This window comes from Pseudonocardia wallangbongensis (assembly GCF_054486945.1).
In genome coordinates this window covers 1-54,831 of sequence record NZ_JBRERS010000022.1, presented here as the reverse complement: position 1 = coordinate 54,831, position 54,831 = coordinate 1, and the positions used below count along the sequence as shown (strand labels likewise).

Sequence of the window (54,831 nt, the reverse complement as noted above, 5' to 3'; positions counted from 1 at the left end):
CGAGCCGACCACCGAGGCACCACCGCCATCCACCTCCGAGGCGCCTTCCGAGGAGGACGCCGAGAACAAGGACGGCGAGAAGACGGACGGCGAGAACGGCGACGGGCTCGGTGCCGCCGTGGCCCGCGCCGCCCGGTTCCCCGCCCAGATCATCGATGCCAGCAAGTGGTACCTCACCCTGCCCAGCGGGTCGGAAGGCCACCCGGACACCATCGACACCAAGGACCTCGCCACCTACACCAGCAAGTGGTTCCAGCTCAACGACGCGAAGAACGGTGTCGTCTTCACCGCCAACGCGGGCGGCGCCACCACGGAGAACAGCCATTACCCGCGCTCCGAGCTGCGGGAGATGATCGGCGGCGAGAACGCCAGCTGGGACGGTGGGTCCGGCACGCACACGATGGAGCTCGAAGAGGCCATCACGAAGACGCCGTCCACCAAGCCGGACGTCATCTCCGCCCAGATCCACGGCGGCGACGACGACGTCATGCAGATCCACCTGTCCGGCACCAGGCTCACGGTGAAGTACGCCGACGGCGACAAGGACGTCGTGCTCGACCCCTCCTACAAGCTCGGCGACCGGTTCCGCGTGAAGATCCAGTCGGCCGAGGGGACCGTGAAGGTCTGGTTCAACGGCGCGATGAAGGCCACCCTGCCCATCAGCGGGTCCGGGAACTACTTCAAGGCCGGCGCGTACGTGAACTCCAACCCCAGCAAGGGCGCCGACCCGTCGGACGTCGGCCAGGTCGTGATCTACGGGCTGAAGATCACCCACAGCTGATGCGGCTACGGCCGCTCGTGCCGTTCCCGCATCTCCCGCGTCAGGTCCTCGGCTCGCCGCGCGTGGACGTCGGGGACCTGCGCGACGAGGCGGTCGACCCGCCCGGCCACCAGCTCCAACTGGGCCCGCAGCTCCCGGGCCGCCGGCTCCTCGGGGGTCGTGGGGGCGCGCCCGAGGTAGGTGTCCAGGCACTGGGGCAGCTCGACGCGCACGATCTCGGCGGCGTCGGCGAGGTGTTCGGGCGCCGCGATCCGGTCGGTCTCCCGGTCCGCCACCTGGTCGAGCCGGTCGAGCGCGAGCCGGACGGCGCCGACGATCCGGCCGATCTCCGCGGCCGTGCCCTCCGGGAGGGCACCGGACCGCCCCTGCACCCGGCGGAGGAGGGCGGCGGCCTCGGAGCGCAGCGCGTCGGTCAGGCGGGGCTCGGGCGGATCGGCAGGTGGGTCGGCCGGCCCGACGAGCGCGCCCACCCCGTACAGCCCGACGGCGACCACCGGCCACACGTCACCGACCACGCCCGCGAGGTGCAGCCCGGCGCCGGCCAGCGCTCCGGCCATCCCCGCGATGTTCTTCCGCGAGGTCAGGTAGCGGCGTACCCGGTCAGACATACCCGCGGATCTCCTTGAAGACCTCCGCGAGCGGCGCGGTGCGGGCGTCGAAGGTGCGGCCCCCGGTGAGCCGGGCGACCTCGTCCATCTCCTCGACGTTGCTCTCCCCGAAGAGCACGCAGAACACCGGCACGGCGGGCCGGGGCCCGACGGAGGCCCGGAACGACCCGAGGTCGGCCCCGGTGGTGTTCCCACCGTCGGTCATCAGCACGATCGAGGTGAAGCGGTCGGGATCGGCCGCTATCTGCTCCTGCGCGATCCGGTACGCCTCCCGCAGGCTGTCGTAGATCGCGGTGTCGCCGCCCGGCCGGAGGGCGGCACCGGCGTCGGCGATCCGCTGCCGGTCCGGGCCCGGGTCGTCCTCGGCCACCGTGAACGTCTCCGGCGGCGCCGGATGGGAGGAGAACGGCAGGAGCGTGACCTGCTCCCGGCCCCGGAACCGGCGGAACTGCCCGGTGAGCGACGCGTCGGCCCCCGCGAGCCCGGCGAGCGAGCGCCGCAGCGCCCCGATGCGCTCGTCCCCCTCCATGGAACCCGACGTGTCCAGCACGTAGATCGTGCGTGACGGACGGCGGAGCTTGTCGAAGTAGCTGGTGAGCAGGGCGTCGACGACGTCGGCCTGCGCCGGGAACGGCAGCTCGACGGCCGTGCCGGCCGGTGCGGGGAGGACGCCGGGCACCGCGGGCTGCCGGTGGGTGTGCTCCGCGATCGCGCGCTGGACGTCCGGTGTGCGCAGGTGCTCGACGAGCCTGCGGTACGCGTCCCGCGCCTCCGGCGAGGCGGAGGCGAGCACCGTGAACGGGTACTCGGCCGTGACGACGCCGTCGGCGGGCCGGATCAGCTCGAGCGGCTCGGGAAGCGTGCCGGTGGCGTTCATCTCCTGCAGCACGGACTCGTAGTTGATCAGACCGTCGACCGGCTCGCCGGGATCGGCGCCGGTGGCCCGGCGGACGAACGCCTCCTGCAGGAAACCCGATGACCCGGCGGAGAGGGTCTGGGCGGCGAAGAAGTCGCGCAGCGCGGGCACCGCCGACTCCGCCTGCTCCAGGGTGAGCGCCGACCCCGCACCGGCCAACGCCGTGGCCACGGCCACCACGGCCGAGAAGCCCGAGTTGGACGCGGACGGGTCGGTCATCCCGTAGGTGAACTGCCGCGTTCCGGCAGCGGCCGCGATCTCCGCCCAGGTGACCGGGCGGCCGGCCCAGCCGAGCCGCTCGGCCACCGACCGCCGCAGGCCGAGCACCACCGGCGAGGACATGATGTCGGTGGCCGTGCCGAGCCGGGCCTGGGCGCCGGGTTGGAGCGCGAGGTAGCGGTTCGAGGAGAACCAGATCGCGTCGTGGTCGGCCGCCGCGACGCCGGACGCCACGGCCTCGGCGCCGTCGAGCGTGCCGACCGGGTCGAGCTGGATCCGAACCCCGGTGGCGGCGCCCGCCTCGGCGAGGACCGGTTCGAGGTCGAGGAGCTCGCTGCCGGCGAGCACGCGCAGCGTCACCGGGGCGCCGGACGGCCCCACGTCCAGCGGGGCCGCGGTGCTCTCACCGCCACCGCATCCGGCCACGAGCGCGAGTACCGCGACGGCCGCGGCGGCGATCCGCCTCACGGGGCGCACCCGAGCAGCGTCAACATCCCCTCCAGGGTGTCGAAGGACGGCGGCTCCACCACGTCGACGAGCGCGGGTGGTTCCGGCAGCCCGCGGTCCCGGAACGCCGCCCCGAAGGCGCGGGGGTCGGTGGGCCGGAAGCCGTGCTCGGCGACGAGCGCGACGAGCTGCGGGTCGGTGGTCAGGAGCTCCCCGACACGGTCACCTGCCGGGGTGAGCGGCACGAGCGTGTGCCGGGAGAAGATCGTCGGGCTCGGGTAGAGCAGCCGGCCGTCGGCGGGCAGCACCGGGTCCGGCGAGAGCTCCTCGGCCAGGTACTGGGCCTCGTAGACCAGTGCCATGGGCACCCGGCCCATCCCGGCCGACAGGTAGTCCTCGAACAGCACCTCGGTGGTGGGCGGCAGGTAGCCCTGGTCGCGGAAGAGCGGCTGGACGGACGGCGTCACCTGCGCGGCGACCGTCCGGTCCGGGACCACCCCGTCGGCGTTCGCCACGTAGGAGGCGATGCCCAGGTACATGGCCGCGGAGTTGGACTGGCACGGCGCGGTGGTCGAGAGCAGCACGTCCTTGCGCGCCGGGAAGGCGGTGTTGCCCGGCAGCTGGTCCCACCGTGTGCCGGCGGCGGCGAGCTCCAGGTACCGCTGCACGTCCAAGGTGGTGCTGCCGGGCGCGACGACGCCGGCCTGCGTGAGCAGGTCGACGATCGGCGCGAACGTCGCCACCGCCATCGGGGAGGAGAACGGGGCGTACGTCCGCGCGGCCGGGTGCTGCGCGAGCAGCTTGTCGGCGGCGGGCGAGCTGGAGGGGAAGGCGAAGTCGTAGCCGTCGAGCCGCACGGTGGTGGCGATCTGGCGCGACCCGGCCGGGTCGACCCGCACCTCGAGGCCGTGGGCCAGGAAGGCCGCCCGCACCCGCTCGTCGGCGAAGAACTCGGCCTTCTCCGAACCGATCACCCCCGTGACGACGGTGGTGGCCGCCGGCTCCGGTTCCCGCCCGCCGACGTCGCGGAGCACCACGAACCCGATCACGCCCAGCAGCGCGAGCGCGAGCAACCAGCTGAGGACCCGCCTGCCGGAACGCCGGCCCGCCGGAGCGGTCATGCCGTGATCGTCACCCGTCGGGGTGAACGACCCGTGAACTCCAGGCCCCGACTTCGTGCCGCCGACAGTGCCGGTCAGGGACGGGTGGCCAGCGCGGCCGCGTAGAGCTCGCGCTTCCGGACGCCGGTGGCCTCGGCGACGGCGGCGACGGCGTCCTTCAGGCGCTCGCCGTCGGCCACCCGCTCCTGCACCGCGTCCACCAGGGACTCGACGGCGGGCACCTCGGCGGGCGCCGCCCCGGCCAGCACCACCGTGATCTCGCCGCGCACCGGTCCCTCGGCCGCCCACTGCGCGAGCCCTTCCAGCGGCCCGCGCAGCACCTCCTCGTGCACCTTGGTCAGCTCCCGGCACACCGCCGCCGCGCGGTCACGACCCAGCACGTCGACGGCGGCGGCGAGGGTGTCGGCGAGCCGGTGCGGGGACTCGAAGAACACCACCGCCCGGCGCTCGGCAACGAGGCCGGCCAGCCAGCGCCGCCGCTCGCCGTCGCGGCGCGGGGCGAAGCCCTCGAAGCAGAACCGCTCGGCCGGCAGTCCGGACAGCACGAGCGCCGTGGTCACGGCCGACGGCCCGGGCAGGCACGTGACCGGCAGGCCCGCCTCGGCGGCCGCGGCGACCAGCCGGTAGCCCGGGTCGGACACGGCCGGCATCCCGGCGTCGGTCACGACGAGCACGGTCCGGCCGGACCGGACGTCGTCGAGCAGGCGGGGCAGCCGGGCCGCCTCGACCGCGTCGTAGTGGCTGATCACGCGCCCGGCGACCGGCACGCCGAGCGCGGCCGCGAGGGACCGCAGCCGCCGCGTGTCCTCCGCGGCGACGACGTCCGCCTCGGCCATCGCCTCGCGCAACCGTTGGGAGGCGTCGCGGGCATCGCCGAGCGGGGTGGCGGCGAGCACGAGGCGACCGGGACCAGAGCCAGTGGACACGGGCCACAGCCTACGATCGGGCCCGTGGTCAGCCGGGCGGTCGAGGGGGTGGGCACCCGGCAGGCCTCGGGTGAGCGGCCCGTCGGCGGCGTCCGGCCGCTGGGCACGAGCCCGGAGGTGCCCCCGCGCCCGCTCGACCCCACCGCGGTGCTCGGGCCCCCGCCGCCCACGGACCGGCTGCGCGGCTGGATCGTCACGGTCTCCCTCACGCTGGTCGCGGGCGTGGTGCGCTTCACCGGCCTCGGCTACCCCACCGACGGCGGCACCCCGGTGTTCGACGAGAAGCACTACGTGCCGCAGGCCTGGCAGATGCTGCGCAACGGCGGGGTGGAGGACAACCCGGGCTACGAGCTGGTGGTGCACCCGCCGCTGGGCAAGCAGCTCATCGCGCTGGGCGAGTACCTGTTCGGCTACGACGGGTTCGGGTGGCGGGCTGCGTCCGCGCTGGCCGGTGTGCTCACCGTGCTGCTGGTCATCCGGGTCGCGCGCCGGCTCACCGGTTCGACGCTGCTGGGCGGGATCGCCGGGATCCTGCTGATCTGCGACGGGCTCTCGCACGTGCAGTCGCGCATGGGGATGCTGGACAGCTTCTCGGCGTTCTTCGTGCTCGCCGCGTTCGCCGCCCTGCTCTGCGACCGCGCCGACGTGCGGGCCCGCATGGCGCTGGTACTCACCGATGGCCGCATCCACGACACCCCGTTCGGGCCGAGGCTGGGCGTGCGGTGGTGGCGGCTGCTGGCCGGTGCGTTGCTGGGCTGGGGGTGCGCGGTCAAGTGGTCCGGGTCGTACTGGGTGGCCGGCTTCGCCTTGCTGGTGATGCTCTTCGACGTCGATGCCCGCCGTGCCGCGGGGGTGCTCAGGCCGTGGGTCGGCACGCTGCGCCGTGACCTCGGGCCCGCGTTGTGGGCGCTGGCCGTCATCCCGGTGCTGGCCTACCTGTCGGCGTGGTGGGGGTGGTTCCGCAGCGAGACCGGCACCGACCGCTACGCCGTGGGCGTCGACGTGGGCACCGGCGGCCCGTGGTCGTTCCTGCCCGACGCGGTGCGCTCGCTGTGGTACTACAGCGGCAAGGTGCTGGAGTTCCACGAGGGGCTCACCACCCAGGCCAGCGGGGTGCACCCGTGGGAGTCCAAGCCGTGGACGTGGCCGATGGGCCTGCGCCCGATGCTCTACTACTACGCGTCGGGCGACCGGGTGAGCGGCTGCGGGCGCAGCGACTGCATCAGTGCGGTGATGCTCATCGGCACGCCGGCGCTGTGGTGGCCCGCGGTGATCGTGCTGGGCTTCGCCCTGTGGCGGATGCTCACCCGCTACGACTGGCGCTACGCCGCGGTGCTGCTGGCGTACGCGGCCGGCATCCTGCCGTGGTTCGCGAACATGGCCCGCCAGATGTACTACTTCTACATGGCGCCGCTGGCGCCGTTCCTGGTGCTGGCCACGGTGCTGGCGATGGGTGTGGTGCTCGGACCGGCAGGCGCCGGGCCGGAACGCCGCCGGACCGGCCTGCTCGTCGTCGGGCTCTGGACCGGTCTGGTCGTCGCCAACTTCGTCTGGCTGTGGCCCATCCTGATGGGCCTGCCCATCACGCCGCAGATGTGGGACTCGCAGCTGTGGCTGCCGTCCTGGCGCCAGTAGCGCGCGGGACACTAGGCAGCGGCCAGCAGGGCGCTCGCCGTCAGTGCGAGCGCAGCGCTCAGCAACTGGGTGCGGGTGAGGCGCTCGCCGAGCACCACTCGGGCCAGCAGCACGACCACCACGGGGTAGAGCGACACCACCACCGCGCTGATCCCCAGATCGCCCAGGCGCGTGGCCGCGAGGAACAGCACGTTCGCGAGCGTGTCGAACACACCGCTCGCCACCATCAGCGCCAGGGTGCGCGCGCCGGGACGGGCTTCTCGCCCCGTCCTCACGGGACCCTCGCCCGTGACGGGCGCGAGGCGCGCGGCGCGGCTGCGGGTGGGCAGCGGCAGGTGGTGCCGGAGGACGAGACCGGTGAGCAGCGCCACCGAGGCGACTCGCCCGGCGAGCAGCGGCCACAGCCCCGAGTCGGCGGGAGCGGCGTCCACCGCGACGAAGAACATGCCGAAACCCACGCCGGCGGCGAGGCCCAGCAGCACGCCGGTGCTGGCGGCCCGGTCGTTCCGGGTGCCGGTGGTCGCCAGCAGGATGGCCAGGAGTGCGACCCCCACGGCGAACACCGCGATCGGCCCGAGCCGCTCACCACCCATCAGCCCGACGGCGAGCGGGAGGCCGGCGCTGATCACCGCCGACACCGGCGCGACCACGCCCATCGGCCCGACGGCGAGGGCGTGCAGGTACAGCAGCAGGCCGCCGGCCCCGGCGATCCCGGCGAGCACCCCGAAGCCGAACGCGGCCGCGGACGGTCGGCCCGCGACGAGGCCGATCACGAGCAGCAGGCTCAGCAGCCCTGCGGCCTGCGCGACAACCGTGACGACGAGCACCGGCGCCCGTCGCGCCGCCATCCCGCCGGAGAAGTCGGCGATGCCGTACGTGACGGCGGCGGGCAGGGCGAACGGAACGGACATCGAACCTCGGTTCAACAAAACAGACTCGACAGGGCAACAGAGTTGACGCTAGCCGAGGGGAGCGCCGGAGTACAACGAACTATTCCCCGAGGTACGGCAAACTGTCCGCATGCAGTCCCCCGAGGACGTCGCCACGGCCGTCGGCCGCAACGTGCGCGCCCTGCGCCAGCAGCGGCGGATGACCATCGACGCGCTCGCCGCCGCGGCCGGCGTCAGCCGCGGCACCGTGATCCAGATCGAGACCGCGCGCGGCAACCCGAGCATCTCCACCCTCGTCTCGCTGGCCGTCGCGTTGCGCGTCGGAGTCGCGTCGCTCGTGGACGGCGACGCCGAGCCGCGGGTCGTGATCCGCCGGGCCGCCGAGGCGGCCACCCTGTGGAGCAGCGCGGCCGGGAGCAACGCCGTGTTCCGGATCGGCACCGACCCGCCGGACGTCGTCGAACTGTGGGACTGGACGCTGCAACCCGGGGACGGCTTCGACGGCGAGGCGCACCCGATGGGCACCCAGGAGGTGCTGTCGGTCCTGTCCGGCCGCCTGGGCCTGCGCGTCGGCGCCACCGAGCAACACCTCGACACGGGCGACACGGTGCTGTTCCAGGCCCACGCCCCGCACCGCTACTCCGGCATCGGCGACGGACCCGTCCGGTTCGTCATGGTGGTGCTGCAGCCCGGCGACGCCGGCCTCGTGCCCCCGACGAGCATCGCCGAGGCCGAGCTCCCCCTCCCCTGACCCCGACTCGCCCGCACTCACACCCCGACTCGCGGGAGGTGGAAGCCCCACGCCCCGCGAGTCGCGCTCTCGGTGCACGCGAGTCGGGGTCAGCAGGTGTCGGGGCGCAGGGTGCGGTAGACCGGGTCGACGTCGAGGGTGCCGGCCTCGACCTCGGAGCGGTAGACGCACGGGCCCGTGTGCACCTCGACGGTGTCGGCGTCGACGAACCGGACGTCGGATGGCGGGGGTCCGGCCTCGACGCCCTGGTAGATGACGGTCTCCTGTTCGAACGCTCCGCTCCCGGAACGCACCACGACGGCGTAGACGGGCCGGGTGGCCGGGACCGTCGCCTCCACGACGACGAGCCGCCGCCCGCCGTCCTCCACCTCGGACACCGTGCGGTTCTCGACCGTCACCAGGGAGGCGAGCACCACGAGCCCCACCCAGCCGAGCGCCGCGACCCCGCCCAGCGTCAGCACGATCACCCGCAGTACGCCGCGCGTGAGTACGGCGAACATCCCGGCGACGAGCAGGACGGCGAGCAGCACCGCGGACGCGGTGAACCAGCGGATGTGGCGCAGGTGGAACGGGTCGGCGATCGCCACCCCGGCCAGCACGACGACGATCACGGCGCAGGCCGCCAGGACGAGGGCACCACGCAGTCTCCGCACGCCGGGCATCCTGCCTTGACTCGTAACTGAACGAGTGCTTAACATACTGAACATGAGTTCAGCCCAGGACGCGGACCTCACCGCGAAGGCGCGCATCAGGGGCGCCGCGATCGCCGCGTTCGTCCGCGACGACTTCCGGAATGCGAACGTGCGCGCCATCGCGGCCGCGGCCGGCGTGAGCGTCGGGCTGGTCTTCCACCACTTCGGCAACAAGGACGGCCTGCGCACCGCCTGCGACGAGCACGTGCTGCGGGTGCTGACGGCCCGGGCGGCTTCCGCGGGCACCCCGGACCTGCTCGGCGAGTACCTGTCGGACCCCGGCGAGTACCGGCTGCTCGTGCAGTACATGGCCCGCGCGGTCCAGGACGACGCACCGGCCGCCGGCACGTTCGTGGAACGGCTCGTCGCGGAGTCCGAGGCGATCTTCCGCGCCGGCGCGGCGGACGGCACGATGCGCCCGTCCTCCGACCCGCGCGCGCTGGGCGTGCTGAGCGTTCTGATCAGCCTGTCCGTGCTGACCATGCCCCGGCCGCTCGCGCGGGCGCTCGGCCACGAGGACTTCGGTCCGGAGGTGCTGCGCCGAATGACCGTGCCGACCCTGGAGCTCTTCACGCGCGGGCTCTACACCGACGACACCGTCCTGAAGGCGGCCGAAGCCGCCTGGGCGGACGCAGACAGGACCGAACCGTGAGCATGACGCTGCCGACGTTCACGCCGGCGCAGGAGAGCCTGTTCCTCACGCTGAGCGGCCGCGCTCTCGACAGCCGGCTGCCGCGCCCCTTCCTCGGCGACCCGATGGCCGCCGAGATCCTCCGGAAGACGGGCTACGACCCCGCGAAGTTCCCCACGATGCGCAGCAAGCTCCTCGAGCCGAGGATGAAGGTCTTCGACATCGCGGTGCGCGCGAAGCGGCTCGACGAGGCGGTCCGGCAGTTCGTCATCCGCCACCCCGAGGCCGTCGTGCTGGACCTGGGCGCCGGATTGGACAACCGGATCTTCCGCATCGACCCGCCGTCGACGGTGGCCTGGTACGACATCGACTTCCCCGAGGTGATCGCCCTCCGGGAGCAGGTCGTGCCCCGGCACCCGAACGCGCGCAGCATCGGCGCCGATGTCACCGACCTCCGGTGGCTGGACGACGTGCCCGCCGATCGACCGGGCGTGGTCGTGCACGACGGCCTGATCGCCTTCCTCCCCCAGAACGGCTTCGTCTCGCTCCTCGACCGGCTCGTCGGTCATCTCCCCGGCGGGGAACTGGCGTTCAACGCCTACACGAAGGTCGCGATCTGGGCCCTCCTGCACCTGCGCAGCCTCGCGACCATCGGCAGCGACGTGGTCAACCCCGGCTTCAACGACCCCCGCGAGCCCGAACGCTGGGTACCCGGCCTGACGCTCGCCGAGGAGATCTTCCTGTCCAGGGCGCCGGAGGTCGCCGCGATGCCGCTGAGCGGGAGGCTGGCCAGCCGGATGATCGCGGGCAGCGACTGGTCGTCGCGGATGGGCGGCACCACGGTGCTCCGCTACCGCTTCTGACCATGTGGCCATCAGCACGATCTGGCGACGCTCCCCCTACGCGACGTCGCGGTTGTACTGGACCTGCCCGTGGTCGAGGTGCCAGCTGCGGATGCGCCGCGGGTGGATGCGGATCACCTCGTTGCTGAACCAGCTGCCGCCGTACGAGGGCGGGGCGTGGTCGGTGAGCAGTTCGGCGTCACCGCGGATCTCGATGCCGCGCCCCCAGCCGGGCTTGACCGCATCGGGCTCGTCCGGCGTCATGTCGTCCACGACGAACGACACGGCGGGGTTCGTCGCGATGTTGCGCCACTTCTGGCTCCTGCTCAGCGCCGGGCCGCCGATGTCGAGGGTGCCGTCGTCGTTCAGCGAGAAGCCGAGGGCCGTCAGCTGAGGGCCGTTCGGTCCGATGGTGGCGAGCCGGCCGAGCCCCTGGCTCCGCAGGTATGCCAGCTCGTAGTCCGTGAAGGTCATGACCGTGATCGTCATACCTGAACCGAGGTCGAGGTCAAGGCCGCTGGACGATCGCCCGCTGCAGCAGGTCACGAAGCACGCCCTGCTCCTCCGCCGTCAGGGCGGCGAGGGGTGACTCCTGGCCGAGCAGCTCCAGGAGCCGGTCCCGGAGAGCCGCGCCGTCGGCGGTGAGGACCAGCCGCTTGGCCCGGCGGTCGGTCGGGTGCGGACAGCGTTCGAGCACCCCCTGGCTCTCGAGCCGGTCGACCACGACGGTGGCGTTCGACGGCTCGCAGTCCATGCGGTCGGCCAGCTCGCTCATGGTCATCGGGCCGGTCAGCTCGCGCAGCGCCGTGGCCTGCGCGGCGGTGAGCCCCACCTTGACCGCGCGCTCGCGCACGTGCGCGCCGATCTGGCTCGCGAGCCCGTTCACGAGCCCGCAGATCTCCCGCTCGGCGGCCGCCGGCCGGTCCGCCATCGACATGGGTACAGCCTAGCAACGGTCCATCAAGTCATGATATTTATGACTTGAACCTTCCAAGTCATATGCAGATGGGGTGGGACATGGACGAGCGGCTCCGGCGAGCCTCGGGCATCCGGTCGCTGACGGTCGGCGACACGACGCTGAGCTACGTGCCCGACGGCGCGGTCCAGCTCTCGCCGCGGGGCTGGCTGCCGGACACCACCGACGAGGTCTGGGCGACGCACCGCGAGTACCTCGACGACTCGGGCAACCTCGTGGCCGGGATCGGCGGGTTGCTGGTGGAACGCGGCGACCGGGCACTGCTGATCGACGCGGGCTTCGGCCCGCGTGCGGCCCCGGCACAGCCGGGCGACGTGCACGGCGACATCCACGGTGGCGCGCTGCCGGAGAACCTGGCCGAGCTCGGCCGCACCCCCGCCGACATCGAGGCCGTCGCGATCACCCACCTGCACGGCGACCACATCGGCTGGGCCCGGGAGTTCACCCGAGGCTGCGTGATCTCAGAACCCGAGTGGGCCCAGCGCCACCTCGCCGAGGAGCAGGGCACCTCCGGCGAGACCCTCGATGCGCTGCGCCCCGCGGTGCGCACCGCGTCCGACGGCGAGGAGATCTTCCCCGGGGTCCGGGTCATGTTCACCCCCGGCCACACGGCGGGGCACGCGGCCTATGTGATCACCGCAGGCGAGCACCGGGTGATCGCGTTCGGCGACGCGTTCCACTCCCCGCTCCAGATGGAGCACCCGGAGTGGTGGGCCGCGGTCGACCACGACCGCCGCCGGTCCACGCACTTCCGCCGTGCCCTCGTCGACGAGCTGAGCAGGCCCCGCACGATCGGGTTCGGCATCCACTTCGCCGACGTCGTGTTCGGCCGCATCCACCCGGGCGTCGACGGGCCTGCCTGGAGGCCCGTCGACGACTGAACGGCCCGGCTCAGCCCGCCATCCGCAGCGTCGGCCCCCGGCGCCGCGACTGCCCGCCGGACCGCCGCTGCCGGAAGCTGTGGACCTCCTCCAGCACGACCGCCAGCAGGATCAACGGCAGACCGATCACGCTGATCACGTTCAGCGGCGGCAGGCTCAGATCGTTGATGCCCGCCAGGTCGACCTCACCGCGCACCGACTCGAGCGCGTGCACCTCGGAGTCGGTGAGGAGGAACGGGCTTCCGGCAGCCGTGTTGACCCCGATGTCGTGCGTGTCGATCGTGACGCCGGTGGCCCGGACCAGCTCAGGCGAGCTCGAACGGATTCCCGCCTCGGCGGAGCCGATCGTCGTGTCGATGATCGTGGTTGCGGCCTCGGCGTCGATGCCGGTGGTGCCGCCCGTGATCGTGCCGCCGACGATCCGGGTGCCCTCGCCGGCGCTGCGGACGGCGGTGGCCTCGACGTCGTCGGCCACCAGCCCGGTGATGACGATGCCGGCGGTACCCGGCTTGGCGACGACACCGTCGCGCCCGCCCGCGACGGTCAGGTCGGTGAGCGCCGCGTCGTGCGCACCGCGTTCGATCCGCACGCCGGTGCTCGCGTCGCGGATCTGGACGCCGTCGAGGCTGGTCTGCTTACCTCCGATGGAGACACCGGCCACCTGCGCACCCTCGAAGGTCGAGTCGGTGACGTGGAAACCGGTGGTGCTCTTCTCGACCGACACCCCCCAGCGGCCGGCGGAGGTGCGGACGCGGTCGAGCGTGATCCCGCTGCTGCTCACGTGGGAGAACACGCCGACCCGCTGGTCGGTCGCCGTGAAGTCGGTGACGACGACGTCGCGGCTGCCGCTGATCTCCAGCCCGCCGTCCTGGTCGCCGACGGTGCTGACGGCGGTGACGCGGGCCCCGGCCTGCTTCTTCACCGCGAGACCGAACCCGCCGTTGCCCGACGTGGCGATCCCGGTGATCGGGCGATCCGAGTTCTGGCCGGTGACCAGGACGCCGTCGCCGCCGTTGCGTTCGGCGCGGATCCCGCTCAGCGTCGTGGCCCGGTCGCCGGACAGGACGAGGCCGTCCCCGCCCGACTCGGTGACGGCGACGTCGGTGAGCCGCACGCCCGCCGAGCGTTGCAGCTCCAGCCCGGTGCTGCCGCCGCGCAGCACGGAGGCGCGGGTCAGGAACCCGGTGCTGCCGGAGTTGAACACCACGGCGGGACGGCCGTCGTCCTCGCCGACGGGCGGGGCACCGAGGTCGGTGACGGTGATGTCGGTCCCCTCCAGCCTGCCGCCGGAGGAAGCAACGATGTACGGGCGGCCCACGGCGTCGGCCGGCAGGGGCTGCCCGGTGGCCGGGTCGACGGAGGTGACGGTGACGCCGGTGAGCGTGAGCGCGCCGCCTCCGGTGTGGATGGACGCGGCGTCGGCGGGGCCGGCACCGCCGGCCAGCCGCAGGGTGTGCACGTCGCTGCCGGCGACGTCGAGGGTCGTACCCCGGGTCAGTACGACGGTGGCGGTCAGGGTCGCCACGCCGTCGTCGATGGTCACCCAGCTCTCCGGCAGGTAGCGGTCGAGCTCGGCCAGGCTGACCGCGGTGCCACCGAACACGAGGTGGTTGCTCACCCGACCGTCGACGACCACGTCGAGGGACGTGGTGCGCACCGTCACCATGCGGCTCGGGCGGCCGCGCGACACCCATGACGCCGGGCCGTCCGCCCGGGACGTCACCGACGCGGGCGGCGGCTGGGGTGCCTCCTCGTCGGGGAAGGGCTCCTCGCGGGGATCCGGCCGGTCCGGGAGCATCGCCTGTGCAGCGGGCTCTGCCGAGCCGGCGATCGGCTCGGTGAACTGCGATGCCGTGGCGACACCGGCCGCCAGGCTGATCCCGACGGCCAGCGTGAGCGTGGCGACGTACCTGGAGCGCCTGCCCGCTCGGGCGATGCTCATGCCGGAACCCTCATTCGATCGGCGTTCTGCTCGGGGATGTCGGGGATCAGGACGGCGACGTCCGGCAGGGCGCCGGACCCGGTCCGGACGACCTGGCCGTTCTCGACGGCGACCTGGCGGGTGCCCCAGCGCTGCCTGCGCAGGGTGACCAGGGCGTAGATCTTGATGAAGGCCATCACCCAGGAGACGGCGACATAGCCGAGCACGAGGAAGAACGACGAGGGGCGCCTGCGGATGTGCGGCTGGAGCTTGGCGGCACGGCTGAGCTGCCACCAGGCGAGCAGCACCACGCAGAAGATCCAGTTCCCGTGGAGGAGGGACAGGACGAAGAAGGTGGGGCCCAGCAGCAGCGTGAAGCCGGACAACCCCTTGTCGATCATCGTGTAGGCGAGGAAGGGGTGCCGCCAGACCCACCGCTTCGAGAGGGCGCGCAGGTCGGAGCGCCAGGTGTTGCGGGCCCACCGCAACCGCTGGCGGAAGAACACCCTCCAGCGGGTCGGGAAGGTCGACCAGACCTCGGCCGTGCGCTGCATGTACGTGCGGTAGCCGCGCTCCAGGGTGAGGGTCGTGAGCCGCTTGTCGTCGCCGGACAGGCACGGCACGCCCCAGAAGGTCTCCGCCATGAACTCGTCCTCGATCGCGAGGAGGACGTCGCGGCGGTACACCGCCGTCCGCCCGGACAGGCACGACACGGCCCGGCCGAGCCGGGACTGGGCGGCGTTCTCGTCGAAGTAGCGGTGGTCGAGGAACATGTCGGTGATCCGGGTGAGGAACCCGGTGCTCCCGTAGACGGACTGGCGGGTGCCCACGCCGCCGATGCGCGGGTCGGCGAACGGCTTCGCCACCTCGGCGGCGACGTCCTCGGCCCAGATCGTGTCCGAGTCGACGAGGGCGACGAGCTCGGTGCGCGCAGCCCGCCAACCGCGCCGGAGCGCGTCGCGCTTGCCCGGGACATCCGTGACGATCACCTCGACGGGGTACCGCGCAGCGACGTCCTGGCACCTGGTGTCGGAGACGTCCACGACGAGGATGACCTGGTCGGTGCGGTTGGCGAGCCACGACTCGATCGCAGTCGCCAGGATCTCGGGGTCCTCCTGGTACACCGGCACGACGATCGCCAGCGATGCGCGGTGGTCGCCCGCGATCGGCTCGTACATCACGGCGGGGATCCGGCGGATCAGCCAGGCCCCCCACCGGATCAGCCCGAGCACTCCCAGCGGGGTGCCGAGCACGTAGTAGAACAGCGGCAGGCTCATGCAGGTTCGCTCACGGCTTCCTGTTGGGCTCCGCGCGCGGCCGCACGCAGCTCCCCGTGGGTGGCGGCGAGGTCGGTGATGTCGGCCTCGTGGTCGACGATCTCGGCGAGCCGGTCGTTGACCTCGACCACGGCCGACAGCAGCGGCATCTCCACCCCGACGGTGTCGGCGAAGCCCAGGAAGCCCTGGGTGTCCTTCGGTAGGCAGACCCCGCCGTAGGGGGCGCCGCCGCGGATGCCGTACTCGGGGTTGATGGAGCCTTCGGCCGAGCGGGCGACGGTGGCGGCGATCGGGTCGAGGTCCAGGCCGAGCTTCTGGGCCACCAGCCACATCTCGTTCCAGAAGCTGATCTTGGTGGCGTTGAAGATGTTGTGCGCGGCCTTGACGAACTCGGCCTCGGCCGGGTTGCTGAAGGTGCGCAGCTCACCCCCGAACGGCGAGAGCAGGTCGCGCAGCCGCTCCACGTTCTGCGGGTCGCGGCTGGCGATGATCGTCATCCACGGGTTGGCGAAGTCCTCGGCGGCGGACACCGCGCGCAGGAACTCCGGGTTGGACGCGAGCCCGAAGCCCTGGTTGGCGACCATCCCGGAGTTCTCCTCGAGGGCGGTCCTGACCAGGCCCTCGGTGGTGCCGGGCGGCACTGTGGAGCGCACCACGACGGTGTGCCGGGCGGCGGAGGCGGCCAGCGCCTTGCCCACCGAAGCGGTGCCGGCGGAGAAGGCCGACAGGTCGTAGCGGTGCCCCTCGTGCGGCGTGGGCAGGGTCAGGAAGATGAACGAGTCGGGCTCACCGGACAGGTCGATCTCGGTCCGCACGTCGAGCCCGCGGGCGGCCAACTCGGCCACCCGCGGCTCCGAGACGTCGATGAACGTCACCTTGTGGCCGGCAGCGAGGAAGCCCTCCCCCGTCGCAGCGCCGACCACACCCGAACCGACGATGAAGATCCGCGAAGACTCCACAGGACACCTCTCACATGCTTGTAGGCCGGCCCGTGGGGGAGCCGGTCAAGAAACTGAAGCTCCAGTCAGCTGGAGCTAAGGGCCGCAACACTGCAGGCCGCAGGCATGGCTGAATCAGGGCAGCGCGGAGCTACCCGATGACGTGCATGAGATGAGTCCCCCGCGCGTTCACTTCAACCATGTAGCTTCAACGCTGAAGTAAAGCTAGCGGTTACGCGATCTTGGGATCAAGCCGGGTGTGCGGTCAGTCACTTCAACCATGAAGTAAAATCCCACCCCCATCGGGCTACACTCCGCCGCGTGGAGACCACGCAGCAGTCGGCCTGGCTGTCCGAGGACGAGCTGCCGACCTGGCTCGCGCTGGTCGGCGTTCTGATCAAGCTCCCGGCGGCGCTCGACGAGCAGTTGCAACGGGACGCCGGGATGAACCACTTCGAGTACTGGGCGCTCATCGGCCTGTCCATGCACGAGGGCCGCTCCATGCGGATGAGCGAGCTGGCGGTGCTCACCAACGGATCACTGTCACGGCTGTCCCAGGTGATCTCCCGGCTCGAGAAGCGCGGCTACGTCCGCCGCGAGTCCGACCCCACCGACGGTCGCTGCACCCTGGCGATCCTCACCGAAGAGGGACTGCACAAGCTGCACGACACCTCTCCCGGGCACGCGGAGGCGGTGCGGCGGCTCGTGTTCGATCCGCTGACCAAGGCGCAGGCGCGCCAGCTCCGCGAGATCCTCCACCGCATCATCCGGACGATCGTCCCGGATCTCCCGGAGGGGGAACCGGACGTCGGCGCCCTCCGCGCGAAGGTCGGCTGCTAGACGGCTGATTCCTTTTGGATCTTCGTCGCCCGGGGGAGTGGTGCGAGAGGACGATTGCGCGCAAGACCGTTGGGCCGTCCTCCTCAGGGCCTCCTGGCGGCGCCACGCAGTGTGCGGGGCCGCCCCTCACAGCTCAAGGGCGCCTTCGGCGTCGCTACGCGATCGCTGCGCGACCCTTGACCTGCGAGCCTCTACGGCCCCTACGGCAGGCCCCATCGGGCAGGCCAGGGCCTGCCCGATGGGGCGCGCGGCGCCGCCAGGAGGTGGTCCCACCGGGGTGGGGTCGGGGCCGGGCCGGCTGTTGCAGCGATCAAGGGCAAAGGGCTGCTCAGCAGGGGTGATCAAGGGGAAACGGTCGCTCCCGGAGATCATTTGGCTACCATTTCGCCTTGATCGGCGAGCCGGTGCGCGTGCTCCTCCCTGCAACGCCCCCGTCAAGCGCTCCTTGATCGCCTACGACCACTGAGAAACCAGGAATCAACCGTCTAGACCGACTCGACCTCCACCCGCGTGTCGGAGAACGTGGGTGCGTTCCCGAGGTCGGCGAAGACGAACGGGTTGACCGCGTTCACGGTGGACCCGTCCTTCGCGTTCTTCGCCCACGCCCCCATCGGTGACATCACCACGCCGCAGGCGATCTCGTCCGACACCCTGGCCACCGCGACGAACTGGCCGCGGTCGTTGAACACCCGCACGTACCGGCCGTCGGCGATCCCGCGCTCGGCGGCGTCCTGCGGGTGGATCGTCACGGTCTGCTCGCCCTGCACGCGCCGCTGTGCGGGCTGGTCACCCGCGCTGGAGTTGAGGTACGCGTGCGACTTCGGCGAGATCAGGTTGAGCCGGTAGGCGGTGTCGGCGGGCTCGCGCGGCGGGATGTAGTGCGGGAGCGGGTCGACCACGCCGCCCGGCTGGAACTCGTTCGAACCCTGGCGGAACAGCGGGACCACGAAGTTGCCCGCCTCCGCGGCCACCGACGAGGCGAACTCCGTCTTGCCCGACGGCGTCGGGAACCCGCCCTCGGCGTGCGGGGCGTACTCGTCGGCAGAGGGGAGGTTCAACCGTGCCCAGCCGGTGCTGCGCAGCGACTCGAGGGTGATGCCCGACAACGCCGGGGCCGACCAGTCGAACGACTCGGCGAGCATCTCCTCGTCGGTGCGGGTGAAACACGCCTCCGTGAAACCCATCCGGGCGGCGAGCCGCCGGAACAGCTCCGTGTTGGACACCGCCTCACCGAGCGGGGCGACCGCCGGGGTGTTCAGGGAGACGTAGAGGTGGCCCCAGCTGAACATGATGTCGTGCTGTTCGAGCTGCGTGGTCGCCGGCAGCACGATGTCGGCGTAGCGGGCGGTGTCGGTCAGGAAGTGGTCGCTGACCACCGTGAACAGGTCCTCGCGGGCCAGCCCGGCGGCCAGCTTCCCCTGCTCGGGGCAGACCACCATCGGGTTGGAGTTGTAGACCATGAGCGCCGTGATCGGCGGGTCGAGCGCCATCTCGCCGGTGAGGGCGCGCCCCAGCAGGTACTGGTTGACCACCCGGGTGCCCGGCGTCTGGAGCTCGGGGTGCATCTGGGCACCCCAGTTCACCGGGAACGCCCACATCGGCAGTTGCAGCAGTCCGCCGCCGACCCGCCGCCACGCCCCGACGAGCGCCGGCAGGCACGCGATCGATCGCACGGTCTGGCCGCCGCCGGCGTGCCGCTCGATCGCCACCCCGATCCGGATCATCGACGGTTCCGTGGTCGCGTACTCGCGGGCGAGGGTGCGGATGTCCTCAGCGGGGATCCCGGTCTCGGTCGCCGCCCACTCCGGCGTGTACTGCCGCACCCGCTCCGCGAGTTCGGCGTACCCGACGGTGTGGTCGCGGACGTACGCCTCGTCGGTGAGCCCCTCCGAGATGATCACGTTCATCATGGCGAGCGCGAGCGCCCCGTCGGTGCCCGGCCGGATCGGGATGTACCAGTCGGCGCGCTTCGCCGTCCGGTGCCGCACCGGGTCGATCACGACGACCTTGGCGCCCCGCCGCTGCGCCTCGGCGACCACGGGCCACAGGTGCAGGTTGGTGGACACCATGTTGCAGGCCCAGATGATGATGTAGCGGGAGTGCACGAGGCTCTCCGGGTCGACGCCGGCGGTGGCACCGATCGTCATCGTGTAGGCCGTGCAGGACCCGGAGTCGCAGTAGGTGCGCTCGGAGATCGTCGCCCCGAGCTTGTTGAAGAACGGGTCGCCGACGTTGAGCCCGTTGAGCACGCCTTCCGTGCCGAGGTAGCTGACCGGCATCACGGTCTCCGGTCCGTGCTCGGCGATGGCCGACCGGAACCGCGCCACGATCTCGTCCAGCGCGTCGTCCCACGAGATGGGCTCGAACCGCCCGCTGCCCTTGGGGCCGGTGCGCCGCATCGGGTGCAGCAGCCGGTCCGGGCTGTACACCTTGTCGACGTAGTTGTTGACCTTGACGCAGAGCCCGCCGCGGGTGAACGGGTGGTCGGGGTCGCCGCGCAGGGCGACCGCGCGCCCGTCCGAGACCGTCACCAGCATCGCGCAGGTGTCCGGGCAGTCGTGCGGGCACGCCGCCCGCACGACGACGGCGTCATCCGTGGTGGTGGTCATCGGCGGATTGTTCGCCGCCGCGCGGGCCCCGCCTTGTCGCTGCGCGACAACCGTGTTGACGCTCAGTGCCGGTGTTGACGCTGGCGGCGGCGGTCCTTAACGTCGGTTCACCGATCCGCCGAACCGTGCGAGCCGCCGATGGGATCCGCGACTGGCCTGCCTGCGTGGCGTGACCTCGTCCGGGAGCACTTCGTCGCGCTCGACATCGCCGCCGACCCCGTCGACCGGTTCGCCGGCGTGGTGCGCAGCACGGCGCTGGGTCATCTGAAGGTCGCGTCGGTCGACTCCACCCCTCAGGGCTGCTGGCGCACCCCCGGGCTCGCGCGTGACGGCGACACGTACCTGCAGGTCGGAATGGTGACCAGGGGCGAGGCCGTGCTGTGCCAGGACGGCCGGGAGGCGGCGCTGCGCCCCGGCGACTTCGCGATCTACGAGACCGACCGCCCGTTCTTCTGGGGTTTCCGGGACGACTGGCAGCTCTACGTCTTCACCTGGCCGCGGGCGACCATCGGGCTGGGCCCGGCCGACTCGCGGCGGCTGACGGCGCGCACGCTGTCCGGTGACAGCGGGCTGGGCGCCATCGTCGGCCGCATGCTGCACGACCTCGTCACCGCGCCACCGGTGCTGAGCACGGCCGGGAGCACCCGGCTCGCGGACGAGGTCGGCGAGCTCGTGGTCACGGTGGCGACCGAACGGGTCCGGCCCGACCCGCCCGACGCGCCGGCGGCCGATCTGCTGCGCGCGATCGACGCGTACATCGCGGCGCACCTCGGCGACCCCGGCCTCGGCCCGGACGCGATCGCCCGCGCGCACTTCGTGTCGACGCGACAGCTGCACCGGCTCTTCGCGCAGCAGGGCACCACCGTGACCCAGCGGATCCGCACCCACCGCCTGGAGCGGTGCCGCCGCGAGCTACTGGACCCGCGCTCCGCGACCTCGATCACCGGGATCTCGCGGCGCTGGGGCTTCCCGGACCTCCCGACGTTCAGCCGAGCCTTCCGCACCGCCTACGGCGAGCCCCCGAGCGCCTACCGCCGCGCGGCCCGCAGCGCGTAGCAGCGCCCCACGCCAGCATGGTGGCCATACTGCCGCGTTACGCCAGTAAAGCCACCTTCCTGTCACCCCAGGCGGGGCACCCGCGCGTGCGTGGCAGCACCCACGTCCACCGCGGCCACCAACGAACGACACCAACGACGAAGGCGACGAACGAACGAGGCCAACGAAGGCGACGGACCGAAGGCGACAAAGACCACGGACCGGAGACGACGAACGCGACGGACCGAGGCGACCAACGAGGCCACCAACGAGGCCACCGACGAAGGCCACCGACGAAGGCCACCAACGAAGGCGACCAACGAAGGCCACCGACGAAGGCGACCGACGAAGGCGACAAAGACCACGGTCCGGAGACGACGAACGCGACGGGCCCGGAGCCGATGGGGGTCCGGGGGCGAAGCCCCCGGCTGGGGGTGTGGGGGGCTGGGCCCCCCACAGAAACGCGACCCCCGAAAAGGCGAGCGCACCCCGCGAGCATGCGTCGCCAGAGGGTGGAGCTGAGGGGAATCGAACCCCTGACCTACTCGATGCGAACGAGTCGCGCTACCAACTGCGCCACAGCCCCATGCCCGCTTGGAAGGCGGACGGGATGGACCTTAGCAGGCGGTCACTCGCCGGCCGCACGGCGGTATCCCGGGCGGGCGGGGCCTTCGAGGTCGTAGAGCTCGGGGTCGTCCTCGTCGGCCTGGACGAGGGAGGTGCCGGCGGGCAGGGCGGGCGGCGGGGCCGGGCGCAGGCGTGGGAGGGCGGGCTCGGGGTCGACGGGTTCGGGTTCGTGGTCGGCGTCGTCGCGCTGGCGGCGGGGCGCGCGCTCGGGTTCGTCGTCGTGGATGTCGTCGCCGGTGTCGTCGTAGTCGTCGTAGTCGTCGTAGTTGTCGTCGTAGTGCTCGTCGGCCTCGTCCCCGGTGTCCGGGTAGCGGTCGCGGCGGGTGAGGTCGCGGCCGCGGCGGGCCCACATGTCGAGCTCGGGGTCGTCGGCGGCGGCGGTGCGGCGGGTGCCGGCCATGCGGGCGGCCCGGCGTTCGCGGATTGCCTCCTCGAGGCGCACCTGCCGTCGCAGGTAGACGAGGTAGCCGACGAGTGCGAGGTCGACGGCGGCGTGTGCCCACCACATCCCGGTGACGGCGACGGCGGCGATCACGCCGGTGACGACCGCCGTGATCAGCATGGCGAGCACGACCCGTTGCCGGAACGCGTAGCGGGTGCGGGCGGCGAACGCGGCCGCTTCCGGGTCGAATCCGCCGCGGCCCGGGCGGTAGCGGGGCATCGGCCGTTCCCAGCGGCCGTCGTCGCGGTCGACGGCGGCGTGGGTGAAGAGGTCGTCGCGGTCGTCGGCGTCGTCCTCGAGGGCGTCGTCGTTGGCGTCGTCGTCGGCGTCGTCCTCGATTTCCTCGACGCGTCCCGTCTCGTCCATCTCGTCCACCTCCCGTTCGCGGCCCGTGGCCGGACCCGGCCCCGGACCCCGGCGCGGCCGGTCGAGCACGCGCCCGGACAGGGCGGCGACGCTCGGTCGTGCCACTTCCTGCCGGCGCCGCGCGACGGCGGGGACAAGGATCAGCAGCCAGAGCACGACCAGGCTCGCGAAGATCATCGAGCTCGGCACAGCTGCCTCCTACCCCTCCCCCGCGGCGCAGTCCGGAGCGACCCGGTTTTCCCCGGCCAAGATCGCTCCCGCGGGTCCACGGTAGTGAGGACTGCCGGGTGAAAGCGGCAACGACGCGCCGACGCGCCGAGGTTCACCCCTACGCCGGTGCGGTGTGGACGCGTTCTGCGCGGCCGGCCGCCACGAGCCGGCCGGTCAGCCCGCCGGGGCGGATCTCGTCGGAGGTGAGCGCGAAGCAGGCGTGGTCGCGCCATTCGCCGTCGACGTCGAGGTAGCGGCGGAACAGCCCTTCCTCGCGGAACCCGAGCTTCTCCAGGACACGGAGGCTGGCGGCGTTCTCCGGGCGGACGGTCGCCTCCACGCGGTGCAGGCCGACGCGGCTGAAGCAGTGGTCCACGACGAGCGCGACGGCCGCGGTGATCACACCACCGCCCGCGACCGACGAGTCCACCCAGTAGCCGACGTAGGCGGAGAGCAGCGGTTCGCGTACGACGTTGCCGACCATGATGTGCCCGACGAACCGGTCGCCCAGCAGCACGGCGAACGGGAGGGCCGTACCGCGCCGCCCGGCCCCGCGCAGCTGCAGCCAGCGGGCCGGCCACTCGCCCGGCGCGTGCCGCTCGGCCCAGCTCCCGGGCATCGTCGGCTCCCACGGCGCGAGGTGGTGCTCGTCGCGGATGCGGATCGCGGACCACACCCCGCCGTCACGCAGCCGGACGGGGCGCAGCGCCACCACACCCGCTCGGACGCGCAGCGGGCCGAGCCGGGTGGGCCAGCCGGGATGGCGGGCGGATGTCCGTCCGGGGTACGCGTGCGCCATCCCCGCCCCTCAGAGGGGCGCGGGGAGGAACGCCACGGTGACTTGTTCGTCCACGGTGGCCTCGGTGAGGTCCTCGGGGAGGACGATCAGGCCGTTGGCCTCACCGATGGATGACAGCAGGTGGGTGCCGGAGGTGCCGAGCGGCTGCACGAGGTACTCGCCGCTGGCCTGTTCCCGCAGCAGCCTGCCGCGCAGGTACCCGCGCCGGCCCTTCATCGAGATGACGGGTGAGGTGAGCCTCGCTGTGATCATGCGCCGGTACGGGTCGGTGCGGCCGAGGGCGAGGCGCACGAGGGGGCGCACGAGCACCTCGAACAGCAGCAGCGCGGTGGCCGGGTACGTCGGGAACAGGAAGGTCGGCACGGCGTCGGGCCCGAGGCGACCGAACGCCTGGGTGGAGCCGGGATGCATGGCGACGCGGGTGGTGTCGAGGTCGCCGAGCCCGACGAGCGCGGACTGCACCTCGGCGCCCGCGACTCCCCCGACCGCACCGCAGACCACGACGATGTCGCTGAACGGGAGCCGGTCCTGCATCGCGGCGCACACCTCGCGCGCGTCGCCGCGGACGAGCCCGGCCCTGGCCGTCTCGGCCCCCGCCTCCCGCGCTGCGGCGGTGAGGGCGTGCGAGCAGACGTCGGCGATCTGCCCGGCGCCGGGGGCGCGGGCCAGTTCCACGAGCTCGTCGCCCACCGAGATCACCGAGACGCGGGGCTTCGGGTGCACGAGCACCTTGTCCCGGCCGGCCGCGGCGAGCATCGCCACCTGGGCCGCGCCGATCACGGTGTCGCGGTGCACGGCGACGTCGCCCGGCTGCACGTCCTCACCGATCCGGCGGACGAAGGCCGCCGAGGGCACGCCCTGGTGGACGTCGAGGCGGGCGGTGCCGGCGTCGGTGTTCGCGACCGGGACGACGGCGTCGGCGAGCGTCGGCAGGGGGGCGCCCGCCGCGACCCGGACCACCTGGCCGGGCTGCAACCGCAGCGGCTGGCGGGATCCCGCCGGGATCTCACCGACGACGGGCAGGGACGCCGGCTCGCTCACCGACGCGCCCGCGAGGTCGACGCTGCGCACCGCGTAGCCGTCGATCGCCGCCTGGTCGAAACCTGGGAGCGGCCGTGAGGAGACGACCTCCTCGGCGCAACGCAGCCCGTGGGCGTCGGAGATCGCGACCCGCACCGGCGCGGGGCGCACCGCGGTGGCGAGGATCCGATCGAGCTGCTCGTCGACCGTGCGCATCGGGAGCACCTGGTCAGCTCTCCAGGCGGGCGGCCAGCCAGGCACGCAGGTCGGGGCCGATCTCCGGGTCGTCGAGCGCGAAGTCGACGTAGGCGCGCGCGTAGCCGGCAGGGTTGCCGAGGTCGTGGCGGTGGCCGCGGTGCACGACGACGTGCACGGGGTGTCCCTCGCTGATCAGCAGTGCGACGGCGTCGGTGAGCTGCAGCTCGCCGCCCGCGCCCGGCTCGATCCGGTCGATCGCGTCGAAGACCGCGCGGTCGAGCAGGTAGCGCCCGGCCGCGGCGAACGTGGACGGCGCCTGGTCCGGCGCGGGCTTCTCGACCATGCCGTGCACCCGCTTGACGTCCGCGTCGTCGGTGTCCTCGACCTCGAAGACGCCGTATGCCGCGATCTGCTCGCGCGGCACGTCGAACGCGCACAGCACGCTGCCGCCGTAGCGTTCGCGGGCATCCGCCATCTTGGCGAGTACGCCGCTCGGCAGCACCAGGTCGTCGGGCAGGAGCACGGCGAAAGCCTGCTCGTCGGGACCGAGCGCGTCCCGCGCGCATCCGACGGCGTGACCGAGGCCCCGCGGCTCGTCCTGGGTGACGGTGCGCACCGCGATCAGCTCGTGGGCGCGCCGCACCTTCCCGACCAACTCCTCCTTGCCCCGGGCGGCGAGTTCCTTCTCCAACTCGGAGGAATCGGCGAAGTACGCGGCCACCGCGTCCTTCCCGGGCGAACTGACGATCAGCAACTGCTCGGCGCCCGCCTCCCGCGCCTCGGCTGCCACGAGTTCGATTCCCGGCGTGTCGATGACCGGAAGCAGTTCTTTCGGCACGGCCTTGGTGGTCGGCAGAAAGCGGGTGCCCAGGCCTGCGGCCGGAACCACCGCGGAGCGGAACGGCGACTTCCCAGGCACGACTTCACTCATGGTCGGCGAGCCTAATGGCGAGAGTAGGGTCAATGTGTGACGGGACGCGCCGTTCTCACCGAGAAGACCCGGTGGCGTACCGCGCTCGTGGCATCCCGGCGGGCTCTCCCGGCCGGCGAACGGGCGGCGCGGGCGGCCGCGCTGGCTGCTGCGGCGGTCCGGCTGGCCACCACCACCGGGGGCCCCGTGTGCGCGTATCTCCCGGTCGGCTCGGAGCCGGGGTCCCTCGAACTGGTGGCCGCCCTGCACGAGGCTGGGCACGAGGTACTGCTGCCGGTCGTACCCGGGGACCCGGGGCCGCTCGACTGGGCGACCTACACCGGGCCCGGGTCGCTGGCCGCGGCGCCGCTCGGGCTGCGGGAACCCACCGGACCGCGGCTCGGGCCGGACGCCATCGGCCGCGCGCGGCTGGTGCTGGTGCCGGGACTCGCCGCCGACCGGCGTGGAGTGCGCCTGGGCCGCGGCGCGGGCCACTACGACCGCACGCTGCCACTCGCGGCGCCGGACGTGCCGATCGTCATCGTGCTCAACGACGAGGAGCTGGTGGAACGGCTGCCCGCCGAGCCGCACGACCGGCCCGTGACGGGCGCCCTGCTCGCGGGAGCGGGCCTCGTCACGCTGGGGAACAAGCGCCGGCACTGACGGGTTATGCTGGCACTCAGTCTGTTCGAGTGCCAGCTCGTTCGTGTGTGCCTCCGGAGGGACACGTGCCGACCTACCAGTACGCCTGCACCGCCTGCGACCATCGGTTCGAGGCCGTGCAGTCCTTCACCGACGCGTCGCTCACCGACTGCCCGGCGTGCTCGGGCCCCCTGCGCAAGGTCTTCTCCTCGGTCGGGATCGTGTTCAAGGGCAGCGGCTTCTACCGCACCGACAGCCGCTCCGGCGGTGGTGGCGTGACCGCGAACAGCGAGTCGGGCAAGTCCGAGTCGGGCAAGTCCGAGTCGGGCAAGTCCGAGTCGGGCAAGTCCGAGTCGGGCTCGTCGTCGACGGGCGGTTCGAAGGAGAGCTCCTCGTCGAGCACGCCCGCCGCAGCAGCGTCCTAGTGTCCCGAACCGAAAGTCCACCACACAACTCGACGGCCCAGCTTCCCGATTTATCCACCGGACTTCCGGTTCGGGGCACTAGCACTCATCCACATCGCCCCGGGGTTGTCCATAGGTTCGCCGACCCCGCCTCGCTGACGTCACCGCCGACCTAACGTCGGCCGCATGACCGACTCCCGGCTCGCGCCCCGGCCGCTCTCGCGGCTCGGGGCGCTCGTCGTCGGGCCCGGTTGGCGCCGGGTGGCGCTGCTGCGCCGGGCCGCGGCCGCGGCGCTGGCCACGCTGGCGCTGGTGCTGGCCCTCGCTCCGGCATCCGGGTCAGGCCGCGTCCCGGTGGTCGTCGCCGCGGTCGACGTCGCGGCCGGGTCCACCCTCCGCCCGGCCGACCTCGCGGTGCGCCGCTGGCCCGCCGATCTCGTGCCGGGCGGTGCGCTCCCCGATCCGGCCGGCGCCGAGGGGCGCGTGCTCGTGGGTGCCGCCCGAGCGGGCGAGCCGATCACCGACACGCGCCTCGCGGGTCCCGCTGCCGCCCTCGGCGCCCCGGCAGGGTCGGCCGCCGTGCCCGTCCGGCTCGCCGACGCCGGCGCCGCCGCGCTACTCGTCCCCGGCAACGCGGTCGACGTCATCACGGTCGGCGGGGAGAGCGGCGAGCCCGTCGTGCTGGCCACGGCCGCCGCCGTGCTCGCCGTGCTCCCACCCGATTCACCCTCGTCCGGGCGGCTGGTGCTCGTGGCGATGCCGTCCGCGGTCGCCGCGCGGGTGGCGGCCGCATCGCTCACCGAACAGGTGGCCGTTACCCTCCGGTAACGTGTTCAAGGGTTTCAAGGACTTCATCCTGCGCGGCAACGTCGTGGACCTGGCCGTCGCCGTCGTCATCGGCGCGGCGTTCGGCACGATCGTCACGTCGTTCACCCAGCGCATCCTGCAACCGCTCATCAACGCGATCACCCCGCCGGAGTCCCCCGGATTCGGCGTCCAGGTCGTCGCGGGCAAGGAGAGCACCTACATCGACGTCGCCTCGGTGATCTCCGCAGCGATCAACTTCGTCATCGTGGCCGCGGTCGTCTACTTCCTGATCGTGCTTCCGCTGAACCACCTCAAGGAGCGGCGCAAACGGGGTGAGGAGACCGGACCGGCCGAACCGACCGACATCGAACTGCTCACCGAGATCCGCGACCTGCTGCGGGAGCAGCGAGCGGGCACCGGACCTCAATCCTGATCATGGTGCGGCGGGCGGTTCGCCAGCAGTTCGGCGTCGCCCGTGTGCTCGTCCGGCCGGTCGTCGCGCTCGTCGGACGTGGTGTTGGGCAGCACGTCGCCGAACACCTCGTCCAGCATCCGGCGCACCCGGTCCGGTAGTTCCTGCACCCCACCATCCTGCACCGGTGCCACCATGAGACGCATGGGACTCACGGACAAGGCCAAGGAGCTCACCGACACGGCACTGCTCAGGGCCGGTGAGCTGTCGGAGGTGGCGCGGGAGAAGGCGCCCGGGTACCTCGACCGAGCCGCCGACCTGGCGGTGAAGGCCACGGACGCCGCCGCGAGCGGGGTGGACCGGGCCACCGGTGGGCGGTACCACGACCGGATCGAAGGGGTCACGACCAAGGTGGGGCAGTCGCTGGACCGTCCGCGGGCCGCGGACGCCCCCACCGTGGTCGTGGAGCAGGAGGAGCCGGTCACACCGGCCCCGACCAACCCGGACTCCGGCCCGGAGGGCCCGAAGCCCACCGGGTGAGCTACTCCAGCCCGGACAGCTCCGAGATCACGTGCGAGACGAGCGGGGTGAGCGTGGCCATCCCGTCGCGCACCGCCGAGCGGGACGGGGCCAGGTTCACCACGAGCGTGCTGCCCGACACGCCGACGAGCCCGCGCGACAGCCCGGCGTCCACGGCGCCCGCGGCGAGGCCGGAGGCCCGGATGGCCTCCGCGATGCCGGGGATCGGCCGATCGAGCACGCCGGCGGTGGCATCGGCCGTGACGTCGCGCGGCGACACGCCGGTGCCACCGACCGTCACCACGAGGTCGACCCCGCCGATCACCGCGGTGTTGAGCGCATTGCGGATCGCCACCGGGTCACCCGGCACCACGACGACGCCGTCGACGACGAGGCGGGCCTCCTCGAGCAGCTCGGTGACGAGCGGCCCGATGGAGTCATCCCGTTCGCCGTGGCTCACCCGGTCGTCCACGACCACGACGAGAGCTCGGCCGATTTGAGGTGGCGCCATCTCCATGGGCCCAACTTAGCGGGGAGCCCGGTGGGCCATGGTCACCCGGTCCGGCGACCGCCAGGTCGCGCCGGCGCTGGGAGGGGGATCCGGCGCCGACGCGACGGGCGCCCGGCGTGGGGCACCACAACCGGACCACTGAACGAGACCAGAAGGTCACCATCGCGTCAACAGCTGGCCACAACGATCGCCTAGTGGGGCGAAACCCGTATTGCGGAAGCCCCGACGCCGGCTAGTTCGGGGCGGCCGTGAGGGTGGCCTGCACCGTCCGATCGCCGAGCTGCACCTCGACCACCTCGCCCGGCGCCCGGGAACCCACGGCGGCCTGCAGGTCGGTGCCGGTGGAGATGCGCTGGTCGCCGAAGCGCAGCACGACGTCGCCCTCGCGGATACCGGCCAGCTCGGCCGCGCCGCCGGGGGTGATGCCCCGGATGATCGCGCCGGCCTGCCGCGGGTCGTCGGCCACGGTGACCCCGAGAACGGCTCGGGACGCGCGACCGGTGCGCTCGAGTTCCTCGGCGACCCGCCGGGCCTGGTTGATCGGGATCGAGAAGCCGACGCCGATGGACCCGCCTTGCGCGCCGGTGGTGGCGATCGCCGAGTTGATGCCGACGACCTTGCCCTCCATGTCCACCAGCGGGCCGCCGGAGTTGCCGGGGTTGATCGCGGCGTCGGTCTGCAGGGCGTTGAGGACGGTGGGTGTGTTGGCGCCGGTCTCCTCCCCGACGTTCACGGCCCGGTCGACGGCGCTGATGATGCCCGTGGTGACGGTGCCACCCAGCCCGAGCGGCGCCCCGAACGCCACGACCTGCTGTCCGACGCGAACCGAGTCGGAGTTGCCGAGCTCGACCGGTGTGAGCCCGGAGAGGTTCTGGGCGCGGATCACCGCGACGTCGGAGCTGGGATCCCGGCCGACGATGAGTGCGGCGACCGTGGTGCCGTCCTGGAACACCGCCGTGACCGTGCCGGCGTCGGCCGCCTCCTCCACGACGTGGTTGTTGGTGAGGAGCAGACCGTCGGCGGAGAGCACCATCGCCGAGCCCTCGCCGACCGCGGTGGGCCCCTCGACCCGCAGCTGCACGACGCTCGGCAGCACGCGCGCCGCGACCGCCTCCACCGGGGTGGTCGGGGCGGCGGCCTCGTCCAGTGACGGCAGCGGGTCGCCGAGCACGCCGATCGAGCCGCCCCGGCCGCTGCCTGCGAGCGAGTGGCCGACGACCCCGCCGATCGCGCCGGAGAGCAGCATCGCGACCAGCGCGAGCGCGATCAGCGTGCCCCGCCGCGGCGAACCGGAGCCGCCGGGCGGTTCGGGGTAGTACGCGCCGGGAGGCGGGCCGTACGCGGTGTTCTGCGGCGGGTGGTAGGGGTTCTGAGGTTGCGCGGGAGGCGCGGGAGGCGCGGGAGGCGCGCCGTACCAGGCGCTCTGTGCCTGCTGCGACCACGGGTCGGGAGGCGGCGCCGGCCACCCGCCGGACCACTGGCTGGTCGGCGCGTACGCACCGTGCTCGGGCAGGCCGTTCGCCGGTCCCTGCCACCCGACGGGCGCGGGGATCTCCGCCGTGGCGCCCGCCGGAACCCCGCCGCCGTTCGGTGCCAGACCGTCGTGCGGCCCTCCCACAGCCCCGTCGTGGTGGTCGGGGGGGTGGTTCGCCATGCCATCACCGAATTCGCGTCAGGGGGACGTGCGAGACCAGCCTAGCGACGCTCCGGCGGTTGCAGCGATCTTCCGGGTCAGGTGAACAGCCGGTGCCCCGGCAGCCGCATCGCGAGCAGGGCTCCGCCCTCCGGAGCACGACCCGCCCACACGGCGCCGCCGTGCCGGACCGCGACCTGGCGGACGATCGCGAGCCCGAGCCCGGAGCCGGGCATCGTGCGGGACGTCGCGGCGCGGTAGAAGCGCTCGAACACCAGTGGCAGGTCCTCGTCTGCGATGCCCGGCCCGCCGTCGGCGACCTCGAGCACCACCGACCACTCGTCGAGCGGCCGCATCTGCACGCGCACGCGGCCCTCGGGTGAGCTCCACTTCGCCGCGTTGTCGAGCAGGTTGAGCACGGCGCGTTCGAGGGCCGTCGCGTCGCCGGTGAGCATCCACGGCACGAGCGCCGGGTCGAACTCGACGTCACCGGACCGCCGCCGTGCCCGTTCGAGCGCCCGCAGCACGACCTCGGTGAGCTCGAGCGGCTCGTGCACCACCATCGGGGTGTCCTCGCGGGCCAGCTCGACGAGGTCGCCGACCAGCGTGGACAGCTCGGCGACCTGGGCCTGCACGTCGTCGAGGATCTCCGCGCGTTCGGCATCCGGAAGGCTCGGCGCCCCCGGGCGGCTGGCGGAGGCGAGCAGCTCCAGGTTGGTGCGCATCGAGGTGAGCGGGGTGCGCAGCTCGTGCCCGGCGTCCGCGACGAGCCGCCGCTGCTGTTCCTGGGACGCCGCGAGCGCGCCGAGCATCTCGTTGAAGCTGGCGGTCAGCCGGGCGAGCTCGTCGGACCCCTCCACCGGGATCGGCCGCAGGTCGCCGGTGGCGGCGACGCGCTCGGTGGCGGCGGTGAGGCGGTCGACGGGACGCAGCCCGGCCCGCGCGATCGCCGCACCCGCGAGCGCCGCGATGACCACCCCGACCCCGCCGACGATCGGCAGCGCGAACCCGAGCTTCGTCAGCACCTGCTGCGTGGCGTCGAGCCGCTGGGCGATCACGAGCGCCTGCCCCGGACCGGCCTGCACGGCCACCACCCGGTAGGGCACGCCGTCCTCGGTGGCCGTGCGCGTCGAGGAGTCGACGTCGCCCTTGGCGACCTCCAGCTCGTCCCCGCCCAGCGGCGGGGCGGACGCCGCGCCCTCGGCCGAGATCGCCGGCCCGTTGGCGAGCAGCAGCGCCAGCCGGATGTCGCCGGCGCCGAGCACCTCGGTGGGGATCGTGGCGAGCTGCTGCGGGTCGGCGAGCTCGCTCTGCGCCGCGGCGGACGCGCGCTGGAGCAGGTTGGCGTCGAGCGTCTGCAGGATGTTGACGCGCACCGTGACGAACGCCGCCACGGACACCAGCACCACCACGAGCGCCGCCACCAGTGCGGCGAGCACCCCGACCCGGGTGCGCAGCGAGACCTGGTTGAACGCCTCCAGCCTGGCCGACCCGTTCGTCCTGCCGTGCCGCGGTGGCGCGGCCGGCCAGGTCACGGCGGTGTGTCGCGCAGGACGTACCCGACGCCGCGGACGGTGTGGATCAGCCGCAGCTCGCCCTCGGCCTCGGTCTTGCGCCGCAGGTAGCCGATGTAGACCTCCAGCGCGTTGCCGGTGGTCGGGAAGTCGTAGCCCCACACCTGCTCGAGGATCTGGGTGCGGGAGAGCACCCGGCGCGGGTTCGTGAGCAGCAGTTCCAGCAGCGAGAACTCGGTGCGGGTGAGGCTGATCGGACGGTCGCCGCGGCGGACCTCGCGGGTGTCGGGGTCGAGCGAGAGATCGGCGAACTCCAGCGGCTTGCTCTGGCCGGCGGCGGCGGCGATGTCTTCCGGCGAACGGCGGCGCAACAGCGCGCGCAGGCGGGCGAGCAGCTCCTCGAGGGCGAACGGCTTGGGGAGGTAGTCGTCGGCCCCCGCGTCGAGGCCGGCCACCCGGTCGGAGACGGCGTCGCGGGCCGTGAGCACGAGGATCGGCAGCGCGTCGCCCGCGGCACGCATCCGCCGGCACACCTCGAGCCCGTCGAGTCGCGGCATCATCACATCGAGGACCATCGCGTCCGGGCGCTGCGCGAGGACGGCGTCGAGGGCCGCCTGGCCGTCACCGGCGAGCTCGACCTGGTAGCCGTTGAAGGCCAAGGAGCGACGCAACGACTCCCGGACGGACCGGTCGTCGTCCACGACGAGGATGCGCATGCGGTCAGTGTGGACGCGAGATCTGAGACGCGCCTGAGAGGTGGCTGTGTCGCGGGCAACGTTCCCCGCGCGGGTGACCAGCGAATTCAGGAGCGGACCGAGCCCGACCGCGCTACCTTCACCCCATGGCGTGCGCGCAGCGATTTCCGTGCCCCCGGCCGCGGTGCGGCCGCGCGGGCATCGACGCATCCGCCTGATCCGCGCGCCGGGGCGGCCGGGGGTGAGCCCATCCGCCACCTTCCGTGAGGATCGCCGTGCCCGCCATCCCGTCCCCCGACCACGTCGCCGCCGCCCTCGCGCTGCGCGACCTGACCGACCCCGCCCAGGGGGCCCACGCCGCCGGGCTCCTGCTCGACGCCGCCGTCGACGCGCTCGCCACCCGGTGGGGCTGCGCCGTGCGCGTGTTGCGCTCGTCGCCCGCCGTCTCCGTCGAGGACAACTACGACCGGCTCGGCTACTCGACGTCCGCGATCACCCGCGAGTCCCGCTACACGCGCTACCTCGGCGACACCGTCATGCTGCGCAGCCACACCACGGCCGGCGTACCGCCCGCGCTGCGTGCGCTCGCCGCCGAGCCGGACCCACCCGCGGACGTCCTGCTCGTGCTGCCGGGTCTGGTGTACCGGCGCGACGTCATCGACCGCATGCACGTCGGCGAGCCGCACCAGGTCGACCTGTGGCGCATCGCCCGGGCCGACGTCGACCTGGACGACATGCTCGGCACGCTCGTCGAGGCCGTCCTACCCGGAACCCACTGGCGCGCCGTGCCCGCCCGGCACCCGTACACCGAGCAGGGGCGGCAGCTGGACGTCCGGGTCGGTGGCGGCTGGGTCGAGCTCGCCGAGTGCGGGCTGGCCGCGCCGCACGTGCTGGCCACGGCGGGGCTGGACCCGGACCGCTGGCACGGGCTCGCCCTGGGCATGGGGCTGGACCGTGCCGTCATGCTGCGCAAGGGGGTACCGGACATCAGGCTGCTCCGGGCGGCCGACCCGCGGATCGCGGAGCAGATGCTGGACCTCACTCCCTGGCGCCCGGTGTCGATGTTGCCGGCCGTCCGGCGCGATCTCTCGATCGTCGTCGCGGCGGCCGTCGACGGCGAGCTGCTCGGCGACCGGGCCCGCTCCGCCCTCGGATCCGATGCCGACGTCCTGGAGAGCCTGACCGTGCTGGCCCGCACGCCCCACGAACGGCTCCCCGCCTCCGCTCGGGCCCGCCTCGGCTCTCGGCCCGGCCAGGTGAACCTGCTGCTGCGGCTGGTCCTGCGCCCGCTGGACCGGACCCTCACCGACGCCCGGGCCAACGCCGTGCGGGACCGCGTCTACGCGGCGCTGCACGAGGGCCCGCACCACGAGTGGGCCGCGTTGCCGGAACGGCAACGTTCCTCGCCATGACCGTGCGGGCGCACGCATCGTGACGACATGGACGAGCAGGACGTCTTCTCGACGGAGAGCGAAGCCCTCGTGTGCGGACAGGTGCTCGGCGACGGCCGCCACGGCCTGGATGGCTTGGTCGAACCGACATCGGGCTCGGCGCCCACGGACGGGCGTTCCGCGTGATCTCGACCGGCTTGATCGTTGCGAGAAGCGCGTGGGAGCCCTTGGCCGGGCAACGAGGTCGATGTCGGATGGATCTTGTGGGAGCTCCGTCCCGCTATCGCGCCCACTCCGCCAGCACGTCCTGCGCGTCCCCGACGACGCGGGCGTGGAAGGCCGGGTCGACGGGCCCGTCCGGGTGCAGGTCGACGTTCACGCAGTAGGCGCCGGCCGCCCGGGCCGTCGGCGCCAGCCAGGACGCCGGCGCCACCCGGCCCGACGTGCCGACCGCGAGGAAGAGGTCGCACGCGGACACCAGCCGCCGCGCCGCGCCGAGCGCCTCCGGGTCGAGCATCTCGCCGAACAGGACGACGGCGGGCCGTGCCGGCTCGGTGCACCGCCCGCACAGCGGAGGATCGCCGCGCCGCGCCTCGTCCGCGGGCCCGGTCCAGCCGCAGAAGTCGTCGTCGAGGCAGCGGGCACGCCCGGCCGAACCGTGCAGCTCGACGACGTCGACCGAGCCCGCGGCCTGGTGCAGCCCGTCGACGTTCTGCGTGATCACCGAGGCCCCGGCGGCCGCGAGCGCGCGGTGTGCCTGCGTCGGCCCGGCGGCCGCGGCCGTGTTCCACATGCCGCCCCAGACGTCCCACAGTGCATCGACGTTGCCGGGCAGCAGGTGGGCGTGCATGGCCCGCTCGACCTCGGGCGAGAGCGTCCAGAGCCCGTCCGGACCGCGGAACGTCCCGAGCCCGGCCGCCACGCTGATCCCGGCGCCCGTGAGCGTGCAGATCCGCGTGAACCGTTCCCGCGGGGCGATCTCGACGAGGCTGCGTACGTCCACGAGGGCCCAGACTAGGTGGAGCCCTCGGTCGAGGCGCAGCTCCCGGCTGACGATCTGGGCGGTGACGTGTTCGGTGCCACGGTCCGACGCGGAGGCGTGCGCCCGGACGATCCACCAGCGGCAGGTCGAAGCTGTACTCGGGCGGCAGCCGGTCGGCGAAGGTGAGGTGCACCCGCGCGGACGAGAGGTGACGCTCCTGCAACCGGCGGTGCGGTTCGGCGATGCGCTCGTGGCGGGCCCGCCTTCCCGATGCAGCGACGATCGCGGGGCGTCGGCGCGCTCGAGGTGTTCGTCGCCGGCACCGCCGGGCCCGGCGACGACGACGTCGCCCTCGGCCAGGCGCTGGCCGACATGGCCGCCACCGGGATCCTCGACGAACGCAGCTCCCGCTCCAGCGGCGCCCTGATCAACCAGCTCCAGACCGCCCTGGACAGCAGGGGTCCCTGGCCGTCGAGGTCCGCACCGCCCGGCGGCAGCGGTAGTCGCTAGGATCAGCCCCGCAAGCCCTCGTAGCTCAGGGGATAGAGCACCGCTCTCCTAAAGCGGGTGTCGCAGGTTCGAATCCTGCCGGGGGCACCACCAGCATCTACAAACAGCGCTGAGCTGTTGTACTGGTCAGCTGGCTGTGGTGGGCGTTGGGTCGGCAGGTTGCGCGCGGCGTCGGCGATCGCGGGCAGATCGTCTGCCGGCAGCGTGACCGTGATGGTCACGTCGTCGCCGTCCTCGTGCGATCGGCACGCGCTAACGTCTGGCCGGCGGAGCACGTGCTCCGGGACCGGGGGATCGCGTGTTCGGACGTCGGCGCAAGCGTGATCAGGAAGCGAACGAGTCGCAGCGTCAGGCCGTCGAGCAGGAGCTGCAGCGGATGGGGCTGCTCGGCCCGGGGGACGGGCCCATCCGGCTGGAACGGGTGCCGGCCGGTGGGCCGGTCGGCCCTCCGCGGCCGGAGTCGTTGCGGCTACGCCTGCAGACCGGCCCGGACTCCCCTGAACCGGGATCGATGCTGCAGCAGTCCGTCGCCCGGCGGTTCGGGCTCGGTCTCTGGGAGGTTGTCTGGGTCGGCGACGGCGACGGCGCCCGGAGCCTCGATCGCGATCCAGGGGCGCAGGTTGACGAGGACGAGCTGTTTCGCGTCGCGATCGCCAACTCGGTCGGGATGCCCTATCGGCGGACGGTGATGCGTCCCATCGACGTCGAGGTCATCGAGATCGAGACTGACCATCCCCTCGTCGCGGCCCACGCCCACGTGCTGACCCGCCATCTCGACATCCCCCTGGACGACGGGGCGGTGGTCGGCTTCCCGACGCCCGAGATCATGCTGGCGGTGCCGATCACCGGAACCACGCATGCGATCTTGGCCGCCCAGGTGCTGCAGGGGTACCTCGCCAAGGGCGGCACGCTCAGCACCCAGATCTACTGGTGGAAGCCCACGGACCGCGAGCTCGCCAGCCCCATCGGGGAGGTCCACCCGGGACACCGGCCCGACCTGCGACCGGTGGAGATCTCACCGCCGACAACCGATGGCAAGGTGACCGCCGGCGGCGACGCGGAGTTCCTGGATCTGTGCCAGCGACACGTGGCCGAACTCCGATCCGGCGCACGTTCGGCGCATGCCAGCAACTCGACGACGCCGACCACTGCGCCCAGGTCTCATCAGGAACCGGTGGAGACCCGTCAGCCACCTGCGCCGGCCGCTCCGCCGCAGCCGGAGTCGCTGCGGCTCCGGGTGCGCACCGACCTTCCCCAACAGCTGGTGAACGACATGGTCAGCCGCGAGCTCGCCCCCGGCCTCTGGGAGATCGTCGCGATCGACACCTCGGACTCGATGCTGCTCATGCCGCGCGAGCCCGGAGCGAACGAGGAGCGCCTGTTCCGCGACGCCGTGCTCGCCACGGTGGAGGAGCCGTTCACCCTCGACCGCTTCGGCAACGACGCCCCCGTACCGATGCTGCACATCGGCGGCACCCACGAGTACATGGCGGGCCACGTCCACGTCCTCACCCGCTACCTCGACGCACCGTTCACCGACGGCGCGCTGGTGGCGTTCCCGGTGCCGCAGGTGGTGCTGGTGCACCGGATCGGCACGAACCACCCGTTCCTCGCGCTGGCGGCGCTGCAGACGCTCGCGGGCCGGATGGTCGCCGACGGCGTGAAGCCGATCAGCGGCCAGGTCTACTGGTGGCGCCCCTCGCCCCACGAGCTGGCCGCCCCCGGCCGCGATGTCGAGCTGGGGCACCGGCCGGATCTGCGCGCCGTCGGCGCGGACTCCGTCGGCGGCCGGGTCTCCGTCCACGGCGACGAGGAGTTCAAGGCACTGGGTGAGCGGCTGGCGCACCTGCGCTGAGGTGGAGCCCATGCAGAACGAGGCGGCGGGGCAGATCCGGATCAGGATGTGGCGAGGCGGCTGGGGCTCGACCGTGGACAGTGGCGCCTTCCTCTACCGCTATTCGGTGAGCGAGGCGCCCTAGGGCGAGATAGGACTGCGTCTGGGGGACCGCGGCCGACCTGCATGCGTGGAGTGCGGCCGAGGCCACCTTCAGCGCAGCGATCCGCACGGCGAATCGCGCGTACTGGCGGGTGATCGAGTCCCGGGGATGAGGGCTGACGCCGCTGGGCCCGCTGCTGGGCGGGTGGCGGCGGCGCAGTGGGGGTCGTGGGTCAGCATGCTCCTGACGCCCGTTGCGCTCGCGTTGTCACCGATGTTCATGGCCTTCGCGCCGTTGGCGCGATTGGGACGGACGTTGCCGCGTCCGTGACCGTCATCCCACAGAGAGGCTCAGGGCATCTGCCCGTAGGCCCTGAAGTCCTCCAGAACGCCGGCGTAGTACTCCTGATTGTCGACCAGGCGGGCCCGGGAGATGTGGTCGGGATCCTCGCGCAGCAGCTTCAACCCCAGCGCGGACCAGAACGCCCTTTCCGGCAGCCGATCCGCGCCTTCGGGCAGGAACTTGATCGCCTCACCGATCGCCTCCGTGGCGGATTGCCAGTTCAGCTCCACCGCCGTGGGATCCTGACCCGGCCGCGCCGTGTATTCCATGAGGGCCTCGAGCGCCAGGCTCTCGAAGGAGTTGGCCACAACGATCCATTGACCGGCGTCGATCAGCCGTGAGACACCGATCCCGAACGTCGCGCCGACCGTCCGGGCCACGTGCTCGGAGACGTACGGGACTGCAATGTCACCGAACGGCGTACGGACCGTCCACGCTTGTTCCCCCTCGATGATCGCCCTCTCGGGCGGAGCCATCGACAGCGTCTCGTCCGCCGCGGTCCCGAGGTTCACGTAGATGTCCGCCTCGGCGAGAGTTCTCGCGGTCAACACAGGCCCTTCCCCCTTCGTCTCAGCACTCAGGTGTCCTCGTGCTGGTGGTCCGGCGGTGCGCGCCGTCCCGGCCGGCGTGACGCCGGCCGCCATCGAGACGACCACTCCCAACATCGTCGGGTTGGGGTCCGCGTCGAGAACGAAGCCCACTGCGACAGATTCGTCGGCTACACCGGCTCGCAAGCGCCTCGTCCAGGTGCGTGAGCACCACCTTCTGGTCGGCGTCGAGCACCCTGGCGATCTTGCGAACGAACAGCGGGTTGCCCCGGTGCGGACGCAGACCGCGGCGAGGACAGCAGGTTCTGCTCACCGCCCCAGCACGGCGCGCAACTCGACCCCGGACGGGCGGGCCGAAAGCTGCTGCGTCCGATACGCCCCGACCACCACCAGCCGACATTCCCGCACCGTCGACAAGGCACTGAGCAGCAGCGACAACGTCGGGGTCCAGCCGGTGTATGTCGTCGAACTGCTACTCCACGCCGTCCCCCGCAGCGTGCGCGATTGCCGCACCGAACCGCTCGAAAGCCACGAATCGAGGTGGACCTCGCTCGATTGAAACCGGGAACTGCTCTTACTCTGCCCGGCCTAGCAACATGACCGCGAAACACTGCAGAACCAACGAGGCATCGTGTCCACGTTGGACGATCCAATTATCGGCCGTGGCCCCCGCGGCGCGGCGTCGGCCCCGCGACGACGGCCGTAGATCTCGAGTGGCTCGAAGCGCAGCCGACAGCAGCAGACCGAACGTTGTTCCTCGTGGTCCGTCAGGACAGCCATCGATAGTGCCACGCTGCCCCTTCAGATCCGGCGGCGGCCACCGCTCGAGGAGCCGAGCGGGACGCATTCGAGTCACACTGATCCTGGCGCGACGCGCTGCGTGACGGGTCGCGGTTGGCGACAACATGCCACCCTGCAACCGGCGGGGCGCACGGTGGAAACGCGAGCCGTCCGGAGCCTGGGCGCGCCGGCTTCGGTCGACAACACCCGGGTGGTGTGAGGTCGACCAACGGCACCCGGGCCTCTGGATAGGCTCGGCAGTGCAGCCGATAACGGGGGTATTCGCGCGGCGACCACTATCGACCAGTGCTGCGGGAACAGCGACAGTTGCTCGCCCACCTGCTGAGGATCGCCTCCACGAAGATCGCCGGACGGTTCTGCCACTCGGCCGTCTCCTCCACGATCGTCCGCGAGATCGTGTCGCCGCGACACCATCACGCCCTCGACCGGTCGTGAACATGAGCGCCACCGTGGCATGAGGACTCCCGCGTCCACGCTGAACGGGTTGCGCCGGATGGGTGAACCGAGGTGATGACATACACTCCGCCGGGTGACATCCCCGTCGATCCAGCGTGCCACCGACTTGGTGCACTCTGCGCTGGACGAGTCGGCGTTCTACGCCGCTCGGGGCGAGCGCCCGCACAGCAAGGTGCACCGGGGCTCGCCGGACCAGATCTGGGACATCTTGACCGGTGGGCCGATGGCGCGGGCGACACGGCGGTACGACGGGTTCGACGACTTCAGCATGTGCCACCGGGCAGGCGTGCCCGAGAGGATCCTGGTGCGTGCCGGCGCGGCGATGCAGGGCATGGTCGAGCGGGGCGTCCGGGTCAACCAGCTGACGACCGCCGCCGGCGTCGAGGTCGACCTGCCCGATCATCCCTCGCTGATGTGGCATGCGGGTGGCCGTGCCCGCGTGGTAGACGAGCTGCTGTTCAAGATCTGCCTGTTCGACCGCCGTGTCGCGGTCGTGCCACTGGATCTGGCCGTACTCGTCAACGGCCTCCTGATCATCTCCGACCCGGTCGTCGTCGCGCTGCTGGCACGGCTGCATGCGCTGCTGTGGCGCGCGGGGCGCGCGGTGGAGCAGCTGACAGGCGGGCTGCCGGAGCACCTCGCGCCGGTGCTGGAGCGGCTCGCGTCCGGGCAGACGGACCATCGCGCCGCGACGTCGCTGGGCATGTCGTCCCGCACCTACAGCCGCCGGGTCGCCGAGTTGCTCGACACGATGGGCGTCGCGTCCCGGTTCGAGGCCGGCATCGAGGCGCACCGCCGAGGCTGGCTCCCCCGGTAACGACCCACCTGAGCCGCGCCCGTGCGCCCCTGGTGGAACGGGGGTTCGGGGATCAGCGGCGCAGGGGGGTCTCCCGCTCCAGCTGAGAAAGCTTCTCGGGGTTGCGCACGGCGTACAGCCCGGTGATGAGGCCGTCGTCGATGCGCACCGCGATGAGGGTGTCGATCTTGCCCTCGAGCCGCAGGACCAACGCCGGGTGGCCGTTGACGTGTGCCGGGCGCAGCGGCGCAGCGGCGGCGCCCCCGCCCAGCCGGCTCGTGACCAGCAGAGCGGCCACCCGGTCGGCACCCACGATGGGCGACAGCGCCGCCTGCACCACTCCGCCTCCGTCTCCGAGGAAGACGACATCCGGCGCGAGGATGTCGAGCAAGCCCTGCAGATCGCCCGTCTCCACCGCCCGCCGGAACGCCGCGAGCGCCTCTCGGGTCTCGGCCGGAGAAGCAGCGCCGCGCGGTCGGCGGGCGGCGACGTGCGCCCGCGCCCGGTGCGCGATCTGGTGGACCGCGGCCGGGGTCTTGTCGACGGCTTCGGCGATCTCTCCGTATGGCAGGTCGAACACCTCGCGCAGCACGAACACCGCCCGCTCGGTCGGCGTGAGCGTCTCCAGCACCAGCAGCATCGCCATCGACACGCTGTCGGCCAGCTCGACGTCCTCGGCCACGTCGGGCGCGGTGAGCAGCGGTTCGGGCAGCCAGGGGCCCACGTAGGACTCCTTGCGCCTGCCGAGCGTGCGCAGCCGGGTGAGCGCCTGGCGGGTGGTGATCCGGACCAGGTATGCCCGCTGGTCGCGCACCAGGTCGAGGTCGACTCCAGTCCACCGCAGCCACGTCTCCTGCAGGGCGTCCTCCGCGTCGGCGACCGAGCCGAGCATCTCGTAGGCGACGGTGAACAGCAGGTTGCGGTGGGCGATGAACGCCCCGGTAGCGGGGTCCGTCCCTCCGCGCTCCTCGGCCATGGGTGGCTCCTGCCGCTCTCGACTGTGTCGCCCACAAGACGCCGGGCCTCGTCGTTTTCTGACACCGGGGTGCGGTGTTCCGCGTCACGTGATCGTGCTGTCAGGAAGCTCGGACTGCCGGCATCTCATGGTCGTAAGCACGCAACACCACGAGTGAGGACGATGTCATGGAGCCCCGTTTCAACCTGAACGACAACGAGCTCGGCGCCACGCTCGGCAAGCGGTTCGCAGGTGTCAGCGCGGCGGTCATGCAGTCAACGCTGCCGAAGACCGTCGTGGAGCTGGTGTCGCTGCGCGCCAGCCAGATCAACGGCTGCGGATTCTGCGTCGACGCCCACGCCAAGGACCTGGCGGCCGCCGGTGAACCCGCGGTCCGGATCAACCTGGTCGCCACCTGGCGCGAATCCACCGTGTTCACCGAGGCCGAGCAGGCTGCGCTGGCGCTCACCGAGGAGGGCACCCGGCTCGCCGACACCCACCACGGAGTGTCCGACGAGACCTGGGCACAGGCGCGCGAACACTACGACGACGACCAGATCGCCGCCCTGCTCTACGTGGTCGCCATGATCAACGCCGCCAACCGGCTCCTCGTCATCACACGCACCAAGGGTGGTTCCTATGTGCCCGGCACATTCGCCACCATGGCGAGCTGATCAGCAGGCCGAATGAGTGCCCGGCCCGGATCATTCGATCCGGGCCGGCCTCCTGGAGGCGGGCCGGAAGCTGCTGCGGCGCATGGCGCGGGTACATCGACCTCGCCGTCAATGGACTTCAGGCCGCGCTGAGGGGTGCGCGAGCCCGGTGCCCGAAGCTCAGCGGGACCAGACCTGCGCGACGAGGACTGCGCTCGCCGCGAGGAGCGCCGCCCCGAGCGGTACGTGCAGAACCGTGACTCCCGCCTCACCGACCATCACCTCGGCGATCAACAGGACCAGCAGGAGCGCACTGCCGATCGCGAACCGCGGCGACCCGGCGCCGGGTCGCCACACCAGGATCGCCGCAACGAGCTGAGCCAAGCCGGTGATCATGACGAGCGCCACGGTGGCGGCATGAACGGCCCGGCCGCCGGGAACCGAGAGCAGGAGTCCGGCGGTGACGGCCTGGGCCAGCAGCACGACCGCGAGCAGCGTTGCGGTGACCCGCATGGCCGCGGTCAGGCGCGGGCTCCGGCGGTGGGTGCCGGTGAGGTCCTGCGGCGCAAAGCCGGCTTCTGACGACATGGACGTGGTCCCTTCTCCGTTCCGGGCGGATGGTCGAGCCCACCCGCGAAGAGGTGGCACATCACCTACTTGTCGGTGCGTCAGGCCGGCTGGACGTGCCCGATGATGTTGCCGTCCGGGTCCTTGTGCGTCTCCGCGCCGGGGCCGGCGCCGAGTTCCCGGCGCTCCCGGGGACGCGATGCCCACGACGCCAGGGCGCAGGCGCTGAACAGGCCCGTCCAGATGACATGAACCGTGTCCGACCCGGACACGAGGTGTGAGATCAACGCTCCCGCGAAGTTGTAGAACGCACCGGCATAGGCCCATTCCTTGAGCCGCGGGAAGCGCGGGGCGAGCAAGGCGGCGACGCCGAGAAGCTTCCAGGCCCCGAGGATCGACACGAAGTACAGCGGATAGCCGAGGGCCACCACACCCGCGGCTGTCTCCGGTCGACGCATCAGGTCCGCCGCGCCGCCGGTCAGCAACACGAAGACGATGACGCCCGTGGTTGCCCAGTACCCGATCATCGCGGGCCGGCCACTCATCGCGACCCGGGCGAACGGGCGGTCGAGAATCCACGACCCGGCCGCGAAGTTGCGGCGCGAGCGCGGACGCAGGGCCCAGGACGCCATCGTCAGGGCAGCGAAGCCCATCGGACCAGCAGCGTCGACGAGCTCACCGGCCGCCAGGTGCGATATGGCGGCCCCGGTGTAGATGAAGATGATGCCGGCGTAGACCCACTCCTTGAGCCGCGGAAGCCCGGGAGCGAGCAACACCAGGCCGCCCGGGATCTTGCAGACCCCGAGAATGATCGCCACGTACGGCGGATAGCCGAGCTGCACCTCCAGGACGTCGCGCACGTAGTCGATCCGGAGAACGTCCCAGAAGCCGCCCACCACGGACTCCGTCGCGATGATGACCGTGGTCATCCAGAATGCGACGACGCGGGCTGTGGATACCGAACGGAGGAGGGCAGGGGTCACTGGCATCAAGACCTCGTTTCGAAATCGGCCTGCTCGTCAGCCACGGGCGGCATCGACGGAACGAGGCCGGCAGAGAAGCCGTGGCGACCCGCGATGTGGGTCGTCGCCCCGTTGGGGTTTCGTATTCGCGATCGGACCGGGCATGGTGCTGGGCGACGACTTCATCAGCTTCGCCGCGCTGACCTGACCCGCTTCCCTGGTGGCTCGCGGTGGTGGTTCTCGGTCAGGCCCTCACGTACGCCGCGAGGTGTTCGCCGGTGAGCGTGGAGCGGGCGGCGACGAGGTCGCCGGGTGTGCCTTCGAAGACGATCCGGCCGCCGTCGTGCCCGGCGCCGGGGCCGAGGTCGATGATCCAGTCGGCGTGCGCCATGACCCCCAGGTGGTGTTCGATCACGATGACCGACTTGCCGGAGTCGACGAGGCGGTCGAGCAGGCCGAGCAGTTGCTCCACGTCGGCGAGGTGCAGGCCGGTGGTCGGCTCGTCGAGGACGTAGACGCCGCCCTTCTCGCCCATGCGGGTGGCGAGCTTGAGCCGCTGCCGCTCGCCGCCGGAGAGCGTGGTGAGCGGCTGGCCGAGGGTGAGGTAGCCGAGCCCGACGTCGGCGAGCCGGCCGAGGACGGCGTGCGCGGACGGCGTGCGCGCCTCGCCCTCGCCGAAGAAGGCGAGTGCCTCGGCCACCGACATCGCGAGCACCTCGCTGATGTCGCGGCCGCCGAGGTGGTACTCGAGCACCGCGGCCTGGAACCGCTTCCCGCCGCACTCCTCGCAGGTCGAGGAGACGGTGTCCATGAAGCCCAGCTCGGTGTAGATGACACCGGCGCCGTTGCAGGCGGGGCAGGCGCCCTCGGAGTTGGCGCTGAACAGCGCCGGCTTCACGCCGTTGGCCTTCGCGAACGCCTTCCGGATCGGGTCGAGCAGCCCGCTGTAGGTCGCCGGGTTGCTCCGCCGCGATCCGCGGATCGCGGTCTGGTCGACCGACACCACGCCCCCGTCGGTCGGGATCGACCCGTTCACGAGCGAGCTCTTGCCGGACCCGGCGACGCCCGTGACGACGACGAGCACCCCGAGTGGGATGTCGACGTCGACGTCGCGCAGGTTGTGCGTCGACGCGCCGCGGATCTCCATGGCGCCGGTCGGCGTGCGCACCGACTCCTTGACGGCGGCGCGGTCGTCGATGTGGCGGCCGGTGACGGTGCCGCTGGCCCGCAGCCCCTCGACGGTGCCCTCGAAGCAGACCGTGCCGCCTGCCGTGCCGGCGCCGGGGCCCAGGTCGACGACGTGGTCCGCGATCGCGATCGTGTCCGGCTCGTGCTCGACGACGAGCACCGTGTTGCCCTTGTCCCGCAGCCGCAGCAGCAGGTCGTTCATCCGCTGCACGTCGTGCGGGTGCAGGCCGATGGTGGGCTCGTCGAAGACGTAGGTGACGTCGGTGAGCGCGGAGCCGATGTGGCGGATCAGCTTGGTGCGCTGTGCCTCACCGCCGGACAGCGTGCCCGACGGCCGGTCGAGCGAGAGGTAGCCCAGCCCGATCTCGACGAACGAGTCGAGCGAGTTCAGGAGCTTGGCGAGCAGCGGTGCGGCGGACGGCTCGTCCATGCCGCGGACCCATTCGGCCAGGTCCCTGATCTCCATGGCGCAGGCGTCGGCGATGTTGATCCCGCGGATCTTGGACGACCGGGCCGTCTCGGACAGGCGGGTGCCGTCGCACTCGGGGCACGTGGAGAAGGCGATCGCCCGGTCCACGAACGCCCGGATGTGCGGCTGCAGCGCGTCCCGGTCCTTGGCAAGCATCGACTTCTGGATTCGCGGGATCAGCCCCTCGTACCAGACGTTGACGCCGTTGACCTTGATCCGCGTCTGGTCCTTGTACAGCAGGTCGTTCAGCTCGCGCTTGGTGTACTTGCGGATCGGCTTGTCCGGGTCGTGGAAGCCGGACTGCCGGAAGATCGTGCCGTACCAGCTGTCGCCGGTGTAGTTGGGGATCAGCAGCGCACCCTCGTTGAGCGACTTGCTGTCGTCGTAGAGCTGGGTGAGGTCGAAGTCGGAGGTCCTGCCCATACCTTCGCAGCGCGGGCACTGACCGCCGACGATGTTGAATTCGCGACGTTCCTTGACGGTCCGGCCGCCGCGCTCGAACTGGACGGCACCCGCCCCGCTGATCGACGCGACGTTGAAGGAGAAGGCCTGGGCCGAGCCGATGTGCGGTTGCCCGAGCCTGCTGAACAGGATGCGCAGCATCGCGTTGGCGTCGGTCACGGTGCCGACGGTGGAACGGGGATTGGCCCCCAGCCGCTCCTGGTCGACGATGATCGCGGTCGTGAGGCCGTCGAGCACGTCGACCTCGGGCCGCGCCTGCGTCGGCATGAACCCCTGGACGAACGCGCTGTAGGTCTCGTTGATCAGCCGCTGCGACTCCGCGGCGATCGTGCCGAACACCAGCGAGCTCTTGCCCGACCCGGAGACACCCGTGAACACCGTCAGCCGGCGCTTCGGGAGCTCGACGCTGACGTCCTCCAGGTTGTTCTCGCGCGCGCCGTGCACGCGGATCAGGTCGTGGCTGTCGGCGACGTGCAGCGCAGGCGACTGCGTGTCGGTCCTCGTGGCCGTGCTCATCATCTCTCCGTGTGGTGGGTGGGGCGCGTGCTCAGCGCTCGAGAGCTGCGCGGCGCCGGGAGGCGTACGGCCGCACCCACTGGTGCGGGTTCATCCTCAGCGCACCTCGAAGATGCGGATCATGTTGCCCGCGGGGTCGCGGACGGCGCAGTCGCGGGTGCCCCACGGCTGGTCGGTGGGCTCCTGGACGACGTCGGCGTCGCCGGCCTGCAGCCGCTCGAAGGTGCCGGCGAGGTCCTTGGTGGCCAGGTTGATGCCGGCGTAGGTGCCCTTGGCCATCATCTCGGCGATGGTGCGGCGCTCGTCGTCGGTGATACCGGGGTCGGCGGCCGGCGGGTGCAGGACGATCCCCGTGTCGGGCTGGCCGGGCGGGCCGACCGTGATCCAGTGCAGCCCGCCGTACTCGACCTCCTTGCGGACCTCGAAACCCAGCTTGTCGCGGTAGAAGGCCAGGGCGGCCTCCGGGTCGTCGTGCGGGAGGTAGGCCTGGTGAATGGTGATGTCCATAGCGGTCACGTTAAGTGCGGCTCGCGGGCGGGTGCTTCTCGATTCCTGATCGGTCTGGTCACCTGCTTCACCACGCAGGGCGACATCCCCGCCACCTCGCCCGCCGACTCGCGCCGGTAGACGCTGGGCGGCACGCCGACCAGCTCCGTGAAGCGGGTGCTGAAGGTGCCCAGGGACGAGCAGCCGACCGCGAAGCAGACCTCGGTGACGCTGAGGTCGCCGAGGCGCAGCAGCGCCATCGCGCGCTCGATGCGCCGGGTCATCAGGTAGGAGTAGGGCGACTCGCCGTACGCGAGCCGGAACTGGCGGCTGAGGTGGCCTGCCGACATGTTCACCCCGCTGGCGAGCGCCTCGACGTTGAGCGGGTTGGCGTACTCCCGGTCGATCCGGTCGCGGACACGGCGCAGCCGCGCGAGGTCGCGCAGGCGCTCCGCCTCGGCGGGCTTGCTGGTCACGTCCGCGATCGTCCCACGTCACGGCCGGTGTGGGCCGCTACGGGGCGTTCGTCCGTACCGCGGCGGCGATCCGCTCCAGCTTCGCCGGGTTCATGACCCAGTGGATCCGGTCGATGCCCTCGGCGGTACCGGTGACGGTGAACCAGACCACCGGCTCGCCGTTGCGGGTGCCCAGCACTCTGCAGCACCTCGGCGATGCGGTCGTACGGGTGGTCGAACGCCTCCCGCAGCACGAAGGCGGCGCGCTCGGTGGGCGTGAGCTTCTCCAGCAGCACGAGGACCGCGCTCTCGAGGGCCTCGCCCCGCTCCGCTCCCAGGGCCGGGTCGGCGGTGGTGTCGACGGGCTCCGGGAGCCACGGGCCGACGTAGGTCTCCCGGCGCGCCCGGGCGGTCTGGGTGGCGTTGATCGCCAGCCGGGTCGTCATCGTGACGAGGAAGCCGGTGGCGTCGCGGACCGACGCGCGATCGTGCCCCTGCCACTTCACCCAGACGTCCTGCACGATGTCCTCGGCGTCGGCGATGCTGCCGAGCATCCGGTACGCGATCCCGAACAGGCGCGGCCGCACCTGCGCGAACTCGTCCGCCACCTCGGTCAACCCACCGTCCGGCATGGGCGGATCAGGCGGCGGGGTAGGGGCTGTCGCCGGCCGCGATCGCGCGGAGCGCCGCCTCGAGGTGGCCGTGCAGCAGCCGGAAAAGGCCCGGCCCGAAGCTGACCCGGGCCACACCCGCCTCGGCGAGCTCGGCGAGCGACGGCCCGCCCGGCAGGTACGCGACGTTGACGGGGGCGCCGATCCGCTCGACGAGCGTGCGCACCTCGGAGACGTCCAGCCGGTCGATGATGATCGGGTAGACGCAGTCGGCCCCGGCCTCGACGTACGCGCGACCTCGGCGCACCGCCTCCTCGACCTGCTCGGAGCGCGACCCGGAGCCGTGGACGAACACGTCCACCCGGGCGTTGATCACCAGTTCGGGGCCGGCATCCCGGACCCCGGCGAGCAGCTGGACCTGTTCCTCGGCCGGCACCAGCGCGCCGGTGCGGGCGTCGGTGTCCTCCAGGTTGCAGCCGGAGGCGCCTGCGTCCGTCAGCCGCGCGGCGATCTCGCCCGCCGGCAGCCGGTAGCCACGCTCGATGTCGGCGGTGACCGGAACACCCACTGCACGGACGATCCGGGCGACGGCCGCGAACATCTCGTCCGGCGGCGTGGACTCGTCATCGTCGTACCCGAGTGCCGGAGCGAGGGCCGCGCTCGCGGTGGCGACGGCCGGGAACCCGGCAGCCACCACCGCGCGGGCTCCCGCGGCATCCCACACGTTCGGCAGGACCAGCGGGTGGCCGGGCACGTGGAGCGCACGCAGCCGCGCGTGGCGCTCCGCCGCCGGGGTTTCGGTCGTCATGACGTCGACCCTAGAACCGGCCGCCGACACCTCAAGGGGTTTGCAGGACTTGGCGCAACCTGCGGGCGAACGCCTCGGGCTGACCGGCGTAGCCGAACTCGCCGCCCATGAACCCGCCGTGGTGGCTCGGGAACACCGTGACCTCCCGGTCGAGCAGCCCGGCTGTGGCGACGGCGGTGCGCCCGGTGAAGGTGCTCCCGGTCTCCTCGCCCACCGCGATCACGACCCGGGTGCGCGCCGCGGCGAGCGCCGCGACGTCGGGACGGTAGCTGCTGACCGCCCAGGACAGATCGGAGAGCAGCGGGTCGTCGCGGCTTCCGTCGTCCTCGGTGGGCATGCCGAACGCTGCCGGATCCGGCGCGGGCCGGGCGAAGAACTCCTCGGTGAACTCGCCTTCCCACGACGTCATCACGATGAACGCCGCCATCCCGGCGCCCGGCCCCTCGGCCTCGTACGCGTCCCGGAACCAGGCGCGGGCTCGCTCGGCGGCGTCGGCGTCCGGCAGCACCGGGATGAGCGGGGGCTCGTGCGCCACCAGCACGGTGACGTCGTCGGGGTACGCCGCCACGAGCGCGAGCGCCGTCACCGCGCCCCCGCTGCTCGCGAACACCTCGGCCGGGCCCGCGCCGAGCGCCTCGACGAGGGCGTGGACGTCGGCGGCCTGGACCTCGGGATCGTGGTCGGTCCGGCCGTCCTTGCGCGTGCTGCGCCCCAGACCGCGCGGGTCGTAGGTGATCACGGTGCGGTCCGGGAAGTGGGAGGCCAGCGTCGTGAAACCGGAGGCCTCCATCGGCTGGCCGATCATGACGAGTGGCGGCCGCCCACCGGCGGGCGGCAGCGCGCCGTGGACGTCGTAGACGAGGTCGACGCCTGGGGTCACCAGGGTGTGCGTGGTCATGACAACTGTGACTCCCACCGGGTCGAGAACTCATCGTCCCCGGGGCTCACGCCGACTTCGCGAGCCACTCGTCGAAGGTGGTGGGCGTGATGCGGGCGTCGTCGCCGGGCAGCAGCACGTCGCCGGCCATCTCGGGGCTGAAGAAGCCCGACCACGTCGGCACGAGCTTCGGCACCCGACCACGGGCCTCGAGCGTGCGCCGGGCCATGTCGACGAGGTCCTGCGGCTCCGGCCCCGCGACGTCGACGTGGCGCCCCCGCGGCTCGCCCGTGACGATCTCGGCGAGGACGTCGGCGACGTCCGCCGGCGCGATCGGCTGCACGAGCAGCGGGGCGATCGTGGCGACGCCGTCCCGCTCGGTCCAGCCCGCGACCATCGCGGCGAAGTCGTGGAACTGCGTGACCGGCACGATCGTCCACGGCACCGGGCCGGCGGCCACCAGGCGCTCCTGCTCGCGCTTGCCGGCGTAGTGCGCGTTGCCCTCGACCAGGTGGACCCCGACGATCGAGAGCAGGACGTGGTGGCGCACGCCCGCCCGTTCCTCGGCAGCGAGCAGGTTGCTCGTGGTGGTGGCGAAGTACGCCACCGTCTCCTCCACGCCGAACGACGGGCCGCTGCTGGCGTCGACGACGGCCTCGACCCCGGCCAGCGCCGCGTCGAGCCCCTCGCCGGTGGACAGGTCCACGCCGAGCGAGCGGCTGATCCGCACCACCTCGTGGCCGGCCCGTTCGAGGGCGGCGACGGTGCGTGCTCCGATGTTGCCGGTGGCACCGGCTACTGCGATCCGCATGCCTTCGACGCTATCTCGGACTTCATAGGTCTGCAATATCTTCGATAAGCTGTGCGTGTGAAGTTGCCGGCGAGCACCGAGTGGGTCCTGCACTGCGCCACGACGCTGGCGCAGCTCGAGCCCGGCGACACCGCGTCGGCGAAGCAGCTCGCGGAGTACTACGACCTGCCGGGGCCCTACCTCTCCAAGCAGCTTCAGGCGATGGTCAAGGCCGGGCTGCTGGCCGCGACCACCGGCCCGCGGGGCGGGTTCCGCCTCGCCCGACCGGCGTCCGAGATCACGTTGCTGCAGCTCGTGGAGGCCGTCGACGGCGCGGCCGCGCCCTACGAGTGCCGGGAGATCCGCCAGCGGGGGCGGGGCGCGCTACGGCCCGAGGACTGCCGCGACACCTGCATCCTCGCCCGCAAGATGGCCGAGGCGCACGACGCCTGGCGGCAGCACCTCGCCGCGACGACCGTCGCCGGGATCCTCGCCGAGCTGCCCGAGGCGACCCCGGCGCGCACCCGCTCCCGCCTCGCGCCGCCGGCGGGGCGCTGAGGCTTCAGATCACGGGTGCTCGGCGCCGTCACCAGAGCGGTCGGCGGCGACCCGGCGCATTCTGATCATCAACGCCGCCGACGGCGCGACCTTCCCCGTCGCGTAGGTCGACAACCGGGACGCCGAGGTCCCGATGCGAGAGGCGAACTCCGAGCGACCCAGGCCGGATCGAGCGATGGCATCCCGAACCTCGACCGCAACCTGCTCCCGCTCCCCGTCCTCGGCACGTCGCCGCGCCCGCGCGAGCACGACGTCCATCGCGTCGGCGACGCCGTACGGGCGCGAGTGGGACAACACCTCTTCGAGCCGCCGGGCAGTCCGGCCCCACGGATCCCGATTCACCTCGGCGACGATCCGGCGCCAATCATCGAGATCCCCCCGTTCCAGCGCCGCCTGGACGGCCTCGGTCGGCCACGAGGACACCGGGGCATCCGGAGTGATGTCGAGATTGCGAAATGCCAGTGGCACGGCGTCACTCCTCCGCATCGAGCATGCCGGCTGCAACCGCCATGCAGGCACGTCGCACCTCTCAGTCGGTCCACCGCGGCTTGCCGCGCAACCCTGAGACGCGACGCCGCGTCCTTCCCCGTGCTGGTCGGCGTAGAGGTCCCGCTCGGCTCGCTCTGGACCATGTCCCAGTATCGTCACCTCCGATATCGGGCGCCCGGATTTCCGGAGCGCTGCTCCCGGCGCCATTCGCTCGGTGTCATGCCGTACTCGGCCCGGAACCGGCGGGCGAAGTGGGTCGGGTCGCGGAAGCCCCAGCGCCGGGCGACCACACCGATGGCGCGCTGCGCGCTCTCCGGCGCCACGAGCTCGACCCGCGCTCCGCGCAGCCGCTCGGTGATGATCCACTGTTCGAGGCTGAGGCCCGCGCGGGCACAGACCTTGTACAGGTGCCGCAGCGAGACGTTGTGCGCGGCGGCGATCGCGGCGGGCCCCAGGTCGGGTTCGGTGAGGTGCTGCCGCACGTACGCGCGCACCCGGGTGAGCAACGTGTCGGCGAGCACCTCGTGGGCGTCCACGTGCGCGGCCGAGACGAGCAGCGCCCTCGCCAGCTCGATGCTGGCGGCGCCGAGCGCGGGCGCCCCCGGGTCGGCGCAGACCCGGTCGGCGTCGGCTGCGACCTGGGCGACGTGGCGGCAGACCAGGCGGTAGAGCGGGCTCCCGCGCACGTTGCCCACGGCCCGGCGGATCACGTCGACCGGGAGGCCGAGCTCGTCGATCGGGATCTGGACGCACCCGGCGGCTCCGTCGCCCGACCACGAGAAGTCGTACGGCGCGGACAGGTCGACCGCCATCAGCTCGCCGGGCGCGACGACCTCCTGCCGGGCCAGCTGCGCGTGCCGCCCGTGGGCACGCAGCTGGACCGACAGCGCCACGACGGGCATCACGTCCTGCTTCGCGTGCCGGACGGTGCGCAGCAACCGGATCCCGGAGGCCCGGGTGGTGAAGACCGTGGCGGAGCCCAGGTCCCACAGCCCCAGCCGGGCGTGCACGTCACCGTCCGGATCTTCGTGGATCACGTAGCACGGGGCCGATGCCTGGCTCATCGCGGCGAAGACGGCCTCGACCCGATCGCGGACCGGGAGCGCAGCCGTGTCGAGGAGGTAGGGCATGCGAGGTCGCCTTCGCTCGTGCCGGTCCCGACCACTGTGCAGAGTAGGCCGACAACGGTGCACCCACAGCCGGGCAATCGGACGACCTCGCTGCCTACGTTCGGTGTCGCCTTCGTGCCGACCTGAGGGGGTCCTCCTGATGCCGCACATCACGGCTGTCGACGGCGCACAGATCTTCTACAAGGACTGGGGCGAGGGCCGGCCGGTCGTGCTCAGCCACGGGTGGCCGCTGAACTCCGACAGCTGGGAGGCGCAGCAGCTGTTCCTGGCCGATGCCGGCTTCCGGGCCATCGCCCACGACCGCCGCGGTCACGGCCGTTCCACCCAGACCTGGGGCGGGAACGACATGGACACCTACGCCGACGACCTGGCCACCCTGATCAGGGAGCTGGACCTGCGCGACGTCACGCTGGTCGGCTTCTCCACCGGCGGCGGCGAGGTGGCCCGCTACGTCGGCCGGCACGGCACCGGCCGGTTGGCCCAGGTCGTGCTCGTCTCGTCGGTGCCGCCGTTCATGCTGCAGACCGACGACAACCCCGGCGGGGTGCCGATCGCCGTGTTCGACGGCATCCGGGCCGGCTCGCTCGCCGACCGCTCGCAGCTCTACCACGACCTCGCCGACGGCCCGTTCTTCGGCAACGACCGGCCGGGCGCGAACGTGTCGCAGGGGGTGCGCGACGCGTTCTGGCGGCAGGGGATGCAGGCCGGGCACCGCAACGCGTACGAGTGCATCGCCGCGTTCTCGGCCACCGACTTCCGCTCCGACCTCGACTCGTTCAACGTGCCGACGCTCGTGATCCACGGCGACGACGACCAGGTCGTCCCGTTCGAGGTGGGCGGCAAGGCGTCGGCACAACGGATCAAGAACGCCACGCTCACCGTCTACCGGGGGGCGCCGCACGGCATCACCGACACCCACAAGCAGCAGCTCTGCGACGACCTGCTCGCCTTCCTGCGGAGCCCCGCATGAGCGCGCCGGACACGATCGTCCTGGTGCACGGCTTCTGGGTGACGCCGCGCAGCTGGGAGAACTGGGTCACGCACTACGAGCGGCGCGGCTTCCGGGTGCTCGCCCCCACGTACCCGGGCTTCGAGGTCGAGGTCGAGGCGTTGAACGCCGACCCGACCCCGATCGTCGACGTGACCGTGCCCGAGATCATCGGACACCTCACGTCCGTGATCGAGGAGCTGCCGGCGCCGCCGATCATCATCGGGCACTCCGCGGGCGGTGCGTTCACCCAGATCCTGCTCGATCACGGGCTCGGCGCCGCGGGCGTGGCGCTGAACTCGGCGCCGACCGAGGGGGTGCGGGTCCTGCCGCTCTCGCAGGTGAAGTCCACGCTCCCGGTGCTCAGGAGCCCCGCCAACCGGCACCGGGCCGTCGGTCTCTCGTTCGAGGAGTGGCGCTACGCCTTCACCAACACCTTCGGCGAGGAGGAGTCCCGCTCCCTGTACGAGCGCTACCACATCCCGGCCAGCGGCCGGATCCTCTGGGGCGGCGTCCTGGCGAACTTCCGGCCCGGCCACCAGGACACCTGGGTGGACTACCGCAACGACGCGCGCGCACCGCTGCTCTTCGTCTCCGGCGGCGAGGACCACATCATGCCGCCCGCGGTGCAGCGGTCCAACCACGAGCACTACAAGTCGAACACCGTCACGGAGATCAGGCAGTACGAAGGCTTCGCACACCTCCTACCGGCCCAGAAGGGCTGGGAGGAGATCGCCGACGACGTCCTCGACTGGGCGCTGCACCACGCGCAGGCGTGATCACGGCTTCGGTGCGGGGGCGGCCGCATGGAGGGTGTTGCCGTATCGAGGCGATGCGAGCCTGATCCCGTCGCGGTCGTCGTGGGTGGCCGGCGCGGTCGCTCGACCGAACGCGGGGTGAGGCGTGATCATCGGGGGTGGTCACGGGGGCCTCCGGTGGGGCCGCGGGGTTCGGTGTGTCAACGTCGGCTCGAAACCGTTTGGAACCTGCCCGCCGCAGGGGGGTCGGGTTTCAGGCGCCGCCGACACGGTGAACCCGCAGGTGGGGTCGGCGGCCTGGGGTGTCGCGGCGGTTCGTCCCGCGGGCGTGCCCGGTCACCTCGGGACGCAATGCGATCGACACCGGCCAGGGTGTCGCGTGCTGTCACCCCCGGTCGAGTCGGCCCGCTCGGTCGGGATGGTGGCCGGGTTGGCATCACGACCGACCCCCGGGGTTGCGCGGGCGACCGTCCCCGACGTCAGGGCACGCCCGTCCACGACGAGACCGTCCCTGCCGGGCGCCTACGCCACTATCCTGTGGTCTCGAATCGCCGCACCGACCCCGCCCGGAGCTGGGTTGACAGCGGCCAGTCCAAACTCCCCGTAGGCGGCCATTTACCGCCCCGGTGACGGCCAGCGTTCTCCCCGCTGGCGGCCAGATATCTCCCCGGTGATCAACCACTGGACGCCGGCGGCGAGGG

At 72.2% G+C, this 54,831-nt stretch carries 59 protein-coding genes and 2 tRNA genes (1 of these 61 only partly in view); 25 read left to right on the top strand and 36 right to left on the bottom strand.

Features of this window, described 5'->3' with window-relative positions; all coding sequences use genetic code 11:
• A protein-coding gene (locus ACU436_RS40755; RefSeq protein ID WP_459032513.1) for a polysaccharide lyase family 7 protein crosses the window boundary here: on the top strand, window positions 1-781 show its 3' portion. Its footprint begins 287 nt before the window's first position; the window shows 781 of its 1,068 coding nt (coding positions 288-1,068); the start codon falls outside the window, past its left edge; the stop codon is at window positions 779-781.
• Between the two features lie 5 nt (window positions 782-786).
• Here ACU436_RS40755 and ACU436_RS40750 read toward each other — a convergent pair whose 3' ends face one another.
• The 4 genes from ACU436_RS40750 to rsmI all read right to left on the bottom strand — a co-directional run bounded on the left by ACU436_RS40750 (window position 787) and on the right by rsmI (window position 5,018).
• A complete protein-coding gene (locus ACU436_RS40750) occupies window positions 787-1,389 on the bottom strand; it encodes a hypothetical protein (protein WP_459032512.1) in 603 nt (200 codons plus the stop codon).
• Window positions 1,382-3,001, bottom strand: coding sequence for a vWA domain-containing protein (locus ACU436_RS40745; RefSeq protein ID WP_459032511.1), 1,620 nt, complete (start codon window positions 2,999-3,001; stop codon window positions 1,382-1,384). The genes ACU436_RS40750 and ACU436_RS40745 overlap by 8 nt, the downstream gene beginning before the upstream one ends.
• A complete protein-coding gene (locus tag ACU436_RS40740) occupies window positions 2,989-4,092 on the bottom strand; it encodes a hypothetical protein (RefSeq protein ID WP_459032510.1) in 1,104 nt (367 codons plus the stop codon). The genes ACU436_RS40745 and ACU436_RS40740 overlap by 13 nt, the downstream gene beginning before the upstream one ends.
• A 74-nt stretch (window positions 4,093-4,166) precedes the next feature.
• Entirely contained in the window at window positions 4,167-5,018 is an 852-nt protein-coding gene (gene rsmI, locus ACU436_RS40735) for a 16S rRNA (cytidine(1402)-2'-O)-methyltransferase (RefSeq protein ID WP_459032509.1), read from the bottom strand.
• Window positions 5,019-5,042: 24 nt separating this feature from the next.
• On the opposite strand from rsmI, the gene ACU436_RS40730 reads away from it, so the two are divergent.
• Window positions 5,043-6,653 (top strand): dolichyl-phosphate-mannose--protein mannosyltransferase, encoded by a 1,611-nt coding sequence (locus ACU436_RS40730; protein WP_459032508.1) that lies wholly within the window; start codon window positions 5,043-5,045, stop codon window positions 6,651-6,653.
• A gap of 11 nt (window positions 6,654-6,664) precedes the next feature.
• On the opposite strand, the gene ACU436_RS40725 is transcribed toward ACU436_RS40730, so the two are convergent.
• Window positions 6,665-7,564 (bottom strand): EamA family transporter, encoded by a 900-nt coding sequence (locus ACU436_RS40725; protein WP_459032507.1) that lies wholly within the window; start codon window positions 7,562-7,564, stop codon window positions 6,665-6,667.
• Between the two features lie 109 nt (window positions 7,565-7,673).
• On the opposite strand from ACU436_RS40725, the gene ACU436_RS40720 reads away from it, so the two are divergent.
• Window positions 7,674-8,294, top strand: a complete 621-nt coding sequence (locus tag ACU436_RS40720) for a helix-turn-helix domain-containing protein (RefSeq protein ID WP_459032506.1) — start codon at window positions 7,674-7,676, stop codon at window positions 8,292-8,294.
• An 89-nt stretch (window positions 8,295-8,383) separates the two neighbouring features.
• Here ACU436_RS40720 and ACU436_RS40715 read toward each other — a convergent pair whose 3' ends face one another.
• Window positions 8,384-8,947, bottom strand: a complete 564-nt coding sequence (locus ACU436_RS40715; protein ID WP_459032505.1) for a hypothetical protein — start codon at window positions 8,945-8,947, stop codon at window positions 8,384-8,386.
• Between the two features lie 52 nt (window positions 8,948-8,999).
• Here ACU436_RS40715 and ACU436_RS40710 point away from each other — a divergent pair, with 52 nt between their 5' ends.
• Window positions 9,000-9,638: a TetR family transcriptional regulator gene (locus tag ACU436_RS40710; RefSeq protein ID WP_459032504.1), complete on the top strand. Its 639-nt coding sequence runs from the start codon at window positions 9,000-9,002 to the stop codon at window positions 9,636-9,638.
• Between the two features lie 2 nt (window positions 9,639-9,640).
• On the top strand, window positions 9,641-10,480 hold the full coding sequence (locus tag ACU436_RS40705) for a class I SAM-dependent methyltransferase (RefSeq protein WP_459032544.1): 840 nt from the start codon (window positions 9,641-9,643) through the stop codon (window positions 10,478-10,480).
• A 36-nt stretch (window positions 10,481-10,516) separates the two neighbouring features.
• Here ACU436_RS40705 and ACU436_RS40700 read toward each other — a convergent pair whose 3' ends face one another.
• The gene (locus ACU436_RS40700) at window positions 10,517-10,933 is read right to left on the bottom strand and encodes a PPOX class F420-dependent oxidoreductase (RefSeq protein WP_459032503.1); all 417 of its coding nucleotides are present in this window, start codon (window positions 10,931-10,933) and stop codon (window positions 10,517-10,519) included.
• 34 nt (window positions 10,934-10,967) lie between these two features.
• Window positions 10,968-11,396 carry a MarR family winged helix-turn-helix transcriptional regulator gene (locus tag ACU436_RS40695; protein WP_459032502.1) on the bottom strand — a complete coding sequence of 143 codons (429 nt, stop codon included), beginning with the start codon at window positions 11,394-11,396 and terminating at the stop codon, window positions 10,968-10,970.
• An 80-nt stretch (window positions 11,397-11,476) separates the two neighbouring features.
• Between ACU436_RS40695 and ACU436_RS40690 the strand changes: the two genes are divergently transcribed.
• Window positions 11,477-12,316: an MBL fold metallo-hydrolase gene (locus ACU436_RS40690; protein ID WP_459032501.1), complete on the top strand. Its 840-nt coding sequence runs from the start codon at window positions 11,477-11,479 to the stop codon at window positions 12,314-12,316.
• 10 nt (window positions 12,317-12,326) lie between these two features.
• Here ACU436_RS40690 and ACU436_RS40685 read toward each other — a convergent pair whose 3' ends face one another.
• The 3 genes from ACU436_RS40685 to ACU436_RS40675 are packed head-to-tail and all read right to left on the bottom strand — an operon-like array spanning window position 12,327 to window position 16,473.
• Window positions 12,327-14,258, bottom strand: coding sequence for a right-handed parallel beta-helix repeat-containing protein (locus ACU436_RS40685; RefSeq protein WP_459032500.1), 1,932 nt, complete (start codon window positions 14,256-14,258; stop codon window positions 12,327-12,329).
• Window positions 14,255-15,514 (bottom strand): glycosyltransferase, encoded by a 1,260-nt coding sequence (locus ACU436_RS40680; protein WP_459032499.1) that lies wholly within the window; start codon window positions 15,512-15,514, stop codon window positions 14,255-14,257. The genes ACU436_RS40685 and ACU436_RS40680 overlap by 4 nt, the downstream gene beginning before the upstream one ends.
• Entirely contained in the window at window positions 15,511-16,473 is a 963-nt protein-coding gene (locus ACU436_RS40675; RefSeq protein WP_459032498.1) for a 2-dehydropantoate 2-reductase N-terminal domain-containing protein, read from the bottom strand. The genes ACU436_RS40680 and ACU436_RS40675 overlap by 4 nt, the downstream gene beginning before the upstream one ends.
• 300 nt (window positions 16,474-16,773) lie before the next feature.
• Here ACU436_RS40675 and ACU436_RS40670 point away from each other — a divergent pair, with 300 nt between their 5' ends.
• Window positions 16,774-17,292 (top strand): MarR family winged helix-turn-helix transcriptional regulator, encoded by a 519-nt coding sequence (locus ACU436_RS40670; protein ID WP_459032497.1) that lies wholly within the window; start codon window positions 16,774-16,776, stop codon window positions 17,290-17,292.
• 485 nt (window positions 17,293-17,777) lie between these two features.
• Here ACU436_RS40670 and ACU436_RS40665 read toward each other — a convergent pair whose 3' ends face one another.
• Window positions 17,778-19,901 carry a molybdopterin-containing oxidoreductase family protein gene (locus tag ACU436_RS40665; protein ID WP_459032496.1) on the bottom strand — a complete coding sequence of 708 codons (2,124 nt, stop codon included), beginning with the start codon at window positions 19,899-19,901 and terminating at the stop codon, window positions 17,778-17,780.
• 138 nt (window positions 19,902-20,039) lie between these two features.
• Between ACU436_RS40665 and ACU436_RS40660 the strand changes: the two genes are divergently transcribed.
• Window positions 20,040-20,957: an AraC-like ligand-binding domain-containing protein gene (locus ACU436_RS40660; RefSeq protein WP_459032495.1), complete on the top strand. Its 918-nt coding sequence runs from the start codon at window positions 20,040-20,042 to the stop codon at window positions 20,955-20,957.
• A gap of 492 nt (window positions 20,958-21,449) precedes the next feature.
• Here ACU436_RS40660 and ACU436_RS40655 read toward each other — a convergent pair.
• The 5 genes from ACU436_RS40655 to ACU436_RS40635 all read right to left on the bottom strand — a co-directional run bounded on the left by ACU436_RS40655 (window position 21,450) and on the right by ACU436_RS40635 (window position 25,529).
• Window positions 21,450-21,522, bottom strand: a tRNA-Ala gene (locus tag ACU436_RS40655).
• Window positions 21,523-21,564: 42 nt separating this feature from the next.
• Entirely contained in the window at window positions 21,565-22,560 is a 996-nt protein-coding gene (sepX, locus tag ACU436_RS40650; protein WP_459032494.1) for a divisome protein SepX/GlpR, read from the bottom strand.
• Between the two features lie 139 nt (window positions 22,561-22,699).
• On the bottom strand, window positions 22,700-23,380 hold the full coding sequence (locus ACU436_RS40645; RefSeq protein ID WP_459032493.1) for a GNAT family N-acetyltransferase: 681 nt from the start codon (window positions 23,378-23,380) through the stop codon (window positions 22,700-22,702).
• Between the two features lie 9 nt (window positions 23,381-23,389).
• Window positions 23,390-24,616: a molybdotransferase-like divisome protein Glp gene (glp, locus tag ACU436_RS40640; protein ID WP_459032492.1), complete on the bottom strand. Its 1,227-nt coding sequence runs from the start codon at window positions 24,614-24,616 to the stop codon at window positions 23,390-23,392.
• Between the two features lie 13 nt (window positions 24,617-24,629).
• Window positions 24,630-25,529: a UTP--glucose-1-phosphate uridylyltransferase gene (locus ACU436_RS40635; RefSeq protein WP_459032491.1), complete on the bottom strand. Its 900-nt coding sequence runs from the start codon at window positions 25,527-25,529 to the stop codon at window positions 24,630-24,632.
• Between the two features lie 36 nt (window positions 25,530-25,565).
• Between ACU436_RS40635 and ACU436_RS40630 the strand changes: the two genes are divergently transcribed.
• The 4 genes from ACU436_RS40630 to mscL all read left to right on the top strand — a co-directional run bounded on the left by ACU436_RS40630 (window position 25,566) and on the right by mscL (window position 27,794).
• Entirely contained in the window at window positions 25,566-26,171 is a 606-nt protein-coding gene (locus ACU436_RS40630; RefSeq protein WP_459032490.1) for a 5-formyltetrahydrofolate cyclo-ligase, read from the top strand.
• Window positions 26,172-26,236: 65 nt separating this feature from the next.
• Entirely contained in the window at window positions 26,237-26,575 is a 339-nt protein-coding gene (locus tag ACU436_RS40625; protein ID WP_459032489.1) for an FmdB family zinc ribbon protein, read from the top strand.
• A gap of 165 nt (window positions 26,576-26,740) precedes the next feature.
• A complete protein-coding gene (locus ACU436_RS40620) occupies window positions 26,741-27,382 on the top strand; it encodes an SAF domain-containing protein (RefSeq protein ID WP_459032488.1) in 642 nt (213 codons plus the stop codon).
• A gap of 1 nt (window position 27,383) precedes the next feature.
• Complete coding sequence (gene mscL / locus ACU436_RS40615) at window positions 27,384-27,794, top strand: large conductance mechanosensitive channel protein MscL (RefSeq protein ID WP_459032487.1); 411 nt, start codon at window positions 27,384-27,386, stop codon at window positions 27,792-27,794.
• Here mscL and ACU436_RS40610 read toward each other — a convergent pair.
• Entirely contained in the window at window positions 27,785-27,943 is a 159-nt protein-coding gene (locus tag ACU436_RS40610) for a hypothetical protein (RefSeq protein WP_459032546.1), read from the bottom strand. The genes mscL and ACU436_RS40610 overlap by 10 nt on opposite strands.
• 34 nt (window positions 27,944-27,977) lie before the next feature.
• Between ACU436_RS40610 and ACU436_RS40605 the strand changes: the two genes are divergently transcribed.
• Window positions 27,978-28,313 carry a hypothetical protein gene (locus tag ACU436_RS40605; RefSeq protein ID WP_459032486.1) on the top strand — a complete coding sequence of 112 codons (336 nt, stop codon included), beginning with the start codon at window positions 27,978-27,980 and terminating at the stop codon, window positions 28,311-28,313.
• Window position 28,314: 1 nt separating this feature from the next.
• Here ACU436_RS40605 and ACU436_RS40600 read toward each other — a convergent pair whose 3' ends face one another.
• The 4 genes from ACU436_RS40600 to ACU436_RS40585 form a co-directional block, all read right to left on the bottom strand.
• A complete protein-coding gene (locus ACU436_RS40600) occupies window positions 28,315-28,803 on the bottom strand; it encodes a MogA/MoaB family molybdenum cofactor biosynthesis protein (protein WP_459032543.1) in 489 nt (162 codons plus the stop codon).
• A gap of 232 nt (window positions 28,804-29,035) precedes the next feature.
• Window positions 29,036-30,457, bottom strand: coding sequence for a S1C family serine protease (locus tag ACU436_RS40595; protein ID WP_459032484.1), 1,422 nt, complete (start codon window positions 30,455-30,457; stop codon window positions 29,036-29,038).
• Window positions 30,458-30,534: 77 nt separating this feature from the next.
• Window positions 30,535-31,971 carry a sensor histidine kinase gene (locus tag ACU436_RS40590; protein ID WP_459032483.1) on the bottom strand — a complete coding sequence of 479 codons (1,437 nt, stop codon included), beginning with the start codon at window positions 31,969-31,971 and terminating at the stop codon, window positions 30,535-30,537.
• Entirely contained in the window at window positions 31,968-32,666 is a 699-nt protein-coding gene (locus tag ACU436_RS40585) for a response regulator transcription factor (protein ID WP_459032482.1), read from the bottom strand. Before ACU436_RS40585 ends, ACU436_RS40590 begins: the two co-directional genes overlap by 4 nt.
• A gap of 254 nt (window positions 32,667-32,920) precedes the next feature.
• Between ACU436_RS40585 and srmL the strand changes: the two genes are divergently transcribed.
• Both srmL and ACU436_RS40575 read left to right on the top strand, forming a co-directional pair.
• A complete protein-coding gene (gene srmL / locus ACU436_RS40580; protein WP_459032481.1) occupies window positions 32,921-34,057 on the top strand; it encodes a PheS-related mystery ligase SrmL in 1,137 nt (378 codons plus the stop codon).
• A gap of 27 nt (window positions 34,058-34,084) precedes the next feature.
• A complete protein-coding gene (locus ACU436_RS40575; RefSeq protein ID WP_459032480.1) occupies window positions 34,085-34,222 on the top strand; it encodes a hypothetical protein in 138 nt (45 codons plus the stop codon).
• 94 nt (window positions 34,223-34,316) lie between these two features.
• On the opposite strand, the gene ACU436_RS40570 is transcribed toward ACU436_RS40575, so the two are convergent.
• Window positions 34,317-35,039 (bottom strand): SIR2 family NAD-dependent protein deacylase, encoded by a 723-nt coding sequence (locus ACU436_RS40570; RefSeq protein ID WP_459032479.1) that lies wholly within the window; start codon window positions 35,037-35,039, stop codon window positions 34,317-34,319.
• A 249-nt stretch (window positions 35,040-35,288) separates the two neighbouring features.
• On the opposite strand from ACU436_RS40570, the gene ACU436_RS40565 reads away from it, so the two are divergent.
• The 3 genes from ACU436_RS40565 to ACU436_RS40555 all read left to right on the top strand — a co-directional run bounded on the left by ACU436_RS40565 (window position 35,289) and on the right by ACU436_RS40555 (window position 37,383).
• On the top strand, window positions 35,289-35,528 hold the full coding sequence (locus ACU436_RS40565; RefSeq protein WP_459032478.1) for a hypothetical protein: 240 nt from the start codon (window positions 35,289-35,291) through the stop codon (window positions 35,526-35,528).
• Between the two features lie 14 nt (window positions 35,529-35,542).
• Window positions 35,543-35,618: transfer RNA gene (locus ACU436_RS40560), tRNA-Arg, on the top strand.
• A 208-nt stretch (window positions 35,619-35,826) separates the two neighbouring features.
• Window positions 35,827-37,383, top strand: coding sequence for a hypothetical protein (locus ACU436_RS40555; RefSeq protein WP_459032477.1), 1,557 nt, complete (start codon window positions 35,827-35,829; stop codon window positions 37,381-37,383).
• A 432-nt stretch (window positions 37,384-37,815) separates the two neighbouring features.
• Here ACU436_RS40555 and ACU436_RS40550 read toward each other — a convergent pair whose 3' ends face one another.
• Window positions 37,816-38,508, bottom strand: a complete 693-nt coding sequence (locus tag ACU436_RS40550; protein ID WP_459032476.1) for a hypothetical protein — start codon at window positions 38,506-38,508, stop codon at window positions 37,816-37,818.
• 46 nt (window positions 38,509-38,554) lie between these two features.
• Between ACU436_RS40550 and ACU436_RS40545 the strand changes: the two genes are divergently transcribed.
• From ACU436_RS40545 to ACU436_RS40535, 3 genes are all read left to right on the top strand, one after another.
• Window positions 38,555-38,914, top strand: coding sequence for a hypothetical protein (locus ACU436_RS40545; protein WP_459032475.1), 360 nt, complete (start codon window positions 38,555-38,557; stop codon window positions 38,912-38,914).
• A gap of 527 nt (window positions 38,915-39,441) precedes the next feature.
• Complete coding sequence (locus ACU436_RS40540; protein WP_459032474.1) at window positions 39,442-39,591, top strand: hypothetical protein; 150 nt, start codon at window positions 39,442-39,444, stop codon at window positions 39,589-39,591.
• A 94-nt stretch (window positions 39,592-39,685) separates the two neighbouring features.
• On the top strand, window positions 39,686-40,429 hold the full coding sequence (locus ACU436_RS40535; protein ID WP_459032473.1) for a helix-turn-helix transcriptional regulator: 744 nt from the start codon (window positions 39,686-39,688) through the stop codon (window positions 40,427-40,429).
• 52 nt (window positions 40,430-40,481) lie between these two features.
• Here ACU436_RS40535 and ACU436_RS40530 read toward each other — a convergent pair whose 3' ends face one another.
• Window positions 40,482-41,384, bottom strand: coding sequence for an RNA polymerase sigma-70 factor (locus tag ACU436_RS40530; RefSeq protein ID WP_459032472.1), 903 nt, complete (start codon window positions 41,382-41,384; stop codon window positions 40,482-40,484).
• Window positions 41,385-41,551: 167 nt separating this feature from the next.
• Here ACU436_RS40530 and ACU436_RS40525 point away from each other — a divergent pair, with 167 nt between their 5' ends.
• Window positions 41,552-42,037 (top strand): carboxymuconolactone decarboxylase family protein, encoded by a 486-nt coding sequence (locus tag ACU436_RS40525; protein WP_459032471.1) that lies wholly within the window; start codon window positions 41,552-41,554, stop codon window positions 42,035-42,037.
• A gap of 159 nt (window positions 42,038-42,196) precedes the next feature.
• Here the strand turns inward: ACU436_RS40525 and ACU436_RS40520 are convergent, their stop codons facing one another.
• The 9 genes from ACU436_RS40520 to ACU436_RS40480 form a co-directional block, all read right to left on the bottom strand.
• Entirely contained in the window at window positions 42,197-42,604 is a 408-nt protein-coding gene (locus ACU436_RS40520; RefSeq protein WP_459032470.1) for a hypothetical protein, read from the bottom strand.
• 80 nt (window positions 42,605-42,684) lie between these two features.
• Window positions 42,685-43,512 carry a DoxX family protein gene (locus tag ACU436_RS40515; RefSeq protein ID WP_459032469.1) on the bottom strand — a complete coding sequence of 276 codons (828 nt, stop codon included), beginning with the start codon at window positions 43,510-43,512 and terminating at the stop codon, window positions 42,685-42,687.
• 277 nt (window positions 43,513-43,789) lie between these two features.
• Window positions 43,790-46,180, bottom strand: coding sequence for an ATP-binding cassette domain-containing protein (locus ACU436_RS40510; RefSeq protein WP_459032468.1), 2,391 nt, complete (start codon window positions 46,178-46,180; stop codon window positions 43,790-43,792).
• 96 nt (window positions 46,181-46,276) lie between these two features.
• Window positions 46,277-46,687 carry a VOC family protein gene (locus tag ACU436_RS40505; protein WP_459032467.1) on the bottom strand — a complete coding sequence of 137 codons (411 nt, stop codon included), beginning with the start codon at window positions 46,685-46,687 and terminating at the stop codon, window positions 46,277-46,279.
• A gap of 5 nt (window positions 46,688-46,692) precedes the next feature.
• The gene (locus ACU436_RS40500) at window positions 46,693-47,142 is read right to left on the bottom strand and encodes a helix-turn-helix transcriptional regulator (RefSeq protein ID WP_459032466.1); all 450 of its coding nucleotides are present in this window, start codon (window positions 47,140-47,142) and stop codon (window positions 46,693-46,695) included.
• On the bottom strand, window positions 47,139-47,729 hold the full coding sequence (locus tag ACU436_RS40495) for a sigma factor (RefSeq protein WP_459032542.1): 591 nt from the start codon (window positions 47,727-47,729) through the stop codon (window positions 47,139-47,141). Before ACU436_RS40495 ends, ACU436_RS40500 begins: the two co-directional genes overlap by 4 nt.
• A 31-nt stretch (window positions 47,730-47,760) precedes the next feature.
• Window positions 47,761-48,540, bottom strand: coding sequence for an isocitrate lyase/PEP mutase family protein (locus ACU436_RS40490; protein ID WP_459032465.1), 780 nt, complete (start codon window positions 48,538-48,540; stop codon window positions 47,761-47,763).
• Window positions 48,541-48,571: 31 nt separating this feature from the next.
• Window positions 48,572-49,438 carry an alpha/beta fold hydrolase gene (locus tag ACU436_RS40485; protein WP_459032464.1) on the bottom strand — a complete coding sequence of 289 codons (867 nt, stop codon included), beginning with the start codon at window positions 49,436-49,438 and terminating at the stop codon, window positions 48,572-48,574.
• 46 nt (window positions 49,439-49,484) lie between these two features.
• Window positions 49,485-50,228: an SDR family oxidoreductase gene (locus tag ACU436_RS40480; RefSeq protein ID WP_459032463.1), complete on the bottom strand. Its 744-nt coding sequence runs from the start codon at window positions 50,226-50,228 to the stop codon at window positions 49,485-49,487.
• A gap of 57 nt (window positions 50,229-50,285) precedes the next feature.
• Here ACU436_RS40480 and ACU436_RS40475 point away from each other — a divergent pair, with 57 nt between their 5' ends.
• Complete coding sequence (locus tag ACU436_RS40475; RefSeq protein WP_459032462.1) at window positions 50,286-50,765, top strand: RrF2 family transcriptional regulator; 480 nt, start codon at window positions 50,286-50,288, stop codon at window positions 50,763-50,765.
• A gap of 9 nt (window positions 50,766-50,774) precedes the next feature.
• Here ACU436_RS40475 and ACU436_RS40470 read toward each other — a convergent pair whose 3' ends face one another.
• Together ACU436_RS40470 and ACU436_RS40465 are read right to left on the bottom strand one after the other, a co-directional pair.
• Entirely contained in the window at window positions 50,775-51,284 is a 510-nt protein-coding gene (locus ACU436_RS40470; RefSeq protein WP_459032461.1) for a helix-turn-helix domain-containing protein, read from the bottom strand.
• Between the two features lie 125 nt (window positions 51,285-51,409).
• Entirely contained in the window at window positions 51,410-52,384 is a 975-nt protein-coding gene (locus ACU436_RS40465; protein ID WP_459032460.1) for a helix-turn-helix domain-containing protein, read from the bottom strand.
• A 139-nt stretch (window positions 52,385-52,523) separates the two neighbouring features.
• Between ACU436_RS40465 and ACU436_RS40460 the strand changes: the two genes are divergently transcribed.
• Both ACU436_RS40460 and ACU436_RS40455 read left to right on the top strand, forming a co-directional pair.
• Window positions 52,524-53,354, top strand: a complete 831-nt coding sequence (locus ACU436_RS40460) for an alpha/beta fold hydrolase (RefSeq protein WP_459032459.1) — start codon at window positions 52,524-52,526, stop codon at window positions 53,352-53,354.
• On the top strand, window positions 53,351-54,151 hold the full coding sequence (locus ACU436_RS40455) for an alpha/beta hydrolase (protein ID WP_459032458.1): 801 nt from the start codon (window positions 53,351-53,353) through the stop codon (window positions 54,149-54,151). The genes ACU436_RS40460 and ACU436_RS40455 overlap by 4 nt, the downstream gene beginning before the upstream one ends.
• The last annotated feature ends 680 nt before the right edge of the window (window positions 54,152-54,831 follow it).

Excerpts from the sequence above, each read along its gene's own strand:
- ACU436_RS40750 (WP_459032512.1), bottom strand. The coding sequence starts at position 1,389 with ATGTCTGACCGGGTACGCCGCTACCTGACCTCGCGGAAGAACATCGCG.
- ACU436_RS40740 (WP_459032510.1), bottom strand. The coding sequence starts at position 4,092 with ATGACCGCTCCGGCGGGCCGGCGTTCCGGCAGGCGGGTCCTCAGCTGG.
- ACU436_RS40725 (WP_459032507.1), bottom strand. The coding sequence starts at position 7,564 with ATGTCCGTTCCGTTCGCCCTGCCCGCCGCCGTCACGTACGGCATCGCC.
- ACU436_RS40720 (WP_459032506.1), top strand. The coding sequence starts at position 7,674 with ATGCAGTCCCCCGAGGACGTCGCCACGGCCGTCGGCCGCAACGTGCGC.
- ACU436_RS40710 (WP_459032504.1), top strand. The coding sequence starts at position 9,000 with ATGAGTTCAGCCCAGGACGCGGACCTCACCGCGAAGGCGCGCATCAGG.
- ACU436_RS40705 (WP_459032544.1), top strand. The coding sequence starts at position 9,641 with ATGACGCTGCCGACGTTCACGCCGGCGCAGGAGAGCCTGTTCCTCACG.
- ACU436_RS40700 (WP_459032503.1), bottom strand. The coding sequence starts at position 10,933 with ATGACCTTCACGGACTACGAGCTGGCATACCTGCGGAGCCAGGGGCTC.
- ACU436_RS40695 (WP_459032502.1), bottom strand. The coding sequence starts at position 11,396 with ATGTCGATGGCGGACCGGCCGGCGGCCGCCGAGCGGGAGATCTGCGGG.
- ACU436_RS40690 (WP_459032501.1), top strand. The coding sequence starts at position 11,477 with ATGGACGAGCGGCTCCGGCGAGCCTCGGGCATCCGGTCGCTGACGGTC.
- ACU436_RS40685 (WP_459032500.1), bottom strand. The coding sequence starts at position 14,258 with ATGAGCATCGCCCGAGCGGGCAGGCGCTCCAGGTACGTCGCCACGCTC.
- ACU436_RS40680 (WP_459032499.1), bottom strand. The coding sequence starts at position 15,514 with ATGAGCCTGCCGCTGTTCTACTACGTGCTCGGCACCCCGCTGGGAGTG.
- ACU436_RS40665 (WP_459032496.1), bottom strand. The coding sequence starts at position 19,901 with ATGACCACCACCACGGATGACGCCGTCGTCGTGCGGGCGGCGTGCCCG.
- ACU436_RS40660 (WP_459032495.1), top strand. The coding sequence starts at position 20,040 with ATGGGATCCGCGACTGGCCTGCCTGCGTGGCGTGACCTCGTCCGGGAG.
- ACU436_RS40645 (WP_459032493.1), bottom strand. The coding sequence starts at position 23,380 with ATGGCGCACGCGTACCCCGGACGGACATCCGCCCGCCATCCCGGCTGG.
- glp (WP_459032492.1), bottom strand. The coding sequence starts at position 24,616 with ATGCGCACGGTCGACGAGCAGCTCGATCGGATCCTCGCCACCGCGGTG.
- ACU436_RS40635 (WP_459032491.1), bottom strand. The coding sequence starts at position 25,529 with ATGAGTGAAGTCGTGCCTGGGAAGTCGCCGTTCCGCTCCGCGGTGGTT.
- ACU436_RS40620 (WP_459032488.1), top strand. The coding sequence starts at position 26,741 with ATGACCGACTCCCGGCTCGCGCCCCGGCCGCTCTCGCGGCTCGGGGCG.
- ACU436_RS40605 (WP_459032486.1), top strand. The coding sequence starts at position 27,978 with ATGGGACTCACGGACAAGGCCAAGGAGCTCACCGACACGGCACTGCTC.
- ACU436_RS40600 (WP_459032543.1), bottom strand. The coding sequence starts at position 28,803 with ATGGCGCCACCTCAAATCGGCCGAGCTCTCGTCGTGGTCGTGGACGAC.
- ACU436_RS40595 (WP_459032484.1), bottom strand. The coding sequence starts at position 30,457 with ATGGCGAACCACCCCCCCGACCACCACGACGGGGCTGTGGGAGGGCCG.
- ACU436_RS40585 (WP_459032482.1), bottom strand. The coding sequence starts at position 32,666 with ATGCGCATCCTCGTCGTGGACGACGACCGGTCCGTCCGGGAGTCGTTG.
- ACU436_RS40575 (WP_459032480.1), top strand. The coding sequence starts at position 34,085 with ATGGACGAGCAGGACGTCTTCTCGACGGAGAGCGAAGCCCTCGTGTGC.
- ACU436_RS40565 (WP_459032478.1), top strand. The coding sequence starts at position 35,289 with ATGCAGCGACGATCGCGGGGCGTCGGCGCGCTCGAGGTGTTCGTCGCC.
- ACU436_RS40530 (WP_459032472.1), bottom strand. The coding sequence starts at position 41,384 with ATGGCCGAGGAGCGCGGAGGGACGGACCCCGCTACCGGGGCGTTCATC.
- ACU436_RS40525 (WP_459032471.1), top strand. The coding sequence starts at position 41,552 with ATGGAGCCCCGTTTCAACCTGAACGACAACGAGCTCGGCGCCACGCTC.
- ACU436_RS40520 (WP_459032470.1), bottom strand. The coding sequence starts at position 42,604 with ATGTCGTCAGAAGCCGGCTTTGCGCCGCAGGACCTCACCGGCACCCAC.
- ACU436_RS40515 (WP_459032469.1), bottom strand. The coding sequence starts at position 43,512 with ATGACCACGGTCATCATCGCGACGGAGTCCGTGGTGGGCGGCTTCTGG.
- ACU436_RS40510 (WP_459032468.1), bottom strand. The coding sequence starts at position 46,180 with ATGAGCACGGCCACGAGGACCGACACGCAGTCGCCTGCGCTGCACGTC.
- ACU436_RS40505 (WP_459032467.1), bottom strand. The coding sequence starts at position 46,687 with ATGGACATCACCATTCACCAGGCCTACCTCCCGCACGACGACCCGGAG.
- ACU436_RS40490 (WP_459032465.1), bottom strand. The coding sequence starts at position 48,540 with ATGACGACCGAAACCCCGGCGGCGGAGCGCCACGCGCGGCTGCGTGCG.
- ACU436_RS40485 (WP_459032464.1), bottom strand. The coding sequence starts at position 49,438 with ATGACCACGCACACCCTGGTGACCCCAGGCGTCGACCTCGTCTACGAC.
- ACU436_RS40480 (WP_459032463.1), bottom strand. The coding sequence starts at position 50,228 with ATGCGGATCGCAGTAGCCGGTGCCACCGGCAACATCGGAGCACGCACC.
- ACU436_RS40465 (WP_459032460.1), bottom strand. The coding sequence starts at position 52,384 with ATGCCCTACCTCCTCGACACGGCTGCGCTCCCGGTCCGCGATCGGGTC.
- ACU436_RS40460 (WP_459032459.1), top strand. The coding sequence starts at position 52,524 with ATGCCGCACATCACGGCTGTCGACGGCGCACAGATCTTCTACAAGGAC.
- ACU436_RS40455 (WP_459032458.1), top strand. The coding sequence starts at position 53,351 with ATGAGCGCGCCGGACACGATCGTCCTGGTGCACGGCTTCTGGGTGACG.